This is a genomic window from Shewanella benthica KT99 (genome assembly GCF_000172075.1).
Lineage (GTDB): Bacteria > Pseudomonadota > Gammaproteobacteria > Enterobacterales > Shewanellaceae > Shewanella > Shewanella benthica_A.
Genome location: NZ_ABIC01000009.1, coordinates 57,672 through 115,342, shown reverse-complemented (window position 1 = coordinate 115,342; position 57,671 = coordinate 57,672). Strand labels below are relative to the sequence as shown.

The following is a 57,671-nucleotide window of genomic DNA, read 5'->3' as shown; positions in this document are numbered from 1 at the left end:
CCGTATTCCAACAGGTGAAATATTTTCGTAATAAGGATGCAGCCAAATCGATATTAGGCGAGCATACCCAAGCGATTGTCGTGAGTGACCAATGTCCCAGCTACAACTGGATTGAGCCCGAACGGCATCAATTTTGCCTTGCCCATGTGCAGCGTAATTTACAACAAATGGCCGATTATTCAGGTAAGGGGCTTACCGCGAGTATCGGCAATCGACTGGTATTGCTATTCAAGTCCGTATTTCGCACTCAACATAGATATGAAGCCGGTGACGTTGACGAAATAATGTGGCGTCGGCGAATGCAACGACTAAGGCGCAATATTAAGCGCTGGCTTGAGTGCGGGGAAAATGTGCCCGCTTCACGCTACTCAGGCCGATGCCGGCATATTCTCAAATATGAGCAAGGTTTATGGGTTTTTCTCAATCACCCAGGGACACCTTTGACCAATAACGAAGCCGAGCGTTGTTTGCGTGGCAGCGTGATCATGCGCAAGATCTGCTATGGCACCAGTTCAGATAGGGGTGAGAAGTTTCGATCTCGGATCCTCTCAGTCGTTGAAACGTGCAAGAAGCGCAAGTTATCCCCGATAACAGTGATCAGCACTATCATTGCGGGCGTGGTGGGTAAATGCGACTACCCAGACGTATTTGGACTAACCTCAGCTTAGTCAATCCCCCTCTGGTGAATGCTTACACCGGCTTCATATCTATGTTGAGTGCGAAATACGGACTTGAATAGCAATACCAGTCGATTGCCGATACTCGCGGTAAGCCCCTTACCTGAATAATCGGCCATTTGTTGTAAATTACGCTGCACATGGGCAAGGCAAAATTGATGCCGTTCGGGCTCAATCCAGTTGTAGCTGGGACATTGGTCACTCACGACAATCGCTTGGGTATGCTCGCCTAATATCGATTTGGCTGCATCCTTATTACGAAAATATTTCACCTGTTGGAATACGGCATCCTCACTCGATAACAACCAGACCCAGCGGGTATGCTCTTCACCATTACGATTGTGCGTCGTCTCGTCAACATGCACTAATGACGCTTTTTTTATGTGTTGATGCAGAGCTTGGTGTGTCGGCGTCAGCATACTACTGACTCGCCCTTGCGCTTCAGAAATCAGACCGGTAGAGAAATGAGTCCCGTATTGGTCTTGCAGTAAACGTTGAATTTTACGTACGCTCAGGTGATACAAGCCACTGAGCACAGCCACGTAACTGAGCAATCGTGGCCCCATCTGACCATCGGGAGCCTCTTCAGGCAAGGCTCCTTTACTCACTGTGTTGCACTGCTGACAACGCCCGTGAAATAACTGGTATTCGGTGATATCAAGTGTAGGTTTAGGTAATTCAAACACCTGATGGCGATAACTTGGCGACGAGTTAGCCACAACTTTACCGCCACAATCAGCGCAGCAACTATCTGGCAAACAAGCAATTCTCTCGTCAGTCTCTGTAAGCTTTGCTAATGGTCTTTTATGCCCCGTATGTCCAGGTTGAGCGCCAACCTTATTTCCACTACGAGGCGTTTGAGCTTTTTTCGCTCGGCCTTATCCGCAGGGGAGTCAGAGGATGGTGATTTGGATGAGTTTCTAGAGCTCAATGCTAGGCGGTCTTCATATTCACGTAACTTTTCCCACAGTTCTTGAATGAGTAAGTTTGCTTTTTTTTCACCGAGTTCAGCAACCGTAGGCGGCTCTGTTGCGAATTGTTTTTTCTTTTTCATGAAGCTATTTTGACACGGCAAAGAGATCGTTCAATAGCGATATGACCAAACCTTATTGATCATCAATTGATCGTGTCAATAAGGGGCTGGTGAACGGTTACGTCTCGTCAACATGCACTAATGACGCTTTTTTTATGTGTTGATGCAGAGCTTGGTGTGTCGGCGTCAGCATACTACTGACTCGCCCTTGCGCTTCAGAAATCAGACCGATAGAGAAATGAGTCCCGTATTGGTCTTGCAGTAAACGTTGAATTTTACGTACGCTCAGGTGATACAAGCCACTGAGCACAGCCACGTAACTGAGCAATCGTGGCCCCATCTGACCATCGGGAGCCTCTTCAGGCAAGGCTCCTTTACTCACCGTGTTGCATTGCTTGCAACGCCCATGAAATAGCTGATATTCAGTGATATCAAGCTTAGGCTCAGGCAGCTCAAACACCTGATGACGATAACTGGGAGACTTATTGGCAGTCACTTCGCCACCACAATCAGAACAACATGAATCGGGTAAGCAAGCGACTTGCTCATCGGTTGCGCTGAGTTCCGCTAATGGTCTTTTATGCCCCGTATGTCCAGGTTGAGCGCCAACCTTATTTCCACTACGAGGCGTTTGAGCTTTTTTCGCTCGGCCTTATCCGCAGGGGAATCAGAGGAGGGTGATTTGGATGAGTGACGAGAACTGAGCATCAACCTGTCTTCATACTCTCGTAGCTTTTGCCAAAGCTCACGGATAAACAGGTTGGCTTCGCTGATATTATCAATCGAAGGCGGCTCTTGCTCGAATTGTTTTTTCTTTTTCATGAAGCCATTTTCACATGGAAAAGAGATCGTTCAATAGCTATATGACCAAACCTTATCGATCATCAATTGATCGTGTCAATAAGGGGCTGGTGAACGGTTACATCAGAACAACATGAATCTGGTAAGCAAGCGATTTGCTCATCGGTTGCGCCGAGTTCCGCTAGTGGTCTTTTGTGCCCCGTATGTCCAGGTTGAGCGCCAACCTTATTTCCACTACGAGGCGTTTGAGCTTTTTTCGCTCGGCCTTATCCGCAGGGGAATCAGAGGAGGGTGATTTGGATGAGTGACGAGAACTGAGCATCAACCTGTCTTCATACTCTCGTAGCTTTTGCCAAAGCTCACGGATAAACAGGTTGGCTTCGCTGATATTATCAATCGAAGGCGGCTCTTGCTCGAATTGTTTTTTCTTTTTCATGACGCCATTTTCACATGGAAAAGAGATCGTTCAATAGCTATATGACCAAACCTTATCGATCATCAATTGATCGTGTCAATAAGGGGCTGGTGAACGGTTACCATGAAATAGCTGATATTCAGTGATATCAAGCTTAGGCTCAGGCAGCTCAAACACCTGATGACGATAACTGGGAGACTTATTGGCAGTCACTTCACCACCACAATCGGAGCAACAGGCATCTGGCAAACAAGCGATTTGCTCATCGTTTTCGCCGAGTTCCGCTAGTGGTCTTTTGTGCCCCGTATGTCCAGGTTGAGCGCCAACCTTATTTCCACTACGAGGCGTTTGAGCTTTTTTCGCTCGGCCTTATCCGCAGGGGAATCAGAGGAGGGTGATTTGGATGAGTTACGAGAACTGAGCATCAACCTGTCTTCATACTCTCGTAGCTTTTGCCAAAGCTCACGGATAAACAGGTTGGCTTCGCTGATATTATCAATCGAAGGCGGCTCTTGCTCTATTTTTTATAAATAGTGACGGAAGATTTAAACTATATGATATTGATTCTCACTTCTAAGCATTTAAAAAATTAGTGTTATTCTACTTAATCATAATTTGTTTATTATTCAAAATAAATAAAAATATAATGGAAGTTTAATGAAAATAGCTATAGCAGGAACAGGCTACGTTGGCCTATCAAACGCAGTATTACTAGCACAGCACAATGAAGTGATTGCAGTAGATATCAATGAAGATCGTGTTAATTTAATTAACAATAAGCAGTCGACGGTAGCTGATAGTGAGATAGAAGACTTTTTAGCTAACAAGCCGCTTAATCTCAAAGCGACACTTGATAAAAAATTAGCATATTCAGATGCTCAATATGTCGTTATTGCGACACCCACCGATTACGATCCAATTAATAACTACTTCGACACATCATCTGTTGAAGCTGTCATTAAGGATGTTATCGAGATTAATCCTGCTGCGGTAATGATAATTAAATCAACTGTACCTGTTGGTTTTACTGAGCGTATTAAGAGAGAATTAAACTGTGACAATATAATATTTTCACCGGAATTTTTACGTGAGGGTAAAGCGCTTTATGATAATTTGCATCCATCAAGAATAATTGTTGGTGAACAGTCTGAGCGCGCCAAAGTATTTGCCAATTTGTTAGCGCAAGGTGCCATTAAGAAAAATATTGATATCTTGTTTACTGACTCCACTGAAGCTGAAGCTGTTAAATTGTTCTCTAATACCTATTTGGCTATGCGAGTCGCTTATTTTAATGAATTAGATACTTACGCTGAAACTCACGATTTAGACACTAAACACATCATTGAAGGTGTCGGATTAGATCCTCGTATTGGCAATCATTACAATAACCCATCATTTGGTTATGGGGGCTATTGCTTACCTAAAGACACCAAGCAGCTGCGAGCGAACTATAAAGATGTTCCTAACTCGTTAATTAGCGCTATTGTTGATGCTAATACAACTCGTAAAGATTTTATTGCTGATTCAATTTTAAATAGAAATCCTAAAGTCGTTGGTATATATCGATTAATTATGAAGACAGGTTCCGATAATTTTCGGGCGTCTGCGATTCAAGGTATTATGAAACGGATCAAAGCCAAGGGTATTGAGGTTGTTGTGTATGAGCCAGTTTTGGATGAAGCTGAATTTTTCCATTCACGGGTGATCACTGACTTGGCAGAGTTTAAAGCAATGTCAGATGTGATTGTTTCAAATCGTATGGATACTGTACTGGCTGATGTTGTAGACAAAGTTTATACCAGAGATTTATTTGGTTCAGATTAGTTTTACACTTAAAGAAGCTTTGCTATAATCGCGCCGCATTACGGAAGATTTTGAGCGTGCGTTTTTTCATTCTGTAATTTTGAACGTACAGATCTAGTTTTAAGGACTTAAAATGAGTAGCATCTATCCCGTTGTCATTACGTTTATAATGACTTGTCTAGCAATAAAGCTCCTTAAACCATTAGCTACGCAATATGGGTTGGTCGATTCACCAAATGAAAGAAAACATCACACAGGTGAGATCCCACTTATCGGCGGGTTAGCCATCTACTTAAGTATTTTGCTCGCTACGATGGTTTTTATTCCTCAAAGTCAAGAACTCAACTTATATTTAATATCATCAGCGTTAATTCTGTTCTTAGGTGTGTTGGATGATAAGTATGATTTGTCAGTAAAGCTTCGTATCGTAGCACAAGTTATTATCGCTTCTATGATGATATTCGGAGCTGGGCTCTACTTGACTAGTTTAGGGGAGATTTTTTACTTTTTTGATTTACAGCTTGGTCTTGTTGGTGTTTTCGTTACTGTGATTGCAGTCATCGGCTCTATCAATGCCTTCAATATGGTTGATGGGATTGATGGTCTTGCCGGTACATTAAGCGTGGTTACTTTTTCTTCGTTAGGATATTTGCTTTATCAAGCTGATAGCGAATGGTATATGTTGTCTGTCCTATACGTGTCTGCCTTACTTGCTTATCTCATGTTTAATCTGCGTTGGCCATCAGAAAAACTTCAAAAAATATTTATGGGCGATGCTGGCAGTATGCTAATAGGGCTAACGGTCGTATGGTTGTTAGTGGTAGGAACGAATGTTGATACGCAAGCATTTTCTCCGGTTATCGCCTTGTATCTTATTGCTATACCATTAATGGATATGGCTGCAATCATGTACAGACGTGTAAAAAAAGGGACTTCTCCTTTTAAGCCCGATCGTGACCATCTACACCATATTTTTGAACGTGCAGGCTATAGCAGAAAGCAAACTTTAGTACGTATATCAATCCTAGCCACTTTAATTGCTCTCTTAGGGGTTATGGGGGAGTATTATAATGTGCCTGAATGGATTATGTTTACCGGATTTTTGATGTTATTCAGCGCTTATAATTGGGCACTGAGCAACGTATGGAAAATTTTGACTTGGATCAGGCAAGCGTCTTAATTAATAGACTCATCTGATTCAGCAAAGTATTTATTTTTGCCCTGCATTGCGGGGCTTTTTGTTTTAAGGATAGAAATGAAAGTTGTTATTCCTGTCGCTGGGCTTGGTACGCGTATGCTTCCTGCTACCAAAGCCATTCCTAAAGAGATGCTGCCCCTAGTCGATAAGCCTCTAATTCAATATATCGTCGATGAATGCGTAAAAGCTGGAGTTAAAGAGATTGTACTGGTCACTCATGCCAGTAAAAATGCCATCGAGAACCATTTTGATACTTCTTATGAGCTGGAGTCGACATTAGAGAAGCGGGTGAAGCGACAGTTACTGGAAGAAGTACAGGCTATTTGCCCTAAAGGTGTAACCATAATGCATGTGCGTCAAGGTGAGGCTAAAGGACTGGGGCATGCTGTCTTGTGTGCTAAGCCTTGTATCGGTAATCATCCTTTTGCTGTGGTTTTACCCGATGTGATTTTAGATGAATATACCGCCAATCAAACCAGTGAAAATTTAGCGGCCATGATTGCTCGTTACAAAGCGACTTCGGTCAGTCAGATCATGGTTGCACCAGTACCCGATGAAGACGTCAGTAAGTATGGTATCGCCGATTGTGATGGTGTGGGTCTGTGCGCCGGTGAATCAACGGCTATCTCTAAGATGGTTGAGAAACCCGCTCTCGATGAGGCACCTTCAAACCTCGCCGTTGTGGGCCGTTATGTGTTATCTGAAAAAATCTGGGATCTGCTGGCAAGAACACCGGCAGGTGCCGGGGGTGAGATCCAACTGACGGATGCCATCGATATGTTGATTGAATCCGATAGCGTAGAAGCATTTCACATGACAGGTAAGTCCCATGATTGTGGTGATAAGCTTGGCTACATGACTGCATTTGTAGAGTATGGCCTGAGACATGAAAAACTTGGGGCTGAGTTTCGCAAAAATGTGCAGCAGTTGATTAAGAGCTAAGAAGGTCGGGCTTCGCCCTGCTAGGGCGTGACTTCGTCACTGCTAGAGCGTCACTACGCGACTTCTAGAATCTATACAATCAAGAGATAGGGGTATCGTTCTGGATTTTGATTTTATAGCAGGCCGGAGGCCGCCCTAGCAGTGAGCCTGCGAGCGTTCTAGAAAGGAGCTTGCGACTGCTCTCGAAGCTGACGCAGTCGGCGACCTGGTCTTTAGGCCCGAGGCTTTGGTTGTTGTGTTCTTTCGCGGCTAAAGCGGCTCCTACAAGGTATCACGAACGTCGCAAGCGACTACAGAACGCTACGCTTACACAATGGCCTTCGGCCACATGAACACTGATGCCCGCCTCTATTTATTTAGGGCGGGCTTTTTGTTTATTCTTTGACTGTCAGCGTAGCGTTCCGTGAACCCAGTGTTCGGTTATCTGTCGCCGCTTATGATGTGTTCTTTCCTGTAGGAGGGTCTTTAGGCCCGAATCTTTGCTTGTTTCAATCAATCGCGGCTAAAGCACGCTCCTACAATGTGTTCTCTCGCGGCTAAAGCCGCTCCTACAAGTCATTAGTCTATCTGCTGTTGTAACTGTTCAAAAAGCTCATTAAAAGCGAAAAGGTATGATTCAACTTTTCCTAGTAACTCTTGGGTTTGACTCAGATCATATACATGGCTGGTGATATTTCTCATCTCAATCATATCTAGCCAGATCGCCTCATCTCGTAGCCAACCTTGTTGGAAGGCTTCTTTAAAGCTGGTTCTCGGCGAGGTTGTCATGATACCGGTATAACTTAGTGTGTGTTTAATCGCCTTCCATGACATTTCATAGGTAAACTCAAATCTTTTAACCATGACATCCAGTAGTATTGATTCAAAATTGCTGTCGAGAATATCTTGTTTATATTCATTAACTTCATTGAATTTTCTGAGGGCCCTGGCGAAGTTAAAGATGGCGTCTTCGGCTCTGAGTTGTTTTGAAGCACTAAAGATCACTTTACCTGTCGCTTTTACACGCTGGATGAAACGATCCTCTTTTCTATGAATGTTGGCAACATCTACTTTTATAAGGGTGTTTAGCTGCTCAATCTCATCCTTGATAATTTCGATTTTGTCATAATCAATCGGAGCATAGAAGGCGATGTCGATATCACTTGTTGTTTCCGCTGTCCCCATAGCTTGTGAACCATAAACCCAAATTCTCTCAGGTTGGACATGTTTGAGAATAATGGCTTTTACTTGGTTGACAACTTGCTGACGGTTCATGATTTAGTTCCAAAATGATTATCTATCAATTTTATTTGAAAAGCTTTTGGAAAGCAAAGACTGTGGCGGTTATCTTGGGTGCTTTAGATGTAGGAGGGTCTTTAGATGTAAGAGGGTCTTTAGGCCCGAGGCTTTTGCTTGTTTAATCAATCGCGGCTAAAGCACGCTCCTACACCCATTCCTCAAAAATCGTTTCTGCACTTCATATTTCATTTTGATATAGATAAACGCTGTTTATAACTTCTAATCATTTCCTGTGCTGCTATTATCTTCTTAAGTTAAAAGTTTTTGGTTATCTACACTAAATTGATAGTGGTTGTTAATTAACTTTGATTAGGGATTACGCGGAAGTCGATATGTCTACACATCTAACTCATCTTAAACAGCTTGAAGCTGAATCGATTCAAATCATGCGTGAAGTGGCCGCAGAATTTGATAACCCTGTGATGCTTTACTCTGTCGGTAAGGACTCCTCGGTCTTACTGCATCTGGCGCGCAAGGCATTTTACCCCGGCAAGATCCCATTTCCTTTGATGCATGTCGATACCAACTGGAAGTTCAAGGAGATGATCGAGTTTAGGGACAAGATGGCTAAGAAGCATGGCTTCGAGCTGATAGTCCATAAAAACCCTCGTGGTATCGAGATGGGAGTAGGTCCGTTCACCCATGGCAGTGCTAAGCATACTGACATCATGAAAACCGAAGGCCTCAAGCAGGCACTGGACATGCATGGATTCGATGCCGCGTTCGGTGGTGCTCGCCGCGATGAGGAAAAGTCTCGTGCTAAAGAGCGTATCTATTCTTTCCGTGATAGTAAGCACAGATGGGATCCTAAGAATCAGCGTCCTGAGCTGTGGAATATTTATAACGGTAAAGTCGATAAGGGCGAGAGCATTCGTGTTTTTCCGCTATCTAACTGGACCGAGCTCGATATCTGGCAGTACATCTATCTAGAAGGTATCGAAATCCCCTCGCTGTACCTGGCGAAAACTCGCCCCGTCGTCGAACGTGATGGCACGCTAATCATGGTCGATGATGAACGTATGCCGATTGAAGAAGGGGAAGTGGTGCAACAGAAGATGGTTCGATTCAGGACCCTAGGCTGCTACCCGCTTACCGGAGCGGTGGAGTCACAAGCCACAACCTTGCCTGAGATTATTCAAGAGATGCTGCTGTGTACTACCTCAGAGCGTCAGGGCCGAGTGATAGATAATGACTCTTCGGGGTCTATGGAAAAGAAGAAGATGGAAGGATATTTCTAAATCGCTGCGCGATTTAGAAATAGTTGTAAGTTTTAAGTTTTAAGTAAAGCGAAGAGAGCAAGGCTAGAAAGAAGTTGTAAGGCGTAAGCTTTAAGTAAGAGCGAGGAGGTTAAGGCTTGAACAAGTCTTAAGTCAAATACAAGGAATGTATGATGAATTTTGAAAATTTAGACGTATGGAAACGCTCTGCGAGACTTTCTGCTGAGATTTACAAAGCAACAGCATCGTTAAAAGATTTTGGTTTTAGAGACCAATTGACTAGGTCAGGCCTTTCGGTGCCAAGTAATATTGCCGAAGGTATGAGCAGAGATAGCATTAAAGAGCAAAAACGTTTCTTAGATATAGCTATATCTTCACTGTCTGAAGCTAGGACACAAATTTACATTGGCATCGATATTGGTTATCTCCCTAAGCAACAAGGCCATGAGTGGCTTGTTGAGACTAGAGAGTTATCGGCGATGATTAATAGTTTGAAAAACAAAATTACATAAGGCAGAGCAATTTATAAGCAGAGTCAGTTTTAGTCAGCCTCTTTACTTATGGCTTAAAACTTACCACTTATAACTTAATCAGATTAACTTTGTCTTTGCTATGGAGTATGTATGACCACAAGTTCGAATTTGATTGCGGCTGACATTGAAGAGTATCTTCAAGTCCACGAAAACAAAGATATGTTGCGAGTGCTAACTTGTGGCAGTGTCGATGATGGTAAGTCTACTTTAATCGGGCGCTTGTTGTTCGATAGCAAGATGATCTTCGAAGATCAGCTGGCGGCGATTGTTAAAGACTCGAAACGCTTCAATACCACCGACGAGCCATTCGACTTAGCGCTGCTTGTCGATGGATTGCAGTCCGAGCGAGAGCAGGGTATCACCATAGATGTGGCTTATCGTTACTTCACTACCGAGCAACGCAAGTTTATCATTGCCGATACGCCGGGCCATGAGCAGTATACGCGTAATATGGCCACAGGTGCCTCAAACTGTGATTTAGCGATTATCTTGATCGATGCCCGTCACGGCGTGCAAGTTCAGACCAAACGTCACAGCTTTATCTGTTCTCTGTTAGGCATCAAGCACGTGATCATCGCCATCAATAAGATGGATGCGGTGGATTATGATCAGGCCATTTATCAGAATATTAAGCAAGAATATCGTGAGTTTTCCACTCAATTAGGCTTCACTGATGTCCGCTTCGTGCCTATCTCGGCCTTGAAGGGCGATAACGTGGTAAATGAGAGTAGCAAGATGATCTGGTATCCAGGCTCGACACTACTCAAGTTACTTAATACCGTGTCGGTTGCACAAGATAAAAGTGAGTCATTCCGCTTTCAGGTGCAATACGTTAACCGACCTAATTTAGATTTTCGTGGATTCTGTGGAACCCTAGCTTCGGGTGAGATCCGCGTTGGCGATACTGTTGTGGTTTTGCCGTCGAATAAAGAGACGCGTATCAAGTCAATCGTCACATTCGATGGTGATCTTGACCAGGCCTCAGCGGGGCAGGCGATAACCTTGACCCTCGAAGATGAGATTGATGTCGGCCGTGGTGACATGTTAGTGCGCCCCCATGATAAGCCACATTCACTCAGCAACTTCGAAGCTGACGTGGTTTGGATGACGGATGAGCCTCTGTGTGTCGATCGTGAATATGCCATTAAAGTGGGTAGCAAGTCTGTCTATGGTTATGTCGATGCCATCAATCACAAGATAGATGTTAATACGCTCGAGAAGCAAGAGGCACAGCAACTTGAACTCAATGAGATAGGTAACTGTAATTTTGCCGTCACTGAGCCGGTGCAATTTGATGCCTATGATGTTAACCGTGCGACGGGGGCATTTATTATTATCGATCGCCTGACTAATGTGACCGTTGGCGCCGGGATGATCCGTAATCCCATTTCTTCCAACAGCGCTGCCAACCAGTCGTCTAAGCATAGCTATTCAGAGTTTGAATTAGAGATGAATGCTTTGGTTCGTAAGCATTTCCCACATTGGGGCAGCAAGGATATCTCTTTGTAGGAGGGTCTTCAGATGTAGGAGGGTCTTTAGGCCCGAGGTTTTGTGTGTTGCAATCAATCGCGGCTAAAGCACGCTCCTACAGTGAATCTTTGCTCCTACAATAGATAAAAATCATAGGAACCTATGTCTCTAGATGCATATTTAACCATAGGCATATTTGTCGCGACAATCGCGGGACTTATTCATTTTCAGAGCCGTCCAGCCGTGGTGTTCGGTGTGGCTCTGTTAGCCTTGGTCGGACTTAATTTGGTCTCGAAAGAGCAGCTGCTGTCGAGCATGTCCAACCCTGGTTTGGTGACTCTGGTGCTGTTGATCTTATGCTCCTTCGCCTTAGAGAAGACTCGCTTGCTTAGAGTGATTGCCTCCAAGGTGATTGTGAGCAGTTACAATTCTACCTGGATGCGACTCTTCGGCATTACTGCGTTAAGCTCGGCCATGCTCAATAACACAGCCGTGGTCGCGACCTTGCTATCGCCCATTCGTAACAATCCGCATCACTTCGCCAGCAAGTTGTTACTGCCTCTCTCCTACGCCGCTATCTTAGGGGGAACGCTCACCTTAATTGGCACATCCACCAACTTGATCGTTAACAGCCTCTATATCGATGCCACGGGTAAGTCACTCAGTTTCTTTTCGTTTACTGCGGTAGGTATCCTGCTGGTATTAGGCTGTGGCCTGGTATTAAGACTGGCCTCTCGCTGGTTGCCTGACATAGAACATAAAGAGACCTGCTCCAAGGGCTATTTTATTGATGCTAAAGTTGTCTTGGGCTCCGAGCTAATTGGCCGTTCGGTCGAAGATAATGGCCTTAGGCATCTTGAATCGCTATTTTTGGTCGAAGTCGTGCGGGATGGACGTTTGATAAGCCCGGTAACACCGACAGAAGTCTTGCTGCTAAATGACCGGCTTATCTTCAGTGGTGATATCACTAAGATGATGCAGTTGAGTCAATTCTCCGGCCTAGAGATGTTTGCCGAGAAAAATGGCTTACTGGACTCAAACTTAACCGAAGTGGTGCTGAAGCAAGAAAGTGTACTCATAGGTAAGACACTGAAAGGCTCTGGCTTTAGGGCCTTGTTCGATGCCGCAGTGGTGGCGATTCGCCGTGACGGGGAGGAGATCTCGGGTAAGCTGGGCGAGGTCGTCATCAAGGCGGGAGACTTTTTGATCTTAGCCGTAGGTGAAGATTTTAAGACTCGCAGAAATATCAGTAAAAATTTCATCGTTATCAGTGGTGTTGAGCCTGAAATTCGCATCAATGGTGCCAAGGCGTGGCTCTCGATCGGTGGGTTTGTGTTGACCATCGCACTTGCTGCCACGGGTGTCATAGAGATGCTGCAAGGGATGCTGCTGCTGCTTGGCGTGCTTATTTTTAGTAAGTGCCTCAACGTAAACGAAGTTGTGAGGCGTTTCCCCGTCGATATCTGGTTAATTGTGTCGACGGCTATCTTACTTTCACATGCATTGGTTAATAATGGCGTCGCCGATTTAGTGGCCCAGTGGGTCAATAGCGTCACGGATAAAGACCACCTCTATCTGGCGCTGGTATTGGTGTATGTCGCAACTTGGCTGATGACTGAGCTGATTACCAATAACGCCGCCGCGGCATTAATGTTTCCTATCGCTTACAGTATCGCCTTAGGCTTTGGTGTGGACATATTACCTTTCGTTATGACCGTGGCTTTTGCGGCGAGTGGCAGTTTCATCAGCCCCTATGGTTATCAGACGAACTTGATGGTGTATAACGCCGGACATTATCGAATAATCGATTTTGTCAGAGTCGGACTGCCTGTGAGCCTGACTTATGGCGTCATAGTACTCGTGGCCGTACCTGTGTTTTTCCCGTTTAGGTGATGCTGGCGAATTGTGTGATGGTGTCGGAGGGTCTTTAGATGTAGGAGGGTCTTTAGGCCCGAGGCTTTGGTTGTTTAAATCAATCGCGGTTTATTCCTTCGCGGCTAAAGCGCGCTCCTACAAGGTAAGACGAACGTCGCAAGCGACTACAGAACGCTGCGCTTACGGAATGGCCTTCGGCCACATGGACGTTACGCTCTGTTCATTCTGGTGGTGTCGGTTGTATCTTTTGTGTAGGAGGGGCTTTAGCCCCGAGAAGAATGATCAAGATAATCAAAATTGGATATATGATGACAGTAAAGATAGATAAAATAGCAGATGTGTCTCCCTATAAGAATGTTGAGACGTTAGGCGAGTCATCCTCCGACGTCGTTTGGCATCAGGCGAGTGTGTCTCATGCAGAGCGAGTCGCGAGTAATGGCCATCGCCCAGCCGTGCTTTGGTTTACCGGCCTAAGTGGCTCGGGAAAATCTACGCTGGCTAATGCGGTAGACAAGATGCTGCATGACATAGGCTGTAAAACCTACCTGTTAGATGGCGATAACGTTCGTCATGGCTTGAATGGTGACTTGGGTTTCTCGGATGAAGACAGAGTCGAGAACATTCGCCGTATAGGTGAAGTGTCCAAGTTGTTTGTCGATGCCGGTCAACTGGTTTTAACCGCATTTATCTCACCATTCCTGGCTGATAGAGAGCAGGTTCGAAGTCAGTTAAAGGCAGGGGAGTTTGTCGAGGTATTTATCGACACGCCGATTGAGATCTGTGAGCTAAGAGATCCAAAAGGTTTATACCAGAAAGCCCGTGCAGGCGAGATTAAGAACTTCACCGGCATAGATTCAGCCTATGAGCTGCCGGTGAACCCAGAGGTACACGTCAAGACTGAGAAGCAGTCGGTAGAAGCCTGTGCCAAGCAGGTGATAGATCACCTTAAAAGTCATGGTTATTTAAAATCTGTCTCGTTGTAGGAGGGTCTTTAGGCCCGAATCTTTGCTTAAATCGAAAGGGTGTAAATGAATTACGATATTTTTAACGGTGATGCCGATGGCATCATCGCCTTGTTGCAGCTTAGATTGGCGAACCCTGTCGAGAGTGAGTTGGTGACAGGCGTTAAACGTGACATCCAGTTGCTGGAGAAAGTGACCGTGAGGTCTGGAGATAGCCTGACGGTACTCGATATCTCGATGGAGAAGAATCGACACGCTCTGCAAGCTGCTCTCGAAGTCGGTGCGACTGTGTATTACGCCGATCATCACAGATATGGTGTTATTCCTCAGCATCAAAATTTGCAGGCCCACATAGATTTAGATGCCAATACCTGTACTGCGCTGATTATCGATCAGCTTTTAGAGGGGCAATTCCATCTTTGGGCGATCACGGCAGCTTTCGGTGATAACCTTATCGCTAAGGCCGATAAATTAGCCGAACAAGCGGGTCTATCTAAAGACCAAGCTGAGCAGCTCAATGAGCTTGGTACCCTGATTAATTACAATGGTTACGGCAGTAAAACTCAAGACCTTCATTTTCATCCCGCAGATCTATATCTAGCCTTGCTTAAGTATGCTAATCCTTTCGATGTGATAGCCGATGTCGATTCGCCTTTCTACCCGCTTAAAAGCGCGTATAGACAAGACATGGATAAGGCATTGGCCGTAGAGTCTTGCCATCGTAGTGCCAATTTATCTGTGTTTGAATTACCCGATAGTGCCTGGGCGAGACGCATTAGCGGTGTATACGGCAACGACTTGGCTAATCAAGATCCCGATTCTGCCCATGGGGTGTTAACCGATAATAATGATGGCAGTTATACCGTGTCTTTACGGGCACCATTAAACAATAAGCAGGGAGCGGGCGATATCTGTAGCCAATTTGATACCGGCGGCGGTCGGGCCGCAGCCGCAGGGATCAATGCATTAGCTAAAGCTGACCTGAATAGATTGATTAAAACAGTAGAAGAGTTTTATACATAAACCGTCATCTTTTGTAGGAGGGTCTTTTTTGTAGGAGGGGCTTCAGCCCCGATGCTTTGATGTCGTGTTCTTTCGCGGCTAAAGCCGCTCCTACGGTGAATCTTTTGTTTGCATCAATCAATCTCAGCTAAATATATGCAATCCCAATGTGAATAATTGCCAATATTGTCTACTAAACGTGCTCTCAATGGGTTAGCAACTATGTACCTCATCACTTCCTTTATTTCTTCATCTTGCCTCAAGCAATGATCGTAAAATCCTGGTTGCCACACGTTAATATTCTGTTGCAGATGAGTATTTATCTGCTTGGCACTCCTGCCTTTCATGTAACCTATAGCACGACTTAAATCAGTGACATCATTGAGTATGAACAGCCAATGCAGGTGATCTGGCATTAGGCAATAGCCTATTGTCGACGTTATTTTTTTGTCATCAGACAATTTCAAATTATTAATGACTATTCGAGCACTGCCAAAATCATTAAACAAGGGTTCTCTTTCATGGGTATTGGTCGTCACGAAGTAGATGTTATTTTCGTTACTGTATCTTCCAAGCCGCAAGTGACTTCCATGTTCCATCATTAGCCTTGTTTTGATTGCAATCAATTTATTAATTTTAGAAGAACATCGCGGCTAAAGCACGCTTCTACAATGAATGCTGGTGAATTGTTTGCTTGTGTAAGAGGGTCTTCAGGCTCGAGGCTGTGCTGGTTGCAATCAATCGCGGCTAAGCCGCTCCTACAGTGTGATAAGATATCACCTGTTTTTAGCTAATTTTTGAGATGTAACTCCAATATGAGAAAAGGCATTGTTTTAGCTGGTGGTACCGGGTCCAGGTTGTTTCCTATGACTCAGGTTGTGAGTAAACAGTTACTGCCAGTTTATGATAAGCCTATGATCTACTACCCTATTTCGACTCTTATGCAGGCCGGGATAACAGAGATGCTACTTATCTGTAGGCCCGATGACTTGCCTCTGTTTCGCGCCCTGTTGCAGGACGGTACTCAATGGGGCATATCGCTGCAATACGCCGAGCAAGCTCAGCCCAATGGGCTTGCTGAGGCCCTTATCATAGCGGAAGAGTTTCTCGATGGAGGACCTAGCGCCTTAATCTTAGGCGATAACCTCTTTTATGGTGACTCGTTAACTTGGTTATTAACTCAGACCTGTGCTACTGAAACCGGTGCTAGCGTGTTTGCTTATCATGTGTCTAACCCACAAGATTATGGCGTGATTAACTTCGATGATTGTGGGCGTGCACTCTCGATTGAGGAGAAACCCGTTAAGCCACAATCTAACTATGCCATGCCTGGATTGTATTTTTTTGACAAGCTAGCCTCTGATTTTGCTAAACAAATTTCTCCTTCTGAGCGAGGTGAGCTCGAGATTGTCGATCTGGTTAATAGGTATTTAAGTTGCGGCGATTTACATGTGAAGATACTGGGCAGAGGCACTGCCTGGCTCGATACTGGTACCCCAGATGCTTTTGCCGAAGCGACGCAATTTATTTCTGCCATCGAAAAGCGACAAGGCCTCAAGATTAACTGTCCTGAAGAGGTCGCTTACCGTCTAGGTTTGATTGATGATGCACAGTTGCGAGAACTGGCTAAGCCCTTGCTCAATAGTGGTTATGGTGAGTACCTCTTAGGTTTGCTTTCTCGCGGCTGAAGCCGCTCCTACAAAAGATGTGACGCTGTGATTGTCTGTGGCTGTGATCGTAATGCGCGCCAAAGTAGATGCAAGTATTTACTGGCTCTGTTATCTGCATCGAACTCAAGTTCTAGCAGTTGACGTTCCTCTTTAGGAGCCGATTTGTCCAGCAGTAACTGAACCGGGCCCAGTACGCCTAAGCGACGATCATCTTTTCCTGTGGCATATCTCGCTTCTGGAGTGTCGCCAAATAGATCAAGCCTTCCGGTGAGTACATGATATATCTGCGGCAATCTGGCCGAGATCGGGCCTGGTATGTTCCATCGCCAAGCTTTAAAGGTTTGTCCTAAATTGTCGATACAGGTATCTGAAATAGTCGAGTGTTCAGACTGCTTGTTAAAAGTGTTTCTTAATGAGGAGTAAACCGATAACAGGGGCCATAGGGGTAAGCTTAGTATAAAAATAATCAATAAAAATAGTCGGGTAAGTGTGCTCGTTTTATTTCCCTCGGGCTTGGCATTGATCTCATTTGCGCCGATCAAGGCTTGATCTTTAATTTGAATGACACCTAAGTGCTGCAGGTTTATAAGCAGATCTTGGCAGAGAATGCTATTTTTAACTTCTAACCTTTCTCCTACATAGGTGTTTGGCAGGATCAAGCTGTTCTCAATGCTAGATTCTTTGTCGATTAAACAATTATTGCCGATCACCACTGACTCTTTTAACTGTACCTTCTCCTCTATTCGGCAGTTGTTACCTATGATCCCCCAACCATTTTGGCTGGTTAAATCACCAGTATGGGTCTTAGTACCAACATAAAAGTCTTGTTGTGCATTAGCAGACAGGTAACTACGTTCGCTAGGCGTTAATGTAGGCAGTTCATTCTTGGCTAAACACAAATTTGCATCCATATACGAGTGAAAGCTATCAAGCATGAAGCTGCGTCCGTGTAAGACGAGTGTCACCACGCTGGTGCTGTCGAAATGTGGCAAAAAAGGCCAGTCGATATCGGCAAGATAGGGGAGAGCTGCGGGCAGTAACATCATGCCTGCATTTTGGCTCTCCATCTTGGCTTGTACAAAGTCACGAGGAAACGCTTTAGAAAAGTCGATGAATTGAGAAATAGAGGGAGAGCGAAAAATATCTCCTCTTACGAGCAATAGACTTTCATCGGGGTCGAGCGCAAGACGCTTTAATACTGAGCGGGTTTCTTCTTGGGGTTTACTTAAAAAGTATTCTATTTCTAGTCCCCACTTTTCACCATTGCAAAGGAGCTTTTCAATCTCTCTGGCTTGAGAAGAAATAATTAACTTTATCTGCGTGATCCCGGATTTGGCTATGTCCTCTAAGGTATATTCAATCACGGCTTTATTACCAACAGGAAGTCGTGCCGGACAGTAATGGTCATTGAGTGGTGCTAATTCATCACCGGTTCTGTTTGCAAAAATGATGGCTTGCATGCGCAGTTCTCCATAGTTAGCCCTGATTTGTTACAGACTGTCTCGCCCTTGTCTGTTGATGACTTATTGCGTTAATTTTGGTTATCAATAGGCGCCTCGGGCAAATATCACTGCCGGTATGGTTTTAATCAGTAAGCTAACATCGGTAAAGAATGATTGCTGGTAGATATAGTCAACATCCAATTCAACCTGTCGATCGAAAGGGATATCAGAGCGGCCGCTGACTTGCCATATACAAGTGATGCCAGGCTTAACAGCAAGCCGCCTTCTGTCATGCAGGCTATATTGCTCCACCTCAGCCAATAGTGCGGGCCTTGGCCCAACCAAGGACATATCACCGCATATCACGTTGCATAATTGCGGCAGCTCGTCGATTGATAGTTTTCTGATCACTTTGCCGATGCGGGTGATTCTTGGATCTTGTTTCATTTTAAACAGGATGCCGCCTTGCATCTCATTAGCCGATTGCAGTGCTCTCCGGCGCAGTTCTGCATCTGGGTACATAGAGCGAAATTTCCACATTGTAAAAGGGATATTATGTTTCCCAGCCCTTTGTTGGCTGAACAGCACAGGCCCCTTAGACTCCAGGCGTATTAGCAATGACACACATAGCAGCAACGGCAATAAAAGTACCAGTAGTAAAGCAGCACAGAAGAGATCGAGTCCGCGCTTTAAGTGGATATTAAATCTCGCTAGCGCTCTATTTCGTTTGCAGCGTTGTTTAGCCTGAGCATTTAATGAGTGCTGGTTGGTTAAATTGGGATGCTGGATATGTTTGTTAGTGCCTGAATCTTCCAACTTGTTGGCATATATTGAGTCTGTTAATAATGGATCTTTTGTTGTCTGTGCAGCCGATATTATCGGATGGCGGTGTTGCTTTTGTTGCCGTATTTCTTGCAACACACGATATAAGAACAGTGGATTGCCTAAGATATATCGCTGCCACATTCTCTTTGGCTCTTCAGCGAGGCGACAAACCCATTCCATGCCTATTTGTCTTACCCATAATGGGGCGCGGATGATTTTCTCTGAGTAAAAATCAAATAATCCGCCTACGCCAATGCCCACAGCGACATCCAGATGAGCTTGGTGTTTTTCTAGCCAAACTTCTTGTCTTGGTGCACCCATTGCGACCAGTAAAACACTCGCACCTGAGGCATTAATCTGCTCAATCACAGATTGTTCATTGGTTAATGAATCTAAATAGCCATGGTGAGTTCCTGCGATAGCTAAGTTGGGGTATTGACGGCTCATATTTTCAGCGGTTTTGGCGGCAATGCCTGGGGCTCCACCGAGAAGAAAGACAGATAAATTGTTTTTTGATAGTTGCTCGCACAGCCTAGGAAACATGTCAGTGCCATTGAGATTATCTTTAGGGGAATAGCCTTTCCAAAGGCAGGCTATGCGTATGCCCGAACCATCGGCGAATATCTTGTGACAGCTCGATTGTAAACAGCGACGATAGAGTGGGTCTTTGACACTGAGATTCAAGCAAGCTGCATTGACGAAGGCATATTGAAGCATACCGAGTGAATGTCCTGTGCCTGAGTGAGTAGTGTCAGGATGTCGCGTCAGCTTTAACGCTTGGTAGTGTTGGCATTGAATGATTATTTCTGCCAACATCTCTTTCATGGTGAGATTACAGAGTTGTAAATTGAATAAGGGAATGGATTGCGCCGAGCTATTAGCCTTATGGGCTGAGAATATCGATGTCAGTACGATTCTCGATGCTGCCATAAGATAAGATAATAGATTGCTTTGTGCGTCATGCAGGTGTGCTGCCTTGTCCTCGAAATTAATGCCTAACCTGTGATGCATCTGCTCAAAAGAGAGTAGACCTGGCTTGCTAATTCGTTGATTATTAAGATGATGATAAGATGGTTGACCGGCTCCTTGCTCAGGTTCAAGGTAATATCTTTTGTCGCTACCCAGCAGGGAAAGGTCACCCTTGAGTAAGTTGATTAAATAGGGCCATTGGCAACATCTTCCTTCACCGGTGAATTGATATAGACCTATTTTTCCGTCTTTTGCATCGTGAATATAAACACGTTCTATGGCCGAGCCATGGTGATATTTGCGATAGAGAGACTTAAATACTAATACCGGCGCTGCACTTATGATGAGTAGCAGGGCAAGGATAATGTCGACGGTTCTGAGCATATGATCTCTGATATTAGCCGTTTCTACTTGAGTGTTTGTTATCATTTTTCCAGCCTTAAGCGAGATTGCTATTCGATGCTAGAGTTCAATTCATATTTTAGGATGAAGCATAATCTAGGCCATCTTTATAAATTGTTATTTAACAAGTAGTTGGTTTGTTTCTCGTGCCGTTTTTACTGAGTCTAATGGTGATTTTTCGCAGTTTGCATTTTGACTGAGTTGCTTTTTGAAGAAGATGTCGTTGATTGTTTGAAATACGGTTAATGCTGTCATATGTGCTTGGTTTGAGGATATAAGAGAGATTATTGATAATAAACGTGCTCGGCAGGAGGACTCTGGGAGTCTGAACCATAAACTAAGGGGGTATAATACCTGTGGATCCCGACCCATATAAGGATCCCTAATACCTTAGGAATAATAATGGCCCAGACTCCCAAACCGAGCAAAGCTAAACAGGCTGTGAGTACACCGTCGGCTATGGTCTGCCATAGAATGGCTTGGCAGACGACAGGTATCTTGTTTTCCTTTAGATTAGATGTCGCATTAAGCATGCCGAAGGTAAATAATAAATAGCTTGTTGCCATGAGTATCATAGGCGGGATCAAGGTTGGATCCTAATGGAAATATGTTAGATGCAAATCTAATGATCCGCCCCAGCACTTGTGCCGAACTCAGAGAGAACAGGCTGACAATCAGAGAGTACATATATGTTCGATTGCCGCATCTCTATCTTCGAAAATAGTGAACACATGATGTAGCCGTGTGAGTTCAATCAGGGCGCGTACGCCAGCCGAAGGTGAGAGCAATATCACTTCTCCAGAATGTTTCTGGGTGAGTTTATGTGCCGAGATCAGAATAGACAGGCCACTGGAGTCGATATATTCCACCTGATGTAGATCCATCACCAGCTTGGTACTGCCGGTTTCTATTTGACGAGAAATAGCGGCTCTTATTGTTGGCGTCTGAGCCATGATCATCTCTTTAGGTAAGGTGACTAAGCATGCATTTTCGAGGGCCAAGGGAGAGAACTTCATAACTAGCTCCTTAAAAGAATCGTCTTGTTTATCATAGATACATAATAATTTATAAGCACAAGTCGGGCCAATTATTAACTAGTTGATTTAATTGTTTAAAATCTTTACTTGGGTATCTATACGAAAGGCAATCACCTCGTTCCTATTTGATTTGCCTTGCAATTTGCAAAGCTGGAAACCCTTGTTTGTTGTAGGAGCGGCTTTAGCCGCGAGAGAACACATTGTAGGAGCGTGCTTTAGCCGCGATTGATTGAAACAAGCAAAGATTCGGGCCTGAAGACCCTCCTACATCTAAAGACCCTCCTACAGGGAGATTAGCGCAACAGGCTCAACCTGAGGTGAGTGCCTGCGACTGAGCTCTGGAACCTCATCTGATCCATCCAGTTCTGTATGATCCATAAGCCTCTCCCCGAGAGTGAGAAAGGGGAGGGACAATCTACCTGATTGTCTATGGGGGTGTAAGGGGAGTTATCGAGCAGATCTATGATGATGAGCTCTTGATCGCAATGCAGAATGACGACTATCTGTTCCAGACGGCTGTCGGTATGCTCTAAGACGTTGGATAATGCCTCAAGAATGCAGGTTATGACTTTAAATCTCTGTTGGGTCGGCACATTATTTTGTTGCAGAAACTGTTCGAACTCGGCACATAAGAGCTTACTGCTCCAGATTTTTTGCGATAGATTTAATTGTATGCTGTTCATATTGCCTCCAACTGGTCTGGGCTAACGTGTTTATATCGACATATTCGAAGTGGAAATTATCATCATCGAGATATCATCCTGGGGGGAGTTTTGTTGCCAGAGGTCGATGACGTGACTGAGGTGATGCAACAGAGCTTCCGGTGATAGTTGGTGTGCATCTGAGCAGGCCTTGACTAGCCTCTGTTGGCCAAATTCGCCATAGGTGGGGTGTTGGCACTCATATAAACCGTCTGAGTAGAGCATCAGGTGCTGTTCATCGCCTAAGAAGAATGAGTTGTACTGGTATTGAAATTGATTATCGATCCCCAGGGGCAGGCCTGAATCCAGGCTCATTATGGTGGCGCTATCATTAGCGAGCAAGATTGGCTGTGGGTGGCCTGCCATCGTTATTCTCACTTGGCCACTGTCAGTATTGGCTATTCCCAGAATCAAGGTAGCGAATCGCCCGGCATTTTCAGGGTCTTCAAAATCTGCATTAAGCTCAGTCACAATTAACGCAGGATCTAAGCTGTCCCAGTGACAACTCTTACAGCTGAGTCTCTGGGCCAGTGTAAAACTTTGCATCGAGGCTGCGATGCCGTGACCGGTGACATCCAGCAGATAGAAACCCAGATGAGAATCGTCGATGTTAAAGCATTGGAATATGTCGCCAGCCAGATCCTGGGCGGGTTGAAATCGGGTCGCCAGGCGCCATTGATTGGTCAACTTGCTCGAGGTTGGCAGTAACGAACTCTGTAGTCTGGCGGCGCTATCGAGATCTGCTTGAACTTGTGCTAAGTAGGCTTGCTCCTTAGACAGGGCATCGTTGAGAGCCAGATTCTGATCCGTCAGGTGCTGTTGCATCTTGACGATGCGCGCCGCAGCTAACAGCCTCACTTTCAATATGCTAGGTATAAAAGGTTTGCTGAGAAAATCATCGGCACCCGATTCAATGCCTTCTACCATGTGTTTTGCCTGATTGTTGGCGGTTAGCAAGATGATGTAAGGTGGAGATGGGGCCTGCTTGAGTCGTTGGCATAACTGGGGGCCGGTTAAACCTGGCATTCGCCAGTCACTGATCACAATATCGGGCATCTGACTTTGATATAACTCGATTGCTTCCTCAGCGCTAGCGCAGCTCGAGACGTTCATTCCCATGCTCTGCAGTAGATTGACTATAAAGTTGCGCTCGCTCTGAGTATCTTCAACCAGTAGCACTGAAAGTGTGTCTAAGCGAAACTTGACAGCAGCTGTGGACATTCTAAGTGTTGCATTTGAAGTCATAAGCAGGCTCATTACCTTATAGATGTTATCAAAATAAAGGCAATCTTTGTGCCATAGCCTAAGCTTATGACCCTATCTTGTTGTTAGTCTTTATAAAGCATGGTGACTTGTGATTAAGCCTGCTGAGATTTGGCATAGGCTTTGCTCCAGTATCTAGGGTCGTCACTGGTAAGGATACGCATAATGAAAATATCACCATGGTTCAACACGCATCAGCTCTTCTCTATTGCCTTGTTTTTTGGTGGTGTTTTTGCGACGCAAGCATCTGATACAAAACACACAGTTAACCAACCTTCGATTCTCACCTTTGGCGTGGTGCCACAACAAGCCGCTAGCACGCTGGCAAGAAAATGGTCTCCCTTACTGGCAGCCTTGTCGCAAAATGCAAATTTTCAATTGCATTTTGCGACGGCTCCCGACATTCCCACGTTTGAGAAGCGTTTGGCTAAGGGGGTGTATGATATTGCCTATATGAACCCCTATCACTTTACCGTGTTTAATGAATCTCCCGGTTATCAGGCGCTGGTAAAAGAACAAGGTAAAAAAATAACAGGGATTATTGTGGTGCAGAAGCGTGCTAAAGCTCAGTCCCTGTCAGATCTCGATGGCCAGTTATTGGCTTTCCCAGCTCCCGCCGCCTTCGCAGCGAGTGTGCTGCCCAGAGCCAACTTGAAGATAAAGGGCATTAACAATCTGGATCTCATGACTCCGTTTATCTCGCCGTAGCTCAAGGGTTAGTGGCTGGTGGCGGAGGGGTGAAGAGAACCTTTAAAACCATGGATAAAGAGGTGACCAAGCAGCTGCGAGTGCTGTGGGAAACGCCTGGATACACTCCCCATGCCGTGGCGATTCATCCAAGAGTGCCCGTCGGTGTCAGAGAAGAATTAATGATAAAGTTCATTCAATTCTCTGCGATTCAAGCAGGAAGCATGCTACTGCAAGGACTAGGGTTTAACCCTTTCGAAGCCGCTAAGAGCAGTGATTGGAATGATGTGAGAGCGTTAGGAGTAGGGGGGTTTCTCTCAGCCCTTAGAGACCAATGATAAATAATGATGAACCGCTTATTGCTATAGCCTATAGCTTATAGCTTAGAGATAGAGATAAGAGGGAGGTTACTCATGACGTTTAGACTCAAAACGGTATTAGGCATCGCGCTAATTGAGGGCGTACTTTTGATGCTGCTGGTTTATACCAGTGTCGATTATCTCAAGAGTTCCAATCAGGCTGAGATTGAAAAACGTGCGCGTTCAGTGGTGACGTTATTTGCAGCGGCGGCTAAAGATGCGGTTATTAGCACTGATATCTCCACTTTACAGGAGTTGTCCAGCGAGCTACTCGACAGTACTCAGGTCTTATATGTGGCCATTTATGATCGGAATAACTTGCTTGTCAGCGCGGGAGAACCAAGCCTAATTTCGGCTAGCGATCGATCATTCTCCAATGACGAGACGTTAGCTAAAGTGGCTGGTGGCTTTGTCAATATCGAGGATGGTGTGCTCGATGTGAAGGCCGATATTATTGAGTCAGGATTTGTGTTCGGCCGTGTTGAACTGGGGATCAGTATCCATGAGTTCGATCAGTTTTTAGCCAGGGCCACGACGCGTTTTAGTTCTATTGCCGGGTTAGAAATGTTGTTAGTTGCGCTTTTTTCTTGGTTATTGGGCAGTTATTTGACCAAGAACTTGAGTGAGTTGAAACGGGCATCGAAGAGAATACTCCAGGGGGAAACCGGGGTTCAAATTCCGGTGAATAGTCATGATGAGATAGGTCAAACTACTCAGGCATTCAATCGTATGATTGAAAAAATTGAGAAAAATGCTCAGGATCTTGAGAGTGCCAATATTCGCCTCAGTACGATTTTAGAAGCCGCCGTGGATGGCTTTATCATCATAGATACCCAAGGGATCATCGTTCAGGTTAACCCGGCCGTCGGTCACCTTTTTGGTTATGATAACAATGACTTGATTGGCCACAACGTATCCATATTCATGCCGAGTCACGAACGACACATGCAAAATGATTTCCTGATGCGTTTTATTAACTCTAAAAGAGGGGGGTTACAAGGCAAGGGAAGGGAGCTGGTGGCGCAACATAAGAGTGGTAAGCTTTTCCCCATCGACCTGTCCGTCTCTAAGATGTTGATCGATGGCGACGTCATGTTATTGGGTTTAGTGAAAGACTTAAGTGATATAAAACGCAAAGAGGCGGAGGCTAAACGAACCGAGTCGATTCTACTGGCGACACTCGAGGCGAGCCAAGATGCACTCATTACCATAGACATCACCGGGCGTATTCAAGAGTTTAATGAAGCGGCCAGCCAGCTGTTTGGCCATAGTCGTGAACAGGCTCTGGGGGAGATTTTCGAGGAGCTGATTTTTGTCGATATCGAGAGAAAGGCGTTCAAGGAAGAGTTGGAAGTTTTCAGGAAAACCGGTTGTGGTCCAGCCATAAAGAAGAGCGTAGAACTCATGTCCATTCGGGCCGATGGCACTCACTTTCCAGTCGAGATGAAGATGATCCCGGTGCAGCTGGGTGATGAGATCTTACTCACAGCCTTTTTACACGATGTTTCAGAGCGTATGCAGTATGAGACTGAGTTAAAACAGGCTAAGGAGCAGGCTGAATTAGGCAGTAAGGCTAAATCCAGATTCCTTGCCACCATGAGTCATGAAATTCGCTCCCCATTGAATGCCGTGTTAGGTGGCGTCGAGCTAATGCTGGACTCTAAGCTGAATAAAGATCAACGTATCTATGCGCATACGGCTAAAGAGGCCGGTACCGCCCTACTGAGTACCATCAACGATATTTTAGATTTTTCCAAGATTGAAGCGGGACAGATGGTGTTGAAAAATATGAGCTTCTCGCCGGCTAAGATGGTGGCTCAGGTGATGCAGATTTTAGCGCCTAAAGCCAATGAGAAAGGCGTCAACTTAGCGACATTTATTAATCGGAATGTCCCTGCTCTCGTCAAGGGAGATGCACAACGATTGCGTCAGGTACTGCATAACCTCGTCGATAATGCGATTAAATTCTCCAGTGGTGGCTGCATTTCGGTAGAGATGTGGATCCCGGATGGTCATCACCAGGAGGTGCAACTTCATTGTGCCGTCACCGATGAAGGCATAGGCATTAGTCTGTCGGCGCAGAAGAAACTGTTTCAAGAGTTTAGTCAGGTTCATGATCAACATAATACCAATTACACTGGCACCGGATTAGGCTTAGCCATTTGTTCCGAGTTAATCACCATGATGGGGGGGGAGATCGAGCTGAGTAGTCGTCTTGGACATGGCAGTTGTTTCAGATTCAACGTACGCTTACAGCTAGAGGAACAAAGAGGCAGTTTTACCCACATTCCTGCACATGCGAGAGTCTTGCTGGTTCACCCCGATAAGACCTTTTCTCATCTGGTCAGAAAACAGTACAGCCAGTATGGGGTGCAGACCGTCAATGTGAGTCAACTCACGGACATTTTCAAAATAGAAGCGGTGAAAGGTAGGTTTAATCTTATATTGATCGATGATACTAGTTTATCTCAGCTGAGCTTAAATTTATCGAATCAATTTAAGCGAGATTTTCTGTCCGAAGATGGCTTAATTGCCGCCTTGATGTCGGGATTAAGTCCTGAGATGCCTGTGGTTATGGCCGATATCGGCTTAGAGCAAGTGATCAATAAACCCTTGAGTCGAGAGATGTTGCTTGGTTTACTCAGTGGCGAGAGTCTGGATGAATCAGACACCAGAGAGGTCGAGACCTTATTACCTGAGTTAACATTGAGGAATAAACGTCTATTGCTAGCAGAAGACAGCCCGTCAAATCGAGTCATAGCCGGGGCCATGTTAGCGAAATCGGGTTTCGAAGTTGAATTCGCCCATAACGGCAAAGAGGCGGTTAAGATGTCAGCCGAACATGATTACGGCTTGATATTGATGGATATGCGCATGCCTGAGATGGACGGTGTCGAAGCGACGCGAGAGATTTTGCTCGCTCAGCCCGATACCGTGATATTGGCCATGACGGCCAATGTGTCGAAAGAGGATGTAGAGTCTTGCCTCGATGCCGGCATGAAAGACTTTGTCGCGAAACCGGTAAATCAGCTTGAACTAGTGAAGGCGATCAACAAATGGCTTCCCTACTCAGATGTCGTTGAGCTGCAAAGCAAACATACTCTGGCTAAAGAGGAAAATTTTGACAAACCTTGTGAAGCCAGTGTTGAGGAATTAAGCTTGATTAAAGAATCCACCATAGACGATATCATGAATGTGAAAACGGATGGCCCACATGTGACAAATAATGAAACGCTCCTGTTGGACAGATTATTCGACGAGCTAGTGCTGTCTGAGCTGGTCGATGCCCTGGGAGCAGAGTCCATGGAAGGCATGTTCAATGTCTACCTTGAAGAAACCCATGAGCGTTTAGAGAAGTTAGCATCGTTGAAACTGTCGATGAATTTTAACGAGATAGATGATCAGGCTCATACCTTGAAAAGTAGCTCAGGCAGTTTTGGCGCTCATGCCCTTTATGAAGTGGCTAAATGTCTGGAACAAAGTGCCCGAGATAAAGATAAAAATGAGGTCGAGTCTTATATGTTAGAAGTACAAGAGATTGGAGAGCGGACCATAAAAGCCTTCAGGGAGCGCTTTGCCGCTTAGGCTTGGCTCACTAGACTCATCGATAGGAATATGGACAACACCATAAGTCAATAAATTGGTATAGGGAATAGGTAAAGAAAATATGGAAATTAAGCACTCATTTACCGTTTTACTTGTTGAAGACAGCATGTCGTTGGGGGCATTGTATACCGAGTATCTCCGCGGCGAAGGCGCGAAAGTGACCCATGTTAATCATGGGGAAGATGCGTTAACTGAACTGACGATTTGGCAGCCAGATCTGCTGGTGCTGGATATCAAGTTACCCGACATGTCAGGCATGGATATACTGCAGAAAGTTCAATCTCAGTATCCCAATATTACCGTGATTATGATCACCGCCCATGGCAGCATAGATCTCGCCGTCGAATCGATGAAATCTGGTGCTTTCGATTTTATCATTAAGCCATTCGATGCTAAGCGTCTCTCCATCACTGTCCGCAACGCGCTGAAACAGAGGCTGCTGGTTAATCTCGTTGCCAATTATGAGAAAAGCTTACCTAAGGCTAACTACATGGGGTTTATCGGTGAATCTCTCGCGATGCAAACCGTATATAAAACCATAGATTGCGTTGCCAATAGTAAGGCTTCGGTTTTTATCATAGGAGAAAGTGGCACAGGCAAAGAGGTCTGTGCTCAGGCCATCCATCATGCTGGCAAGCGCCGTGATAAACCTTTTATCGCACTTAACTGTGCCTCAATTCCTAAAGATTTGATAGAAAGTGAGATCTTTGGCCATACTAAAGGTGCTTTTACCGGAGCCATTGCTAACCGGGATGGCGCAGCGACTCGTGCACATGGGGGGACGCTGTTTTTAGATGAAGTCTGCGAGATGGAACTTGAGCTGCAAAGCAAGTTTTTACGCTTTATTCAAACGGGGATCTTTCAAAGAGTCGGTGGCACCAAGGAGGAGAAAGTCGATGTGCGTTTTGTCAGTGCGACGAACCGCATCCCTTGGGATGAAGTGAAAGCCGGAAGATTTAGAGAAGATCTATTCTATCGATTGCACGTGATACCTATTGAGTTACCCGCGTTAAGAGTGCGCGGAAAAGATATATTATTACTCGCGCAAAAATTCTTAAAAGAATATAACGCCGAGGAAGGTAAGCCGTTTAAAAGTTTCAGTGGTGGTGTGAAGAAAATACTACAGACTTATCATTGGCCGGGAAATGTCCGCCAACTGCAAAATATAATCAGACAGATGGTGGTGCTTAATTCCGCCGATATTATTGATGAGTCTATGCTACCTTCGTTATTTAAATCAAACTCGGGCAACAGTCTGGCGCAAATTAAGCCCGTTATTTCCATTACCAGGGCTAATCAGGCTTCTTCAATCAATAACCGCGAGTCACTCGCCATGGATGAGCAGGCCAGCAGCAAAAACCTGCCAGCAGCAGACAGAGGAATCGATAACGTTGAGACAATCATACCACTCTGGTTATCAGAGAAACAGACGATTGAGGCGGCCATTGAGCAGTGTGGCGGGAATGTACCTAAAGCCGCAGCCCTGTTAGACATCAGTGCTTCGACGATTTACCGAAAGCGTCAGGGATGGGATGAATTACAAGGGGCGGTTTCTGAAAATTAGGCTAAGTGATTATATCAGCGTAGAATCTTGGGCACTGATATTTTCAATGAAACTGGTATAAGAAGAACCATTATGAAGTACCTTGTTGACACTCACGCCCACACCATCGCTTCTACTCATGCTTATAGTACGATTCATGATTACATTGCTGTGGCGAAAGAGAAAGGTTTGCGGTTATTTGCCATAACCGATCATGGTCCGGATATGGCCGATGCCCCTCATTTCTGGCATTTTGTCAATTTGAGAGTATTGCCCAGAATTCTAGATGGCGTTGGTATTTTAAGAGGCATAGAGGCGAATATTAAAAATGATGCGGGAGATATTGATTACTTTGGAGATTACCTGCAAGAGTTAGATATAGTGCTGGCCGGCTTTCACGAACCCGTTTTTCCCCCTGCAGATAAACAGGCCCACACTCGGGCAATGATCAATGCCATCGAAAGTGGCAATGTGGATATTATTACTCATCCGGGAAACCCGGCTTACCCTATCGATATCACGGCTGTGGCCGCCGCAGCGGCCAGATCTCATGTGGCACTCGAAATCAATAACTCTTCGTTTAAGATGTCCCGCAAAGGCAGTGAGGCTAACTGCGTCGCAATAGCAAAAGCCGTTCGAGATGCCGGTGGCTTGTTAGTGATGGGCTCAGATTCTCATGTCGCTTTTAGTTTAGGCGAGTTCTCACAAGCGCTGGCAATCATAGAGGAAGCGGAATATCCCCAAGAGCGATTATTGAATCGAAGTCCAGAGGCCTTGCTTTCATTTCTCGCTAAGAGAGGGCATAAGACTGTGGATGATTTTGCTGAGCTTTATCAAGAAAAGTCCTAGATTAATTAAGAGCCTAGGAACTAGGTCCTAGGCTCTTCTACAAATTAAAAACTTCTTTCCCAGGCTGCGTAAATCGTGGTATCCCAATCATCACCACCGCTAGTCATATATTCACTATAACCTAAGGTGCCACCGACTTTTAGCGTACCTTCATAGAAGGGTCTGTGATAGCTGGTATCGAACTGAACCATACGTTCATACTCACCAGGTGATACAGAGTTGCCTCCTTCAGGGTTAGATGTATCTGTGCCATCGAAATTGAGTTTTAGCAATCTCAGTTTGTTGGTGATGCTCTGACCGCCACCCAACTGGGTGATGCCACCTATGACCAATGTTCTTGAGTCATTGTCATAGGTGCTACCTAAAGTCTTGCCATAATAACGATAGCCATCTTGGTAGAAACCATGCTCATACATGCAGTTGTAAACCTTGTCATCAAGGCCACAAGAGGCTGCAGTATCTGCATATTCGATGAAGACTCGGGTATTGATATTGGCCAACACCAAGTCAATTCCGCCCATGTTAGACGCGTTGATCAGCTTGTTCTTTTCGTTATGATAATCTTCATGGGTACGCTCATAGTAGATACCGTAGGGGATACCGAAGGCGGTATCTGACCAGCGAAAATCATAGCCGGCGAGCATGTTTTCCTGGCCATTTTCAAGTTCGGCTTCTGTGCCACCCCCATTAGCTAACCCATCCCACCAGTCACTTAAGTTATTGCCATAGCCTTCACCGCCCCATTGCATGGTCCAGGAGAAGCCAACCTCTAATTTTGAGATGGGCCTGAGTGTGCCGCGAGCGCCCCAATGCCTGGCTTCTGGCACGTAACGGTCGCTCTCCATCTGACTGAAGCTGGTGGTGAAGGTCCAGGGGCCAATCCAGTTTAGCCAAGGTGTTTCGAAGGCCTGGCTGTTATTGCGGCTAAAGGTGATGCCTGGCATAGGTCTGGCGTTAGTCGTCTGAATGAGACCCGTATCCCAACCCGGTCCCCAGTACTTTTGCTGGGCACCGACGCTGACAATCCAGTTACCTAACATGACGGCGGCGAAACTCTTGTCTAAACGGGCACTGTTACCATCGATAGGATCGTAATGATAGCTGGCAGAAACTCGGCCACTGAACCAGTCTTTGGTGATTTCGGCATTCACTGTGGTTTCCGCTTTATCTCGGTAGTCATGACCAAAACCTAGAAAGCGGGCATTATCCGTTGCCGCGGCGAGTTTAACTTCGGCATTGAAGCTGTGATGATCTTTTTTATAGGCGGCCATGACACGGTCATAGGCACTGGCCTGCATAGATGATAATTTTTTAACTGCCTTATCCATATCTTGCTTTAGCCCTGCCCACATCAAGGGGTATGTCGTCACTGGCTGCAAAATAATGCCGCTATCGGCGAGCAATTGAATGTCGGCTCTTAGGGCAAGGTCGTCAGGTTCGACCCACCAGGCGGCTTGTGCTGATGCACATGTAAGAAGTAGCAGTGTAGATAATATGTTGAGTTTCATGGTGATCCTTTATGTCATTGACGGGGATTCTAAGTGATTTCAGTACTTCATGACAATATTGAGTAGAATATTAGGGGGGAATTAATTTTTGTATCGCCATGTTTTACATCTGTTTGCTCGGTGTAATGTGTGATTGCAGCTTGTTTTACTCTTGTTAGCAAGATCTTGATAATCAAAGTACGCCGTCCAATGTAGGCATACTTTGATGTGGATTTTATAAACCATAGGCAATGCTATTCGTTTTCTCGCTTTATCAAGTCATTGATGCAGATTTGCAGTATTGCCCGACAAGCGCTGCGAGAGTCGCTGGTGATGCTTAAAAATTAAAGCAATATTTTGCTCCTGTCACCCAAGTTACGTGTTTTAATTGCCGGCGATGGTGCGGATAACATAGGTAAACAGTCCGGTGGCTGGAGCATTACCTGGCAGGGAACCAACAACAGCAACCCTGGAGGCACCTCCATCTATCGCGGTATTGCCGTGGTCTCGGTGTTTTTAACGGGTAGGCCCCTCTGGGTTAATGCTGAGCTCAATGCATCCGATGCGTTTGTGGAGGCTTGGTTGCCGGGCAGCGAAGGTGGTGCACAGGTCCTGTTTTCCAAACTAGATGGAAGCGTGAATTATGCCATGACGGGCAAGTTGTCATATTCATGGCCTGCCACTGCACAGCAGACTAAGGTCAATCGTTTTGATCGTGACTACACTCCCTTGTTTCCCTACGGTTATGGGCTCTGTTAAGGCGCCTTGGCAGTTAATGATTGGTAGCGAGGGAGTAAGGCAGCCCGTTTTGAGCAGCCTGCAGATCAGTGGCAAGAGTTTACTGTCGATCTTGCTTGTTTCACTCAGGCTGGTGTGAATCTTGAGCCGGTGAGGACTGCGTTTTCCTTGTCCAGTGCCGGGAAATTAAGTTTGGTATTTTCAAATATTAGTATTGAGCCTTTAACCGGTGAACACGCGGATGTATCGTGTCATTAAACTGAGGTGACTATCTTTCACTTGTGGGTTAACTTAATCTGCTGAGTATAGATGAGGTCAACTAGTACTTTTCCGATGTACTTTGATGAAAATGTTATTAAATATCTTAGAGGTTTACAGGCAGAGTTATCATGCTTGCAATAAAAGCCGAGCGTGCCGGTCAGGCTAAAATAGTGATAATTAATCAGAGTCGATAGTGGAGTAAGACAGATGTTGCGAATGGGCGTTGATCTTGGTGGAACTAAAATAGAGCTGCTAGCCTTGAATGCTGAGGGGAAAGAGCTGTTTAGGAAACGTTTGCCTACACCTAGGGAATATGAGGCGACACTCGATACCATAGTGAGTCTAGTGGAGGAAGCCGAGACGACATTGGCTATGACGGGAAGTGTCGGTGTTGGCATCCCAGGGGTTATCTCGCCCTTTTCAGGCCTAGTCAAGAATGCCAACTCGACCTGGATTAATGGCAAACCTCTGGATATCGATTTAGGTCATCGTTTGAGTCGTGAAGTCAGGGTTGCTAATGATGCTAACTGTTTCGCTGTCTCTGAAGCCACCGATGGGGCGGGCGCAGGCAAAGGTGTGGTGTTTGGCGTCATCATAGGCACAGGCTGTGGCGGAGGCATCGCCATCAATGGCCGGGTACACAGTGGCGGCAATGGCATAGGTGGTGAGTGGGGCCATAATCCGCTGCCATGGATGTCGAAACAGGAGTTTAACTCCACCTCGTGTTTCTGTGGTAATCATGACTGCATCGAGACCTTTATTTCCGGCACTGGCTTTGTGCGCGATTATAACCAGGCCGGAGGCAATGTGAGCAAAGGCGCTGAGATCATGGCGTTGGTCGATGCCAGTGACGCACTGGCCGTGGCGGCGTTTGAGCGCTACTTAGACAGGTTGGCCAGATCTTTGGCCCATGTGATCAATACCCTAGACCCTGATGTGATCGTGTTGGGGGGTGGCATGTCCAATATCGATGCCATCTATTCTAAATTACCCGAAATATTGGTAAAATATGTGCTTGGCGGCGAGTGTCGCACCCCTGTGGTGCAGAACCTTTATGGTTGCTCATCTGGAGTGCGGGGTGCCGCCTGGCTGTGGGAATAAAGTACCTAAAGCTAAAGAGATAACAACTTATGTTAAACTAGCCTGAAATTAGGTTCACCGGGCTAGCAACATGATGTTTTGGCTTAAAAAAGCAATCTCGCAACTCTTTATGCCAATTCCTTTGGTTGTTCTCTTATTGCTATTTTGCATCCTGATGCTGAGAAACCGTAAACGGGTTCGTTTTGTATTGGCTGTCGCCGTGGTCATTCTGGTCTTTTTGACTAGCTCGGTGGGGAGTAATTTATTGACGGCTTCTCTTGAAAACCAATATAGAGTCAATAACCAAGCCATCGATGCCGGCTGTTTAGTCATGGTGCTCGGCAGTGGCCACGACGATGAGATCCCCGGGGGGGCCGTGCATCAGTTATCGGCCACGGCTTTGGTTAGATTAACCGAAGGGGTGCGCCAGTATCAATTGGGCAAAGATTGTATTCTGATTGTGAGCGGCTGGGGAGGCAGTGCCTCTAAGACCCCTCATGCTAAAATCATGGCTGAAGCTGCCATGCAGCTTGGGATCCCTAAAGATCGAATTATTACTTTCCCATTAGCAAAAGACACCATAGAAGAAGCTCAATATCTTAAATGGGATGTGGGTAGCTATCCATTTAGGCTCGTCACCTCAGCGACTCATATGCCAAGATCTATGGCCATTTTTCAAGGCCAAGGTTTAAGCCCCGAAGCCGCTCCCACAGACTTTATCACCAGACAAGGCTATTGGTGGCAGCTGGATGCCAATAATTTACTCTCTTCTCAGCGCGCCATTCATGAATATGTCGGCAGGCTCTGGCTTACGCTTAAATATGAAAGTGACTAGGGCTGATGTAAAAATTGAAACCCAATAGCAGTAATAGATCTTTTAGGATAACTCTTGGATATTGAATTAGTACAGATAAACACTAAATTTAAACGCAACAGCAGAACCTTGACCTTAGTCGGCGTGATAGCACTGACAATAGGCATAGGCTTGCTTTTGTCCTCTACAGCCATGTTTGCCCCAGGTATGCTTTGCTTCTCATTAGGGGTGATCTCTTTAGTACTTGGGGTGTCCAAAATTCTCGAGCCTGAAATCAGCCTGGAGCTTAACCAAGAAGGGCTTAAGTATCACCACAGACGCGGCAGTATTTTCATCGAGTGGGATAATGTACAGAGGATAGACATTCCCCGCGGACTGAATGGTTTCGACTCGATCCCATTGCCATACATAGGCCTCAAGCTCAAACGCATCAACCCAGTGCTGGATATCATACCCGGTCGACTGGCCATAGGCCTGTTAACCGAGCAGCGACCACTCTTGATGTCTGCGGTCACCCTAGATGAAGACTTAATCGAGTTGGAAGCCTATATGAACTCAGAGTTTACCCCATTAGTGGTTAATGATGAGCGCTACAGAGGTGTGTTGGCTATGTTCGGTCACAGATGTGAAATGTTAAGTAAAAACATGGGGTTTCATATTTATATCCCCGTAGATTGTCTGGACAGACCCGCAGATGAGTTTGTTAAACTGCTCAGAGAATACCGGTTAAAGGTAAGACAGAGCCAAGAATAAACTTGTAGGCAGATACTTGGGACAGCCTCTGCGACAGATACAAAAGTGTACAGATGTAACTCGTACCCTATACGAATTACATCTGGAACGCTCAATTTGCTTGCAGCTCACCGCGAATATCAGCCTCTGGCCCAGTGTGACCGTCTTCGTTTTGTGGGACTGTGTTCAATAAGGCGATATCTTCTCTTACCCGCATACCGATAAACTGGCCGCCCGCAAATATCTCCATAGACTCACAGGCTATCTCACCTTCAACGGTACCTGTGCTGGTGATATTGAGCTTTTTACACTTGAGCTTGCCCTTGAAATTACCCGAGACTTTCAACTCTTCGCAGTTCAGTTCTCCTTCAATATAACCATCAACTTCTATGGTTATTTTTCCCGTTGAACTCAGCTTGCCGTACACTTCACCACCTATGAGTGCCTCTCCGGCAAAGTGACTCTCGCCCGAGAGTTTTGTGCCCTGAGCCACGAAGGTGAGTCCTGTGCTGTTTTTTTTATTTCCGAACATAATGCTCTACAAATAGATCATGATTAAGCTAATAATAACCTTAAACTAACTGTAAACAAACCACTAAATTTTGACACATTCAAATCATTTTTTTGGCTGTGGCTTGTTTGAATCGGCAATAGCAATCGCTCTGTTTATTGGTCAAGGGAAAGAAAATTGATGGCATCGGTGGGGCAGGGGGCAGCGCAGGCGCCGCAGCCGGTGCATAGGTCTGTGTCTATCACAGGTTTAGGTGCCTGGCCTATGGCGGATTTAAAGCCGATGGCGCGCTCATCGCAGGCATCTTTACAGCTTTGGCACCACACCCCTTTATACGCCAGACAGGTCTCCTGTACCACAGCCTTTAATTCCCAGGGGGGGTGTTCGGTATCGAGAAACAAGGGCTCAGGGCAAACTTCGGCACACTTATTACAGAAGGTACACTCGTCATCGGCAAAGTTAATCTCAGGAAAACCACCATCACCCCGGAAAATAATCTGTGTCTCGCAGGCCTGGATGCACTTATCACAGCGGGTGCAGATATCGGTAAACTCGATATCTGTTTTACTCCATGGCGGTCGTATGGCGTTGGACTTTTTTCGACTAAAAAGGCGTCGACGACTCGGATTAATATGATTCATTTGCTACTGCTTTATTAAGTGAAAACTAAGGTCCTAGAACCATCTTATATTCAAGCCTAGAACCTAGGAGCTTAACTTATAGTCTATTGCCCATAGCCATTAGGATTACTCGACTGCCAGTGCCAGCTGCTACTGGCCATATCATCCAGGCTATGAGTCGCTTTCCAGTTAAGTTCGCTCTGGGCTTTATCCGGGTTTGCATAACAAGCGGCAATATCTCCTGAGCGGCGTGGGACAACTTGATACTTGATGGGCTTTCCGCAGGCCTTCTCAAAGGCTTTCACCATGTCGATGACGCTGTAGCCTTGGCCTGTGCCTAAGTTATAGGTTACCAAGCCAGACTGAGTGTTGAGTTTATCTAACGCCCTTAGATGACCGACAGCCAGGTCGACCACATGAATATAGTCGCGAACTCCGGTGCCATCATGGGTGTCATAATCATCACCGAATACGCTGAGTTTATCACGTTTCCCCACGGCTACCTGAGCGATAAACGGCATCAGGTTATTGGGTATATCATTAGGGTCTTCACCTATACGGCCACTCGAGTGGGCGCCTACGGGATTGAAGTAGCGCAGTATGGCGATGTTCCAGCTTGGATCTGAATGATGCAGATCTTGTAATATATGCTCGACCATGAGCTTAGACTGACCGTAGGGGTTAGTTGCACCTGTGGGAAAGTCTTCGGTGATAGGTAGGCTGGCAGGATCGCCGTAAACGGTGGCCGACGAGCTAAAGACGAGATTTTTAACATGGTTAGCCATCATGACTTCGCATAGGACTAAGGTGCCGGTGACATTGTTCTCATAATAGCGTAATGGCTGGGCCACAGACTCACCAACGGCTTTGAGCCCGGCGAAATGGATCACAGAGTGGATTTGATGGTCACTGAACACCTTCTGCAGGAAGGCTTTATTGAGCACGTCACCTTGATAAAATGTGACTGATTTTCCAGTGATCTCTTCTACTCTATGTAAGGCTTCGATACTTGAGTTAACTAAGTTGTCGACGATAACCACGTCTTGTCCCGCATTTAACAGTTCTACCACTGTATGGCTACCGATGTAACCCGCGCCACCTGTGACTAATATGCTCATGACTGCTTTTCCTCGTTTAACTCTGAAACTAGATTGATTAGGTATTGTTTGAAATCTTGGCCTATCTCTTTATGGCGCAGGGCATGTTCTATGTTGGCCTGCATATATCCCAGCTTGTTGCCGCAATCGTGGCTCTTTCCCTTCATGTAATAGGCATTGACCGTCTGCTTTTTCATCATCATGGCGATGGCATCGGTGAGCTGAATCTCATCTCCCGCCCCTGCTGGAGTCTTAGCCAGTAATGGCCAAATATCTGCGGGGAGGATATAACGCCCGACGACAGCGAGATTTGATGGAGCCTCATCTATGCTGGGTTTCTCTACCAGCTGAGCTAAAGGCGCCGAATCACCAGGTGTTAACTGATGGCCATTGACGTCGGCGATACCATATTGATTGACTCGCTCTAAGGGCACGCCTTCAACCATGATCTGGCCGATATTGGTTGAATTAAATAACCGCACCATTTCAGCCAAGTTATCTTGGCTGAGGTCGCAGCTGGCTTCATCGACGATAACATCGGGCAGTAGTACGGCAAAGGGCTCATCTCCTATCACAGGCTTAGCGCACAAAATAGCATGGCCTAACCCTTTCGCCTGGGCTTGCCTGACACTGATCACAGTTACACCGGTTGGACAGATGGACTGCACTTCGGTTAATAGTTGACGTTTTACTCGTCTTTCTAGCTGGGCCTCGAGTTCGAAACTGGTATCGAAATGGTTTTCAATCGGATTCTTACTGGCATGGGTAACCAGGACGATTTCATTGATACCTGCGGCGATGGCTTCATTGACAACATATTGAATTAGCGGCTTATCGACGACGGGCAGCATCTCTTTTGGAATGGCCTTAGTCGCTGGAAGCATCCTTGTTCCTAGTCCCGCAACCGGGATCACAGCTTTACGTATTTGCGCTTGTTTCATTTTTATCCTTTGCTTCGTTGTCTCGGTTGCAAAACCAGCTTAACGTGCTGAGTTTAGTCGCTTATCACTATACCATTCCATATAAGTATCTGGTTAGTTCAGAGACTCTCAGTTTTTTCAATTCAAGGCGCATTGATGACGAAATGGTTATTCCCTTTTAAGTCAATGCAACACAGAAGTGGAAACGCTGAGAGCCTCACGCAGTGCGGCTGATGTTTAAAGAAAAGGGCAAAGCCCTTTATGCTACGTTGAATGTTCTCGATATAGAATAACTATTAGCTTCAAACATTCGCCTTGCCTACAGTGCTTTGAACTCCCGCTGAATGAGTAGATACTTACTCGGAATGGTAATTAGTCAGTGATAATTACAGCCTCATTGCTCTATTTTAATAAACTGACAAGGAAAAGCCATATTATTATCCTACTTAGGAGTAAAAGTGCATTTCTATAATACCCTGTAAAGTTAAAGGTACAGGTTAATACCATTAGTTCTAGTAGGTTATGATACCCATCACTTAGGATGTAACAAAAAGATTACAAAATTGGTGTGGATTTAGGCAAACAATAAACTGTGAGGGAGTTAACAAAAAAGCTCGATTGATCGAGTATGAATAAGGGAACCATAATGAGTAATATAAAAAGACATGAGTAAAAATACACAGTATGTGGCTCGATTACCTGATGCAGATGGCCACATAGATTACCCTCAAGCAGAACATGATATCTGGCAAGCCTTGTATTCGAGACAGCTGGGGAATTTATCTGCATACGCCTGTAACGAGTATCAACAAGGTCTGATCGATCTGTGCTTATCGGACAGTAATATTCCACAGCTTAAGGATATCGATAAGGTGTTGTTGGATTTGACGGGCTGGAAAACCGCCGCAGTGCCCGCATTGATCTCTTTCGAGCGCTTCTTTGAGCTACTGGCTAATCGGGAGTTTCCTGTTGCCACTTTTATCCGCAGTAAAGATGAATTTGATTATTTAAGAGAACCTGATATTTTCCATGAGATTTTTGGTCATTGTCCTCTGCTAACTAACGAGTCGTTCGCCAAGTTTTCACATGCCTATGGCAACTTGGGTCTGTCGGCCAGCAAGGAGGACAGGGTATTACTGGCTCGTTTGTACTGGTTTACCGTCGAGTTCGGCCTGATCCGCAATCGAGAGAATGCCTTGTCAATCTATGGCGGTGGTATATTGAGTTCACCGGGGGAAACCTTATATGCGATGGGGGGGGAGCCACAGATTAAACCTTTTAACCTCGTCGATGTGTTAAGAACACCTTATCGTATCGATATCATGCAGCCTGTCTATTACGCCATAGAGGGCTTATCGTTTCTCGATGAAATCGTTGCGATGGATATCATGGGAGCCGTAGCAGAAGCTAAACAGCTAGGCATGTTTGCCCCCCTGTATCAGCCGAAATCTAAAGCCAGCTAAGTAATACCAGTTCCATTTCTAAGTGTCACCTTTGTCACTTAGTTTAAGATCATTAAATAAGAAGGAAGAATAATGTCCAAGTTATCGGAAATGAAATGTGAAGCGTGTCAGGCCGACGCACCTAAAGTCTCTGACGGTGAACTCGCGGATCTGATAAGAATGATCCCCGATTGGGGAGTCGAAGTGCGTGATGGCGTGATGCAGTTAGAGCGCGTCTACAAGTTCAAAAACTTTAAACTTGCCATGGTATTCACCAATGCGCTGGCAGAACTGGCCGAGGCTGAATTTCATCATCCGGGGATCTTAACCGAGTGGGGCAAGGTCACTGTGACCTGGTGGTCTCATTCCATTAAGGGGCTGCATAAGAACGATTTCATCATGGCGGCCAAGACCGACCAGTTATTAACTTAATGTTTATTCATGTAAAACCAGCAGGTTAGACTATATAGCTTGCTCGTTTTTTTCAAAGCGGTTCCTCGTGCTGTAAACAAGACTTGCCACATTTATTATAACCTTCTAACGTATAAGCATTTGATGAATTGCTGAAAGTCGAGTTTCATATTTGAAATAGACGGCTTTTTATTTGTGAGTTATCCCAATAACAATATTATTAATAAAGGGAAATTTGACAGTATGCGCCTTGAAGTATGTTGTTTGGACCGGGTCGGTCTGGCCAAAGATATTTTGATGATTTTAGAAGGTTATGGCATCAATCTTATCGCGATAGATGCCAGTAACCAAGGTTTCCTCTATCTGCAGTTCGCCGAAGTCAATTTCGATGTGCTCAGTGAATTATTGCCGCTGATCAGGAAAGTGGCAGGGGTGCATGATGTCCGCACCGTGTCCTTTATGCCATCGGAGCAGGAACATTACGCCTTAAAAACTTTGCTCAAAACTCTACCCGATTCTGTGTTTTCACTGGATGTGAAAGGCCGGGTGCGGATCGTGAATGAATCTGCACTCATGACGGTGGGTATGGCAGAACATGAAATAATAGATGAACCGCTCAATCACTGGGTTCAGGGGTTTAACTTTAGTCGTTGGCTCAGTGAGGGCTTAGTGCTGGCGCAGGCGACTCGAGTCAGCATAGGACAAAATGAATATCTAGCCGAGATGCTACCCATCTATCTGCCCGATGAGAATGAGAAAAGCATACTCGCAGGCGCCGTAGTCTCGTTGAAATCGCCGGCGCGAGTGGGTAAGCAGTTCAATGCTCTCCAGAGTCAAACTGTGGGTTTCGAAAACGTGCTTGTGACCAGTGACAAGATGAAAGAGGTGCTGGTTCAAGCACGTCGTATAGCGCAACTCGATGCCCCCTTGTTGATCACCGGCGAGACTGGGACGGGTAAGGAGCTGATGGCCAGAGCATGTCACGATGCCAGTATGAGTAGAGAGCATCCTTTTATTGCCATCAACTGCGCGGCCCTGCCGGACAGTGCCGCCGAAGAGGAGTTGTTTGGCTTCGTCAGTAACGGCACTGTGGTGAAGAGAGGTTTCTTCGAGGAGGGCAAGGGCGGTACTGTTTTTCTCGATGAGATTGCCGAGATGTCTAAATCGGCACAGGTTAAACTGCTACGCTTACTTCAGGACGGAACCTTCAGACGGTTAGGCGGAGACAATGAGGTGAGGGCCGATGTCAGGATCATCTGTTCGACTCAGAAGAATCTGGCTGAGTTATGTCAGACCGGCGAGTTCAGAGAAGATCTGTTTTATCGAATCCATGTATTGAGTTTTCACATGCCTTCACTGCGTGAGCGCAAGGTCGATGTGATCCCGCTGACGGAGATGTTTCTCGAGCATTATAGCCAACAACTGTCTATTCCAATCAGGCGTATTTCGGCTCAATGCCGGGAGCTCTTACTCAACTATGCCTGGCCGGGGAATGTGCGTCAGCTTAAGAATGCCATCTTCAGGGCAGTGTCTATGTGGGATGGATCTGCCGAGTTATCGGTGGAGCACCTGAAATTGCCTTCCTATGCGGAAGGGTTTGGTTATTTTGACCATGAATTTGAGGGCAGCTTAGATCAGGCGATGAAACAATTTGAATCCAGCCTGCTAAGACGACTCTACCCAGCATACCCAAGCACGCGTCAGCTGGCTAAGAAGTTGGGGGTTTCACACACGGCTATCGCCAATAAACTCAGAGAGTATAAGATCAGCAAGCAAAAATAGATGTAACAGATTATTGCCACTCAGTGACGGTTTTTTCAGCATGTTTTCGGTGAAAAGCCCCTATTTTAGCTGAGAAGAGCGAGTGTAATTATATCTTTACGGAATAGGGGCTTATTGGGGCTCATGTGATTTAGGTCACGCTATTCCTATCTGGCTATGCTTAGGGTACTTATACCATTCCGAGTAAGTATCTACTCATTCAGCGGGAGTTCAAAGCACTGTAGGCAAGGCGAATGTTTGAAGCTAATAGTTATTCTCGGCAACAAGCTCCTGCGTTGCTCTCGATAATTGCTCCGGCATTATTCTACCTTCACCCGTCCATGGGCTCGTACCTCCTGCATCTGACCTCCATGGAAGGAGGAAATGTCTTATTTTGTATGGAACAAAATAGACCATGCAGTCGTATATCGAGAACATTCAACGTAAGCATAAAGGGCTTTGCCCTTTGCTTTAAACATCAGCCGCACTGCGTGAGGCTCTCAGTGTTTCCACTTCGGTGTTGCATTGACTTAAAAGGGAATAACCATTCCCTCATCAATGCGCCTTGAATTGAAAAAGCTGAGAGTCTCTGAACTGACCAGATACTTATATGGAATGGTATATACAGTCATTATTGTAATAGACATGATACTCGACTGAGATCAGAACTCAGTCGGGTGCAGATTTAGGATAGGAGCGGGTATGAAGTTAGCCAGTTATAACAATGGTCGTCGTGATGGCCAGTTGATGTTAGTGAGTAAAGATCTTTCTAAAACTGTGGCTGTGCCTGCAATTGCTCATACGATGCAGCAGCTAATCGATACCTGGGAGCTACTGCAGCCACAACTGCAAGAGCTGTATGAAGCGTTAAACGATGGCCTGATCGATAATGCCGTCGATTTCGATGAAGCCAAATGTTTATCCCCTCTACCCCGTGCTTTTCAATGGGCCGATGGCAGTGCCTATGTTAATCACGTCGAGCTGGTACGTAAGGCTCGTGGCGCCGAGATGCCAGAGACATTCTGGACCAATCCTTTGGTCTATCAAGGCGGCTCAGATTGCTTTATCGCGCCTAAAGCCGATATTCCATTGGCGAGTGAAGAGTGGGGCATAGATTTCGAGTCCGAAATTGCCGTTATTACCGATGATGTACCTATGGGGGTATCTGCAGATTCTGCCCAGAAGCATATCAAGTTGCTGATGTTAGTGAATGATGTGTCTCTGCGTAACTTGATCCCGGGTGAATTGGCTAAGGGCTTCGGCTTCTTCCAGGCCAAGCCATCGAGCAGCTTCTCTCCTGTGGCGGTGACGCCTGATGAGCTGGGTGCTCGCTGGGAAGACTCGAAAGTGCATCTGCCACTTATCACATATTTCAACAATGAGCTGTTCGGTCGCCCTAATGCCGGCGTCGACATGACATTCAACTTTAGTCAGTTGGTGTCACATGTTGCCATGACCAGACCCTTAGGCGCTGGTGCCATCATAGGTTCGGGTACCATCTCAAACTATGATCGTTCGGCGGGTTCCAGCTGTTTGGCCGAGACGCGCATGCTAGAAACGATTGCCGATGGTAAACCATCGACCCCATTTATGAAGTTTGGCGATCGGGTGCGTATCGAGATGCTCGATGATAATGAGCAGACTATTTTTGGTTCAATCGATCAGCAAGTCGTCGAGTATAAAGGTTAACTTTTACAATATGTGATAGAGCGGGGCTAATTCAATTGGATTAGCCCCGTTTTTGTAAGCCCAGACTTTTAAGCCCAGATTTTTAAGGAAGTATGATGTTGAAACTATACGGATACTGGCGTTCGAGCGCCGCATATAGAGTCCGAATTGCCTTGAACCTTAAAGGACTCGATGCCGACTTGTTATCAGTGCACTTGGTGAAAGATGGCGGTGAGCAGCATAAGGCCGACTATGCCAAGCTAAACCCTCAGGAGTTAGTGCCGACCTTAGTCGATATCGATGACAGTGGTAATGAGTTGGTGTTGTCGCAATCTATGGCTATTCTCGAGTATCTGGAAGACAGCTATCCACAGAGTGCTTTGCTTCCTACTGACGCAAAATCTAAGGCACTAGTGCGCGCGCTCGCATTGTCTATCGCCTGTGAAATTCATCCGCTCAACAATCTTAAGGTGCTACAGTACTTGACTGGCGAGATTGGCATAGCCGATGAGGCTAAATCTGCCTGGTATCATCACTGGATCCATGAGGGATTCGGTGCATTGGAACAACAACTCGAGCAGCATGCCGGACGTTTCTGCTTCGGTGACAGCGTCACCTTAGTGGATCTCTGCTTAATTCCACAGGTATACAACGCTCATCGCTTCAAGGTGGATTTGACCCGCTATGCCAATATTTTGCGAGTCAGCGAAAATTGTAATCAACTGGATGCATTTATCCAAGCCATGCCAGAAAATCAGTTTGATGCCGTCTAGCTATTAATAAGAGTTAGTCATCTGTTTTTCATCAAGAAATCGACGAAGGCCTTGTCTGCCTGACTGATGGGGCGTTGTTTCTTCCAGGCGATATGCAGATCGAGAAACACTTGCGGCCGAAAAGGTTTAGCCAAAATATCGTCCTTATCGCCGATCACCATCTCCAGCACGCTGGTGATGGCAAAACCTTGTGATACGAGTTGTTTAATGAGGTTGATAAGGTTGGTTTCGAAGGCAATATTGGCGCTGAGCCCCAAGGATTTTGCTTGGGTTAACATCCATTCCCGATGAAAGTAGCCAGGTTTGAACATCACCAGCTCATGTTCGAAGAAGGCTTCTAAGCTGATGCTTTGCTGTTCTGCCAGTGGGTGGTCGGTTCCCATGGCGACTACCAACTGCTCCCTTAGCAACAGGTGACTGTCAAATTCAGGACTAAGATCTTGGGCGGTGATGATGGCGATATCCACCTCTTCACGGGCAAGCATCTTGAGCGAGTCCCGGGTTCCGCCTTCGAACAGGCACAGTTTAAGATCCGGGTATTGATGGCGAAATGCCATCAGGCGTGAGGGGAGGTAGAAGGAGCCAAGCATACCCGGCACGCCAATTCTTACCTCTCCCTTGGTCAAGTTTGCCATTGACTTGATATGGGCCTCGGCCTGCTTCAGTTGCTTGATGATTAACAGGGCATGCTGATGCAGCACCTTACCTTCTGCGGTGAGGCTAAGCTGTTTGTTGCCTGAGGTTGCCCTGTTGACCAGAGTGACGCCTAAGGAGCTCTCAAGGCGTTTGATACTTTGGCTTAAGGCTGGCTGGGCCATATTCAGGCTCTGGGCCGCCTTAGTGAAGCTGGCTGTTTTAACCAGGGCATCGAGATGCTTAAGTTGTCGTATATCCATAACAAAAATCAATACATTTTATCGTTTTAATCTATTATTGTTATGTTAACGTCGGTGCTAACCTATGTCTATGGAGTTCGATCATCGACTTGTATGGGCTTATGTCTTTAACTGATAATATAAATAATAAAAACAAAGAGGTAAGACTGATCTGGGGCTTGTCAATTGCCTCGGTGGTCATCTATATCAACCTCTATTTAGTGCAAGGCATCTTGCCTTTGATTGCCGAGACCTTCGATGTTGATATCAGTCACTCGACCTTATTGCTCTCGGTCACCAGCTTTGCCATGGCGTTTTCACTGCTATTTTATGCCTTGCTATCCGACAGGGTCGGACGTAAAGCGCCCTTGATGATCAGCTTATACCTGTTGCTGTTGACCGATGTGCTGATGATTTTTGTGACAGATTTTTTATCTCTGGTACTCTTACGCCTGTTACAGGGAGTCTTGCTCGCGGCCGTTCCTGCCATTGCCATGGCCTATTTTAAGGACGAACTGAGCCAAGCATCCATGTTGAAGGCGGGGGGAATCTATATTGCTGCGAACAGTATCGGCGGGATCTCCGGGCGTTTGCTTGGCGGCGCCCTGTCATTGCACTTGCATTGGCAGCAAGTGATCCTGGTTATTTTAGCTATCTCGATAGCGGGTGTGCTCTTGGTACATTATTTACTGCCCAATACCACTAAGTTAAACAGCCAAGAGGAGCCCAAAGCGAGGGGCAGCATGTTCAGTGCTGAAGATCTTAATGGCTTTGTGGTGCATCTGCGTGATGCCAAGCTCAGACAAATTTATCTGGTTGGCGGCTTGGCCTTTCTGGTGATGGTGAATCAATTCAGTTTCATTCAACTCCACCTGATGTCGGCACCGTTTAGCTGGGGCCGCTTCGAAGTGACCCTTATTTTCCTCTGTTATCTGAGTGGTACCTGGGCGTCTTATCATTCCGGCCGTTGGATTAAGCGTTTCGGGCGTCGGACTCTGTTTCGATTATCTCTGTTGCTGATGTTTTTAGGCTCCTTGATGACTCTAGTCGATACTGGCGTGTTTATCTGTTTGGGCTTCCTGATGACAGCATTCGGTTTTTTCTTTATCCACAGTGGTTGTAATGCCTGGGTGACCCACAGGGCAAAGCGTCACAGAGCCAAGGCAACGTCTCTTTATCTGTGTAGTTATTATCTGGGAGCCGCCTTGGGTGGACCCTTGTTGATGCCATTTTGGCATCATTGGGGCTGGGAAGGCGTGGTGCTTGGCTCCAGTTTGGTTATGGTGCTCTTGAGCCTGGTTTTACTGAGATTGACTAAGGATGAGCCGATGATATTGTCAGCCCATGCTAGCAATGGCTAACTATGCTTGTTCGTTATTGATTATTTTTCTGGATTAATACGTTTTGAGATAGTGTCGCTCGGGAGTAATTCTAAATGGCCCTGTTCATCGAAATACCAGCCAGTTATAAATCCTTTCTGTCTCATACTGACAAGATTGTGTATGACTTCTTTCGCTTCAACAAGTGCTGTGGTTTCATCACAATCTTGAGTGAGCTTAAGGTAAGCCGTTATACTGCTCAGGGAGGCGGATTGACTGACATCTGCCATAGGATAGATCTCAATTTATGTTATATCTGAAGAATAGTTGAACTTAGGTAGAATGGGGCTGTAATAGCTTTTATATCGGGAAATATTATAGCGACTAGCTGTGTTATTCGATAAGTAAAGGTTATCGAAATTAGCGGTAGAAATTCGATGCTATATTAATTTTTTAACGGAATTAATGTTGAGGGATTTACTGTTTGGAAAGGCTGAAAATGGTGGTCGATACTGGGCTCGAACCAGTGACCCCCTCCTTGTAAGGGAGGTGCTCTCCCAGCTGAGCTAATCGACCTGGGACTTTCATTTGTACTGAGTATTTTCTTCATCACTTATTCTCATAAGCAATAAGAAAATGGTGGTCGATACTGGGCTCGAACCAGTGACCCCCTCCTTGTAAGGGAGGTGCTCTCCCAGCTGAGCTAATCGACCTGGGACTTTCATTTGTACTGAGTATTTTCTTCATCACTTATTCTCATAAGCAGTAAGAAAATGGTGGTCGATACTGGGCTCGAACCAGTGACCCCCTCCTTGTAAGGGAGGTGCTCTCCCAGCTGAGCTAATCGACCTGGGACTCTCTATTACACACAGTTTATTTCATATTAAACAGAACATGGTGGTCGATACTGGGCTCGAACCAGTGACCCCCTCCTTGTAAGGGAGGTGCTCTCCCAGCTGAGCTAATCGACCTCGCTGTGTGGAGCCGTATTATAGGGGGGAACGATTTAGTGTCAACGGTTTTTTAGATAAAAACGCGTGTCCGGTGTTATTTTACCCTGACTGGTGCATTGTTGCCCAAAGCGAGCTTGTTATGGGGATGAGTTGAATTTTTATTGAATCGAATGCTCTCACCTTCAATATGTAGGGTGAATATCGACTCCAATTTCTTAAGTTTGCATTTATCCTACGTATATAAAGCATTAAGTCTAAATTAAAGCACAAAGCGAGATAAAGACGACATAATCAAGCTGCGGAATAAGCTTCTTAGCACTTGGTAATGTCCCTGAGGCTGTTTGGCTGTTAGAATATGCGCCACATTCATTGGTACAGTCTAGAATTTAGGCTTTTCTATATAGGTTAGTGTCCATTATGACAACTAAGACGCGTTTCGCTCCAAGTCCTACCGGTTTTTTACATGTCGGTGGTGCTCGTACTGCTCTTTATTCATGGCTTTATGCTCGTGCCAACGGTGGTGAGTTCGTTCTTCGCATCGAAGATACCGACATTGAACGTTCGACACCGGAAGCATGCCAGGCAATTCTCGATGGAATGGAGTGGTTAGGGCTTAATTGGGACCATGGACCTTATTACCAGACGAAACGCTTCGATCGTTACAATGAGATCATTGCTCAGATGTTAGAGAAGGGCAGTGCTTATAAGTGTTACTGTTCACGTGAGCGCATCGAGAAGATGCGTGAAGAGCAGGCCGAGAAAGGCGAGAGTCAAAAATATGATGGCCGCTGTCGCGATCTGGCTCCCCGAAACACGGATGAGCCTTTTGTTATCCGATTTAAAAACCCGAAAGAGGGCAGTGTAGTATTTGACGATCATGTTCGTGGTCGAATTGAAATTGCCAACGCTGAGCTCGACGATCTCATCATCGCGCGTACAGAAGGAACGCCTACCTATAACTTCTGTGTTGTAGTTGATGATTGGGATATGGGGATCACTTGTGTTGTTCGAGGTGAAGACCATATCAATAACACTCCTCGTCAAATCAACATTCTTAAAGCATTAGGTGCCCCAATTCCAGAATATGCACATGTTGCTATGATTTTAGGTGATGATGGTACCAAGCTTTCTAAGCGTCATGGTGCAGTTGGTGTCATGCAATATCGTGATGATGGCTTCTTGCCGGAAGCACTGCTTAACTATCTAGTACGTTTAGGTTGGTCACATGGCGATCAAGAGATATTCTCTATCGATGAGATGAAGCAACTCTTTAAGCTAGAAGATATCAATAAGGCCCCTTCGGCATTTAATACCGATAAGTTGATTTGGTTGAATCAACACTACATAAAAGCACTCGATCCCGTTTATGTTGCCAAGCAACTAGAGTGGCACATGACAGATCAAAGTATCGATATCAGTAATGGTCCAGTATATCAGATGTGGTCACTGCTTTGGCAGAACGTGCAAAAACATTGAAGGAGATGGCGGCATCGAGTCGTTACTTCTTTGAAGATTTTGCCGAGTTTGATGCGACTGCGGCTAAAAAGCACCTTAGAGGGGTTGCTATGGAGCCGCTGCAACTCGTTCAGAAGAAATTGGCTGAGCTAAACGAGTGGACCTTAGCAGGAATCCATCAAGCAATTGAAGATACAGCTACTGAATTAGACATAGGAATGGGCAAAGTTGGTATGCCTTTACGTGTCGCGGTTACGGGAGCTGGCATGTCTCCTGCTGTTGATTTGACCTTATTCTTGGTTGGAAAGGCTCGTTGCGAGCAAAGAATCTCCAAAGCGATTGAATTTGTAGCAAATAGAATAAATTCTTAAAAAACGAGTTGACACTTTTGGGTGTGCTGCATAGAATGCGCCACGCACTTGAGACACAACGAAGCAAAAGCTTAGTAGCGTATTCAGAAGTGTAGTTATATTGTTAGTGAGGGGCCTTAGCTCAGCTGGGAGAGCGCAACACTGGCAGTGTTGAGGTCAGCGGTTCGATCCCGCTAGGCTCCACCATCTAACGTCACTCTTCTTAATAGAGTCTAAACAATAAGAAACTACCCTAGCGTCTAGTGGGAGTGAGTAGGTCAAGTTTGAATCCTTAGCCTTTGGATTCAACTAATAGGCAACTCTTTATTTGTAGAGTTTAAAGAATGAATGTCCGGGTCCCCTTCGTCTAGAGGCCTAGGACACCGCCCTTTCACGGCGGTAACAGGGGTTCGAATCCCCTAGGGGATACCAATATTCTTATTTAACTGATAATTACTTCGGTTGAATGTGAAAGACTCATCGACTGTAAAAAGATGAGTCGACATGTACCGCTCTTACTCACGCCTTTGAGTATTAGCCTATAAGCTCTTTTTTACTAGAGTCTAAATAAGTAAGTCCGGGTCCCCTTCGTCTAGAGGCCTAGGACACCGCCCTTTCACGGCGGTAACAGGGGTTCGAATCCCCTAGGGGATACCAATATTCTTATTTAACTGATAATTACTTCGGTTGAATGTGAAAGACTCATCGACTGTAAAAAGATGAGTCGACATGTACCGCTCTTACTCACGCCTTTGAGTATTAGTCTATAAGCTCTTTTTTACTAGAGTCTAAATAAGTAAGTCCGGGTCCCCTTCGTCTAGAGGCCTAGGACACCGCCCTTTCACGGCGGTAACAGGGGTTCGAATCCCCTAGGGGATACCAATTTTTCTTGTTTTTTTGACTTTGTTGTTAGAAATACTTGAAAAGCACCCAGTTTGGGTTAAATGTATCGCTAATACTCACGCCTTTGAGTATTAGCCTATAAGCTCTTTTTTACTCGAGTCTAAACAAGTAAGTCTGGGTCCCCTTCGTCTAGAGGCCTAGGACACCGCCCTTTCACGGCGGTAACAGGGGTTCGAATCCCCTAGGGGATACCAATTTTTCTTGTTTTTTTGACTTTGTTGTTAGAAATACTTGAAAAGCACCCAGTTCGGGTTAAATGTACCGCTAATACTCACGCCTTTGAGTATTAGCCTATAAGCTCTTTTTTACTCGAGTCTAAACAAGTAAGTCTGGGTCCCCTTCGTCTAGAGGCCTAGGACACCGCCCTTTCACGGCGGTAACAGGGGTTCGAATCCCCTAGGGGATACCACTATTTACAGTTTCATGCTTATTCCAGTGCATGAAATGGGGCCTTAGCTCAGCTGGGAGAGCGCAACACTGGCAGTGTTGAGGTCAGCGGTTCGATCCCGCTAGGCTCCACCATATCTAGTTGCTCATATCTGCATAGGATAGAGTAGACATCTAAACCACCGGCAGGTGGTTTTTTTGTATCTTGAATTTACTGAATCCAAAGCATAAAAAAACCATCTGAATGATGGCTTTGATGTTTTTACTATCGACGGGAATTAATCTAGACCTAGGAATCCACCCGTCTGGTGTGCCCATAGTTGAGCATATATACCGCCATCGTTTATCAGTTCCTGATGGGTGCCGTCTTCAACAATATTGCCTTCATCTAAGACTATTAATCTATCCATAGCGGCGATGGTGGAGAGTCTGTGAGCAATAGCTATTACTGTCTTGCCTTTCATTAGCTGGTATAGGCTTTCTTGTATCGCGGCTTCTATTTCCGAGTCCAGTGCCGATGTTGCCTCATCCAGTAGCAAGATAGGTGCATTCTTGAGGAGTACTCGTGCAATGGCGATACGTTGTCTCTGACCGCCTGAGAGTTTGACACCTCGTTCACCCACTTGAGCATCTAGGCCTAGATTCCCTTCTGCGTCCGTCAAGGTTTGGATGAAGTCATAGGCTTGTGCACTCTTAATTGCACTCATTAGCTCTTCTTCGCTGGCTTCGGGCTTTCCATAGAGAATATTTTCGCGAATCGATCTGTGTAGCAACGACGTATCTTGCGTGACCATGCCTATGTTGGCACGTAGAGAGTCTTGTTGAACATGTTTGATGTTCTGCTGGTCGATTTCGATAGTGCCTTTTTCTACATCGTAGAAGCGCATCAGCAGGTTGACTAATGTCGATTTTCCAGCGCCAGAGCGACCCACTAGCCCAACTTTCTCACCCGCTTTTATATTGAGGTTCAGTTTTTCGATCACACCGCTATTCTTACCATAATGAAAGCTGACTTCGGTGAAGTCGATGGCGCCTTTTTCAACAGTGATCTTGGGTGCATCTTTTAGATCTTGAATCTCGGTCGGCTGAGACAAGGTGTTCATACCGTCGGCAACAGTGCCTATATTCTCGAACAAGGAACTTATTTCCCACATGATCCACTGGGACATGCCATTCAATCTTAAGGCCAGACTAATGGCTATGGCAATAGCGCCTACTGTGATAGCACTCGTCGTCCATAACCAGATTGACACGGCTGCGATGGCAAATGCGAGCAGGTAGTTGATGATCTGCACACTGACATTGATACCGGTAACGAGACGCATCTGTCTATACACGGTATCCAGAAACGTCTGCATGCTGCCTTTGGCGTATTCGGCTTCTTTCTGGGTGTGGGAAAACAGTTTCACTGTGGTGATATTGGTATAGCTGTCGACGAGGCGGCCAGTCATATTTGAACGCGCATCGGCCTGTTCGGTGGATACTTGCTTCAATCGAGGTAAAAATAGGAACTGCAGGCCGATATACAAGCCTAACCAGATAAACATAGGTAGCATTAAGCGTAGATCTGCATTGGCGATCATAACCAGCATAGAGGTGAAATAAACTAAGATGTACACAAGTACATCTAAAAGTTTAGTCACGGTTTCTCTGACGGCTAACGAAGTTTGCATCACCTTAGTGGCGATACGACCCGCAAAATCATTTTGATAGAAAGAAACACTCTGTTTCAGTAAATATCTATGGGCTAACCATCTGATGGACATGGGGTAGTTCCCCAGGAGTCCTTGATAGACAATGAGTGCATGTAACAGGATTAACGAGGGGATCACCACCAAGACTAACACCGTCATCCCGATCAGCTTGAGGCCTTCATTCTCAAACAAGGTATCAGGGTCATTGGCTATCAATAAGTCGACCAGCTGGCCCATGAAGCCGAATAATGAGACTTCTAATACGGCTAGAATGGCGGTAATAATGGACATTAATATCAGCGGGCGTTCGAATCCTTTGGTGTAATGACGGCAAAATGCATATATTCCTTTGGGAGGCTGTTCGGGCTCCGCTGCTGGGAGGGGGTCTACCCATGACTCGAATCGTTTAAACATCTGTTACTCAACCATAATGAATTATCTCTGCCGCTAGCATATCGTAAATCGATCACTTTGACTTAATTTTGCCTTTTTTGTATTCGGTTCCGTTTTCCGCTAGTTCACGCCCCAAATATTCAGTAAAGTGCCTTTTAAGGGTTACTTAACGTTTCAATTATGGAATTTAGCATGAAGCAATTAACGGAGGTGCCAGTATTTATCCATTTCGATAAAAATTCGCCAATTACCTCAGATAGCATCATGGCTAAAACCATGACAACTCAGGTGGGCGAGATCTATATTAAGGCCAATCAATATGGTTTATCACATCTGAGCTTAGTCGAAGCTAAACTGCAGATGAGTGAGCGGACAGAGCTAAATCATCAAGCTTGTAGCTATTTAATTCAGGCTGAAAAGGAGTTAGAAGCATACTTCTCAGGCAAGCGACAACACTTTTCAGTTCCTTTAGCGCCAAAGGGAACCGAGTTTCAAAAAACCGTGTGGCAAGCCTTGTTAGCGCTAGATTACGGCACAACCTGTTGTTATGCCGATATTGCCAACAAGATAAACAGGCCTAAGGCCGTGAGAGCTGTCGGGGCGGCGAACGGGGCTAACGCCATTGCCATCATCATCCCATGCCATAGAGTGATAGGGAAAAATGGCAGTTTAACCGGTTACGCTTATGGTCTCGAGATGAAAAAGTCTCTGCTCAAATTGGAAAAATCAAAATAAAAGCTTTCCCTGCTGATCTAGCGTAGAATATGGGCCATATTTAATATTGCCCTCTTTTTACGGATCTTTCCAACTTTATGACCCAAGTAGACTCCTCACAAGCAACATCTGATACGACATTCGAACAACTTGGGTTAATCCCGGAACTGCTAAAACGTTTAACCTTACTCGAGTATCTCAATCCCACTTTAGTCCAAGGGAAAACGATCCCGGCGGTTCTATCGGGTAGAGATCTACTGGCAGGAGCGATTACAGGCTCAGGTAAAACAGCAGCTTTTGCTTTACCTATGCTGCAGAAACTCGCGAAGAGTAGCGCTAAGGTTTCTAAAGGAAATCAAGTCAGCGGACTTGTTTTAGTCCCGACCCGAGAACTTGCTCAACAGGTTGCTGAGAGCTTTAAGAGCTACGGACAATTGATTAAGCCTAGATTGAAAATAGAGGCTGTATTTGGTGGCGTGTCGGCTAATACCCAAATGTTAGCCATGAGAGGGGGGGCGGATGTTCTCGTTGCCACTCCTGGTCGATTACTCGATCTCATTTCGAGTAACGCTATTAAGCTTGATGATGTGAAAACATTAGTGCTTGATGAAGCGGATCGCATGTTGAGTCTCGGATTCACCGAAGAGTTAAATCAAGTTCTGGCCTTGTTGCCTAAACACAAACAGACCTTGCTTTTTTCAGCCACATTCCCAGAAGAGGTCAAAACCCTTACCGATAATTTATTATCGACTCCAGTCGAAATTCAAATTCAGAGCGAAGAGCAAACTACACTTAAACAACAGGTGTATACGGTTAACCGTAATCGTAAGACAGCCCTGCTCGCACACCTGATTAAAGAGAATGATTGGCGTCAGGTGTTAGTGTTTGCCAGTGCGAAAAATACCTGTAATCGACTCGAGCAAAAGTTGGCCAAGGCGGGTATTGCGGCGCAAATATTTCACAGTGATAAATCACAAGGTGCGAGAACTAAGGTACTTGAGGCGTTTAAGAATGGTGAGACCCATGTGTTAATCGCTACCGATATCGCTGCTCGTGGTATAGATATCGACAAGCTACCTGTGGTGATTAACTATGAGCTGCCGAGAAGCCCAGTTGACTATATGCACCGTATTGGCCGAAGTGGTCGTGCAGGTGAAGCTGGACTGGCGCTATCACTCATCTCACACGATGAATATCAGCATTTTAAGCTCATCGAGAAGAAAAATAAAATCAAGTTAGACCGTGAGCAAGTCGAAGGTTTCGAAGCCGATGATGAGGCGCCTTTAGATTGTCCCTCGAGAGAGATTAAATCTATGGCAGCCCCAGAGGGAATGGGTAAGAAAAAACGTAAGAAATCACCTAAAGTGAATACTGAATTCTGGACGAAAAAGTAGCTGTGTTGATGGCTAGCTAATTAATTTTATGTTTGACGGTGCTGGTTACTGTGATGATTTTTCAGTATGAGTACCCTTATATTCCAATGTAAACAAGAGTGGTAAAAGGTTATGCAGCATCTATTTTGGTTAGTTGAAGACAAAATTGCTGGACGCAGTGGACCTAACAAGGAAGCGTGGGATTTAAAGGAAATAAAGCGCTCGGGGATCGGTGCCGTGCTGTCGGTTAATGGTGGTGAAGACTGCGACCCCCAAGCATTTATAGATGCAGACTTATCTTATGCCTGTATTCCATTTTCAAGCAACATTCCTCCAAAGGAAGAAGATTTGGCTCTGTGTGTGGAGCAGTTACCCAAGGCATTAGCGTTTATTCGTGAATGTGAAGCAAACAATCTGCCGGTATTGATCCATTGTCGTTCTGGAAAAGACAGAACGGCGTTAATCATGGCTTATTACTTGATGGAAAATGGTGCCGCGCCGTTACATGCCGTCAGTCAAGTTCGTGCCGTCAGGGATATCGCTTTCAGCGCAGAAGGGTGGGATCAATTTGCATTTGATGTGCTCTATGCATTACAAGATTAAAGCATAAATAAAAAAAGTTTATGGCAGATCTGATTGCCTTATTTCCTTTTGAGTCCCAACTAGAGAATTTATAACGGTGATTTTGATTAGCGTCATCCTTTTTACACTGTGATAGATTAGAATCAATCCATTATTTAATTCTTAATTCGGTACACTAATGAAGAGTAAGGCCCGTCAATCACAAGGCTTATTGCTTTTTCGCCTGTCACAGACACAACTTTTTGCGCTGGGTACACTTAAAATCCTTGAACTTGTTCCCTACACGCCTCTCAGTGCTATTCCAAAGTCTCATCCAACCATCATGGGCGCCGCCACCATAAGAGGGAAAACCATACCCATTATCGATATGGCATCCGCTGTTGGCTATCCCCCTATAGCTCAAGAGGAGTTATCGAAAAGCTATATTATTATCACCGACTGTCAACGTATGGTCATAGGTTTCCTTGTTCGCGCCATCGATAAGATCATTGAATGTAATTGGCGAGATATCGAGTCTCCTCCAAATAATTTAGGTGAAAATGCGTATTTAACCGGGGTAACTAAGTTCGATGATCAGCTGGTTCAGCTGCTTGATGTCGAGCTACTGCTTTCCAAGGTTTTTCCACTAAGCCCGGAAAGCACTCGAGCCAGTTTGACCGACGTCCAACGTGAGAAGCTTAGGCCTCTCAAAATATTGTTAGTTGATGATTCTAAAGTTGCGCGTAAACAGTTATCCGATGCACTCGACAGTATCAATATCCCCTATCAAGTCACACCAGATGGGCGAGATGCATTAGCTATCATGGAGCAGGCGGCGAATGATGGTATGCCAATTCAGCTGCTGGTGAGTGATATTGAAATGCCGGGTTTAGATGGCTATGAGCTGGCGTTTGAAGTCAAGAATACGCCGGCTTTAGCTCAGGCTTACATCATCTTGCACACCTCTTTGTCCAGTGAAATGAGTGTGAGCCAAGCTCATCAGGTCGGTGCAAATGAAGCCTTAACCAAATTTGATGCCAATGAGTTAATTAGCGCCATGCTCAGAGGGGCAGAACAACACAATGCTAATGTTTAGTGTTCTGTTACCATTATGCTGCCATAGGGTAATATAGTCAGCGTTTTATATTGTATTACTAGACATTAGCAGGCCATTTAGATACAACTCCCAGTGAAGGAAGAATATTCAGGTGAGGTTAAGGTTTGTCAAAACCTAGGCTCCCTGATAAAAATAAAACATAATAATGATAGGTCTATCAATGAAAGAAAATCGTTCTCTGTTAGCAAAAATTGTTAACGGCAGTCTAGTTCTGCAAATTTTATTTGGCATCATCGCCGGTATTTTAGTGGCGACATTCTCAGAAAGTGCTGCTCAGAGTGTTGCCTTTTTAGGTGGTCTCTTCGTCGGAGCACTGAAAGCCATCGCTCCTATTTTAGTCTTTATTTTAGTAGCCGCCTCTATTGCCAACCAGAAGAAAAATACTAAAACGAATATGAAGCCCATTGTGGTCTTATATCTCGTTGGCACTTTCGCTGCTGCTCTTACGGCAGTATTGATGAGTTTCGCATTCCCAACGACGCTAGTATTGGTGGCAGGAGCTGCAGGTGCTACCCCACCAGAAGGGATCGGTGAGGTTATTCACACTCTGTTGTTTAAAGTGATAGATAATCCCGTCAATGCCTTGATGACAGGGAACTATATAGGCATCTTGGCTTGGGGTGTCGGTTTGGGCTTAGCCCTGCATCACGCCAGTGATTCGACTAAGCAAGTGTTTGCCGATGTAAGTCATGGTATCTCTGAG

Annotated in this window: 44 protein-coding genes, 11 tRNA genes and 8 pseudogenes (2 of these 63 cut by a window edge); 39 read left to right on the top strand and 24 right to left on the bottom strand. The window is 45.5% G+C overall.

Going from position 1 to position 57,671, the window contains the following annotated elements; genetic code table 11:
• Positions 1-668 (top strand): IS66-like element ISSbe3 family transposase gene (locus tag KT99_RS06280; RefSeq protein WP_086017578.1) (it extends 768 nt beyond the left edge of the window). Within the gene, positions 1-668 belong to an annotated coding region that runs on past the window's edge; the region does not span the whole gene.
• Positions 669-694: 26 nt separating this feature from the next.
• Here the strand turns inward: KT99_RS06280 and tnpC are convergent.
• The 4 pseudogenes from tnpC to KT99_RS21565 form a co-directional block, all read right to left on the bottom strand.
• Positions 695-1,731, bottom strand: a pseudogene (tnpC, locus tag KT99_RS20555) (IS66 family transposase); the annotation flags it as partial.
• A 100-nt stretch (positions 1,732-1,831) separates the two neighbouring features.
• A pseudogene (locus KT99_RS20550) lies at positions 1,832-2,532 on the bottom strand (DUF6444 domain-containing protein); the annotation flags it as partial.
• Between the two features lie 101 nt (positions 2,533-2,633).
• Positions 2,634-2,947, bottom strand: a pseudogene (locus KT99_RS06255) (DUF6444 domain-containing protein); the annotation flags it as partial.
• A 96-nt stretch (positions 2,948-3,043) separates the two neighbouring features.
• Positions 3,044-3,447 (bottom strand): annotated as a pseudogene (locus KT99_RS21565) (DUF6444 domain-containing protein); the annotation flags it as partial.
• A 136-nt stretch (positions 3,448-3,583) separates the two neighbouring features.
• On the opposite strand from KT99_RS21565, the gene KT99_RS06250 reads away from it, so the two are divergent.
• The 3 genes from KT99_RS06250 (at position 3,584) to galU (KT99_RS06240) (ending at position 6,869) form a co-directional block, all read left to right on the top strand.
• Complete coding sequence (locus KT99_RS06250; protein WP_005498107.1) at positions 3,584-4,750, top strand: nucleotide sugar dehydrogenase; 1,167 nt, start codon at positions 3,584-3,586, stop codon at positions 4,748-4,750.
• 112 nt (positions 4,751-4,862) lie between these two features.
• Positions 4,863-5,909, top strand: a complete 1,047-nt coding sequence (gene wecA, locus KT99_RS06245; RefSeq protein ID WP_005498105.1) for a UDP-N-acetylglucosamine--undecaprenyl-phosphate N-acetylglucosaminephosphotransferase — start codon at positions 4,863-4,865, stop codon at positions 5,907-5,909.
• Positions 5,910-5,984: 75 nt separating this feature from the next.
• Positions 5,985-6,869 (top strand): UTP--glucose-1-phosphate uridylyltransferase GalU, encoded by an 885-nt coding sequence (gene galU / locus KT99_RS06240; RefSeq protein WP_005498103.1) that lies wholly within the window; start codon positions 5,985-5,987, stop codon positions 6,867-6,869.
• A gap of 558 nt (positions 6,870-7,427) precedes the next feature.
• Here galU (KT99_RS06240) and KT99_RS06235 read toward each other — a convergent pair.
• Positions 7,428-8,123 carry an HI0074 family nucleotidyltransferase substrate-binding subunit gene (locus KT99_RS06235; protein ID WP_005498102.1) on the bottom strand — a complete coding sequence of 232 codons (696 nt, stop codon included), beginning with the start codon at positions 8,121-8,123 and terminating at the stop codon, positions 7,428-7,430.
• Between the two features lie 356 nt (positions 8,124-8,479).
• Between KT99_RS06235 and cysD the strand changes: the two genes are divergently transcribed.
• The 6 genes from cysD (at position 8,480) to KT99_RS06205 (ending at position 15,227) form a co-directional block, all read left to right on the top strand.
• Complete coding sequence (gene cysD / locus KT99_RS06230) at positions 8,480-9,385, top strand: sulfate adenylyltransferase subunit CysD (RefSeq protein WP_005498100.1); 906 nt, start codon at positions 8,480-8,482, stop codon at positions 9,383-9,385.
• A gap of 152 nt (positions 9,386-9,537) precedes the next feature.
• Positions 9,538-9,876, top strand: coding sequence for a four helix bundle protein (locus KT99_RS06225; RefSeq protein ID WP_040571660.1), 339 nt, complete (start codon positions 9,538-9,540; stop codon positions 9,874-9,876).
• A gap of 111 nt (positions 9,877-9,987) precedes the next feature.
• Complete coding sequence (cysN, locus tag KT99_RS06220; RefSeq protein WP_005498096.1) at positions 9,988-11,406, top strand: sulfate adenylyltransferase subunit CysN; 1,419 nt, start codon at positions 9,988-9,990, stop codon at positions 11,404-11,406.
• 123 nt (positions 11,407-11,529) lie between these two features.
• On the top strand, positions 11,530-13,260 hold the full coding sequence (locus tag KT99_RS06215; protein ID WP_005498094.1) for an SLC13 family permease: 1,731 nt from the start codon (positions 11,530-11,532) through the stop codon (positions 13,258-13,260).
• 290 nt (positions 13,261-13,550) lie between these two features.
• Positions 13,551-14,225, top strand: coding sequence for an adenylyl-sulfate kinase (gene cysC, locus KT99_RS06210; protein WP_040571671.1), 675 nt, complete (start codon positions 13,551-13,553; stop codon positions 14,223-14,225).
• 45 nt (positions 14,226-14,270) lie between these two features.
• Positions 14,271-15,227, top strand: a complete 957-nt coding sequence (locus KT99_RS06205; RefSeq protein ID WP_005498089.1) for a DHHA1 domain-containing protein — start codon at positions 14,271-14,273, stop codon at positions 15,225-15,227.
• 113 nt (positions 15,228-15,340) lie between these two features.
• Here the strand turns inward: KT99_RS06205 and KT99_RS06200 are convergent, their stop codons facing one another.
• Entirely contained in the window at positions 15,341-15,787 is a 447-nt protein-coding gene (locus KT99_RS06200; protein WP_157752183.1) for an REP-associated tyrosine transposase, read from the bottom strand.
• 234 nt (positions 15,788-16,021) lie between these two features.
• On the opposite strand from KT99_RS06200, the gene rfbA reads away from it, so the two are divergent.
• Positions 16,022-16,894, top strand: coding sequence for a glucose-1-phosphate thymidylyltransferase RfbA (gene rfbA / locus KT99_RS06195; RefSeq protein WP_005498085.1), 873 nt, complete (start codon positions 16,022-16,024; stop codon positions 16,892-16,894).
• 8 nt (positions 16,895-16,902) lie between these two features.
• On the opposite strand, the gene KT99_RS06190 is transcribed toward rfbA, so the two are convergent.
• The 6 genes from KT99_RS06190 to KT99_RS06165 form a co-directional block, all read right to left on the bottom strand.
• The gene (locus KT99_RS06190; RefSeq protein ID WP_005498083.1) at positions 16,903-18,336 is read right to left on the bottom strand and encodes a sugar phosphate nucleotidyltransferase; all 1,434 of its coding nucleotides are present in this window, start codon (positions 18,334-18,336) and stop codon (positions 16,903-16,905) included.
• An 84-nt stretch (positions 18,337-18,420) separates the two neighbouring features.
• On the bottom strand, positions 18,421-20,541 hold the full coding sequence (locus KT99_RS06185) for a WecB/TagA/CpsF family glycosyltransferase (RefSeq protein WP_005498081.1): 2,121 nt from the start codon (positions 20,539-20,541) through the stop codon (positions 18,421-18,423).
• 257 nt (positions 20,542-20,798) lie between these two features.
• Positions 20,799-21,080, bottom strand: a complete 282-nt coding sequence (locus KT99_RS06180; RefSeq protein WP_198401998.1) for a hypothetical protein — start codon at positions 21,078-21,080, stop codon at positions 20,799-20,801.
• 108 nt (positions 21,081-21,188) lie between these two features.
• Positions 21,189-21,530 (bottom strand): STAS domain-containing protein, encoded by a 342-nt coding sequence (locus KT99_RS06175; protein WP_005498078.1) that lies wholly within the window; start codon positions 21,528-21,530, stop codon positions 21,189-21,191.
• Between the two features lie 314 nt (positions 21,531-21,844).
• Complete coding sequence (locus KT99_RS06170) at positions 21,845-22,234, bottom strand: ATP-binding protein (RefSeq protein WP_005498076.1); 390 nt, start codon at positions 22,232-22,234, stop codon at positions 21,845-21,847.
• Positions 22,235-22,264: 30 nt separating this feature from the next.
• Entirely contained in the window at positions 22,265-23,473 is a 1,209-nt protein-coding gene (locus KT99_RS06165; protein ID WP_005498074.1) for a SpoIIE family protein phosphatase, read from the bottom strand.
• A 207-nt stretch (positions 23,474-23,680) separates the two neighbouring features.
• Between KT99_RS06165 and KT99_RS06160 the strand changes: the two are divergent.
• From KT99_RS06160 to KT99_RS06145, 4 genes and pseudogenes are all read left to right on the top strand, one after another.
• Positions 23,681-24,540: pseudogene (locus tag KT99_RS06160) on the top strand (phosphate/phosphite/phosphonate ABC transporter substrate-binding protein).
• A 75-nt stretch (positions 24,541-24,615) separates the two neighbouring features.
• Positions 24,616-28,146: a PAS domain S-box protein gene (locus KT99_RS06155; protein ID WP_005498066.1), complete on the top strand. Its 3,531-nt coding sequence runs from the start codon at positions 24,616-24,618 to the stop codon at positions 28,144-28,146.
• 82 nt (positions 28,147-28,228) lie between these two features.
• Positions 28,229-29,731 carry a sigma-54-dependent transcriptional regulator gene (locus KT99_RS06150; protein ID WP_005498063.1) on the top strand — a complete coding sequence of 501 codons (1,503 nt, stop codon included), beginning with the start codon at positions 28,229-28,231 and terminating at the stop codon, positions 29,729-29,731.
• Between the two features lie 72 nt (positions 29,732-29,803).
• A complete protein-coding gene (locus KT99_RS06145) occupies positions 29,804-30,559 on the top strand; it encodes a phosphatase (RefSeq protein WP_005498061.1) in 756 nt (251 codons plus the stop codon).
• 44 nt (positions 30,560-30,603) lie between these two features.
• Here the strand turns inward: KT99_RS06145 and KT99_RS06140 are convergent, their stop codons facing one another.
• On the bottom strand, positions 30,604-32,067 hold the full coding sequence (locus tag KT99_RS06140) for a capsule assembly Wzi family protein (RefSeq protein WP_005498059.1): 1,464 nt from the start codon (positions 32,065-32,067) through the stop codon (positions 30,604-30,606).
• Positions 32,068-32,346: 279 nt separating this feature from the next.
• Here KT99_RS06140 and KT99_RS23380 point away from each other — a divergent pair.
• From KT99_RS23380 to KT99_RS06120, 5 genes and pseudogenes are all read left to right on the top strand, one after another.
• Positions 32,347-32,799: pseudogene (locus tag KT99_RS23380) on the top strand (glycoside hydrolase family 3 C-terminal domain-containing protein); the annotation flags it as partial.
• A gap of 72 nt (positions 32,800-32,871) precedes the next feature.
• Positions 32,872-33,042, top strand: a pseudogene (locus KT99_RS23375) (putative glycoside hydrolase); the annotation flags it as partial.
• Between the two features lie 210 nt (positions 33,043-33,252).
• Complete coding sequence (mak, locus tag KT99_RS06130) at positions 33,253-34,146, top strand: fructokinase (protein ID WP_040571658.1); 894 nt, start codon at positions 33,253-33,255, stop codon at positions 34,144-34,146.
• A gap of 70 nt (positions 34,147-34,216) precedes the next feature.
• Positions 34,217-34,960, top strand: coding sequence for a YdcF family protein (locus KT99_RS06125; protein ID WP_005498053.1), 744 nt, complete (start codon positions 34,217-34,219; stop codon positions 34,958-34,960).
• 54 nt (positions 34,961-35,014) lie between these two features.
• Positions 35,015-35,692: a DUF2982 domain-containing protein gene (locus KT99_RS06120; protein WP_005498051.1), complete on the top strand. Its 678-nt coding sequence runs from the start codon at positions 35,015-35,017 to the stop codon at positions 35,690-35,692.
• Between the two features lie 91 nt (positions 35,693-35,783).
• On the opposite strand, the gene KT99_RS06115 is transcribed toward KT99_RS06120, so the two are convergent.
• The 4 genes from KT99_RS06115 to galU (KT99_RS06100) all read right to left on the bottom strand — a co-directional run bounded on the left by KT99_RS06115 (position 35,784) and on the right by galU (KT99_RS06100) (position 38,840).
• On the bottom strand, positions 35,784-36,203 hold the full coding sequence (locus KT99_RS06115) for a bactofilin family protein (protein WP_005498049.1): 420 nt from the start codon (positions 36,201-36,203) through the stop codon (positions 35,784-35,786).
• 134 nt (positions 36,204-36,337) lie between these two features.
• Positions 36,338-36,823: a ferredoxin-type protein NapF gene (napF, locus tag KT99_RS06110; protein WP_005498047.1), complete on the bottom strand. Its 486-nt coding sequence runs from the start codon at positions 36,821-36,823 to the stop codon at positions 36,338-36,340.
• An 83-nt stretch (positions 36,824-36,906) separates the two neighbouring features.
• Positions 36,907-37,920, bottom strand: a complete 1,014-nt coding sequence (galE, locus tag KT99_RS06105) for a UDP-glucose 4-epimerase GalE (RefSeq protein WP_005498044.1) — start codon at positions 37,918-37,920, stop codon at positions 36,907-36,909.
• Positions 37,917-38,840 (bottom strand): UTP--glucose-1-phosphate uridylyltransferase GalU, encoded by a 924-nt coding sequence (gene galU, locus KT99_RS06100; RefSeq protein WP_005498043.1) that lies wholly within the window; start codon positions 38,838-38,840, stop codon positions 37,917-37,919. The genes galE and galU (KT99_RS06100) overlap by 4 nt, the downstream gene beginning before the upstream one ends.
• A gap of 644 nt (positions 38,841-39,484) precedes the next feature.
• Between galU (KT99_RS06100) and phhA the strand changes: the two genes are divergently transcribed.
• The 5 genes from phhA to maiA all read left to right on the top strand — a co-directional run bounded on the left by phhA (position 39,485) and on the right by maiA (position 44,874).
• A complete protein-coding gene (phhA, locus tag KT99_RS06095; protein ID WP_005498041.1) occupies positions 39,485-40,282 on the top strand; it encodes a phenylalanine 4-monooxygenase in 798 nt (265 codons plus the stop codon).
• 72 nt (positions 40,283-40,354) lie between these two features.
• Positions 40,355-40,693, top strand: coding sequence for a 4a-hydroxytetrahydrobiopterin dehydratase (locus KT99_RS06090; protein WP_005498039.1), 339 nt, complete (start codon positions 40,355-40,357; stop codon positions 40,691-40,693).
• Positions 40,694-40,915: 222 nt separating this feature from the next.
• Positions 40,916-42,454 carry a transcriptional regulator TyrR gene (gene tyrR / locus KT99_RS06085; RefSeq protein ID WP_005498038.1) on the top strand — a complete coding sequence of 513 codons (1,539 nt, stop codon included), beginning with the start codon at positions 40,916-40,918 and terminating at the stop codon, positions 42,452-42,454.
• A gap of 681 nt (positions 42,455-43,135) precedes the next feature.
• Positions 43,136-44,122 (top strand): fumarylacetoacetate hydrolase family protein, encoded by a 987-nt coding sequence (locus tag KT99_RS06080; RefSeq protein ID WP_005498037.1) that lies wholly within the window; start codon positions 43,136-43,138, stop codon positions 44,120-44,122.
• A gap of 98 nt (positions 44,123-44,220) precedes the next feature.
• Positions 44,221-44,874, top strand: coding sequence for a maleylacetoacetate isomerase (gene maiA / locus KT99_RS06075; protein ID WP_040571668.1), 654 nt, complete (start codon positions 44,221-44,223; stop codon positions 44,872-44,874).
• A 17-nt stretch (positions 44,875-44,891) separates the two neighbouring features.
• Here maiA and KT99_RS06070 read toward each other — a convergent pair whose 3' ends face one another.
• Positions 44,892-45,770 (bottom strand): LysR family transcriptional regulator, encoded by an 879-nt coding sequence (locus tag KT99_RS06070; protein ID WP_005498035.1) that lies wholly within the window; start codon positions 45,768-45,770, stop codon positions 44,892-44,894.
• A gap of 101 nt (positions 45,771-45,871) precedes the next feature.
• Here KT99_RS06070 and KT99_RS06065 point away from each other — a divergent pair, with 101 nt between their 5' ends.
• On the top strand, positions 45,872-47,110 hold the full coding sequence (locus KT99_RS06065) for an MFS transporter (RefSeq protein ID WP_005498034.1): 1,239 nt from the start codon (positions 45,872-45,874) through the stop codon (positions 47,108-47,110).
• 20 nt (positions 47,111-47,130) lie between these two features.
• Here KT99_RS06065 and KT99_RS06060 read toward each other — a convergent pair whose 3' ends face one another.
• From KT99_RS06060 to KT99_RS06040, 5 genes are all read right to left on the bottom strand, one after another.
• Positions 47,131-47,358 (bottom strand): hypothetical protein, encoded by a 228-nt coding sequence (locus KT99_RS06060; RefSeq protein WP_005498032.1) that lies wholly within the window; start codon positions 47,356-47,358, stop codon positions 47,131-47,133.
• A 210-nt stretch (positions 47,359-47,568) separates the two neighbouring features.
• A tRNA-Val gene (locus KT99_RS06055) sits at positions 47,569-47,644 on the bottom strand.
• 61 nt (positions 47,645-47,705) lie between these two features.
• Positions 47,706-47,781, bottom strand: a tRNA-Val gene (locus KT99_RS06050).
• Positions 47,782-47,842: 61 nt separating this feature from the next.
• A tRNA-Val gene (locus KT99_RS06045) sits at positions 47,843-47,918 on the bottom strand.
• A 45-nt stretch (positions 47,919-47,963) separates the two neighbouring features.
• Positions 47,964-48,039: transfer RNA gene (locus tag KT99_RS06040), tRNA-Val, on the bottom strand.
• Between the two features lie 399 nt (positions 48,040-48,438).
• On the opposite strand from KT99_RS06040, the pseudogene gltX reads away from it, so the two are divergent.
• The 8 genes and pseudogenes from gltX (at position 48,439) to KT99_RS06000 (ending at position 51,251) form a co-directional block, all read left to right on the top strand.
• Positions 48,439-49,847: pseudogene (gltX, locus tag KT99_RS06035) on the top strand (glutamate--tRNA ligase).
• A gap of 110 nt (positions 49,848-49,957) precedes the next feature.
• Positions 49,958-50,033: transfer RNA gene (locus tag KT99_RS06030), tRNA-Ala, on the top strand.
• Positions 50,034-50,182: 149 nt separating this feature from the next.
• A tRNA-Glu gene (locus KT99_RS06025) sits at positions 50,183-50,258 on the top strand.
• 149 nt (positions 50,259-50,407) lie between these two features.
• Positions 50,408-50,483, top strand: a tRNA-Glu gene (locus KT99_RS06020).
• A 149-nt stretch (positions 50,484-50,632) separates the two neighbouring features.
• Positions 50,633-50,708 (top strand) — tRNA-Glu (locus KT99_RS06015).
• Positions 50,709-50,847: 139 nt separating this feature from the next.
• A tRNA-Glu gene (locus KT99_RS06010) sits at positions 50,848-50,923 on the top strand.
• Between the two features lie 139 nt (positions 50,924-51,062).
• Positions 51,063-51,138 (top strand) — tRNA-Glu (locus tag KT99_RS06005).
• Positions 51,139-51,175: 37 nt separating this feature from the next.
• Positions 51,176-51,251: transfer RNA gene (locus KT99_RS06000), tRNA-Ala, on the top strand.
• 143 nt (positions 51,252-51,394) lie between these two features.
• Here the strand turns inward: KT99_RS06000 and KT99_RS05995 are convergent.
• Positions 51,395-53,224: an ABC transporter ATP-binding protein gene (locus KT99_RS05995; RefSeq protein WP_005498025.1), complete on the bottom strand. Its 1,830-nt coding sequence runs from the start codon at positions 53,222-53,224 to the stop codon at positions 51,395-51,397.
• A 159-nt stretch (positions 53,225-53,383) separates the two neighbouring features.
• Here KT99_RS05995 and KT99_RS05990 point away from each other — a divergent pair, with 159 nt between their 5' ends.
• The 5 genes from KT99_RS05990 to sstT all read left to right on the top strand — a co-directional run.
• The gene (locus KT99_RS05990) at positions 53,384-53,938 is read left to right on the top strand and encodes a methylated-DNA--[protein]-cysteine S-methyltransferase (protein WP_005498024.1); all 555 of its coding nucleotides are present in this window, start codon (positions 53,384-53,386) and stop codon (positions 53,936-53,938) included.
• Between the two features lie 77 nt (positions 53,939-54,015).
• Positions 54,016-55,311: a DEAD/DEAH box helicase gene (locus KT99_RS05985; protein ID WP_005498023.1), complete on the top strand. Its 1,296-nt coding sequence runs from the start codon at positions 54,016-54,018 to the stop codon at positions 55,309-55,311.
• Positions 55,312-55,422: 111 nt separating this feature from the next.
• Positions 55,423-55,893 carry a dual specificity protein phosphatase family protein gene (locus KT99_RS05980; protein ID WP_005498022.1) on the top strand — a complete coding sequence of 157 codons (471 nt, stop codon included), beginning with the start codon at positions 55,423-55,425 and terminating at the stop codon, positions 55,891-55,893.
• 157 nt (positions 55,894-56,050) lie between these two features.
• Entirely contained in the window at positions 56,051-56,947 is an 897-nt protein-coding gene (locus KT99_RS05975; protein WP_005498021.1) for a chemotaxis protein, read from the top strand.
• Positions 56,948-57,128: 181 nt separating this feature from the next.
• Positions 57,129-57,671, top strand: the start of a protein-coding gene (sstT, locus tag KT99_RS05970) for a serine/threonine transporter SstT (protein WP_005498019.1). 690 nt of this gene lie beyond the right edge of the window; 543 of the gene's 1,233 nt are visible here — the first part of the coding sequence; it begins with the start codon at positions 57,129-57,131; its stop codon lies beyond the right edge, outside the window.

Excerpts from the sequence above, each read along its gene's own strand:
- wecA (WP_005498105.1), top strand. The coding sequence starts at position 4,863 with ATGAGTAGCATCTATCCCGTTGTCATTACGTTTATAATGACTTGTCTA.
- galU (WP_005498043.1), bottom strand. The coding sequence starts at position 38,840 with ATGAAACAAGCGCAAATACGTAAAGCTGTGATCCCGGTTGCGGGACTA.
- KT99_RS06145 (WP_005498061.1), top strand. The coding sequence starts at position 29,804 with ATGAAGTACCTTGTTGACACTCACGCCCACACCATCGCTTCTACTCAT.
- KT99_RS06235 (WP_005498102.1), bottom strand. The coding sequence starts at position 8,123 with ATGAACCGTCAGCAAGTTGTCAACCAAGTAAAAGCCATTATTCTCAAA.
- KT99_RS06080 (WP_005498037.1), top strand. The coding sequence starts at position 43,136 with ATGAAGTTAGCCAGTTATAACAATGGTCGTCGTGATGGCCAGTTGATG.
- KT99_RS06090 (WP_005498039.1), top strand. The coding sequence starts at position 40,355 with ATGTCCAAGTTATCGGAAATGAAATGTGAAGCGTGTCAGGCCGACGCA.
- KT99_RS06215 (WP_005498094.1), top strand. The coding sequence starts at position 11,530 with ATGTCTCTAGATGCATATTTAACCATAGGCATATTTGTCGCGACAATC.
- KT99_RS05975 (WP_005498021.1), top strand. The coding sequence starts at position 56,051 with ATGAAGAGTAAGGCCCGTCAATCACAAGGCTTATTGCTTTTTCGCCTG.
- KT99_RS06175 (WP_005498078.1), bottom strand. The coding sequence starts at position 21,530 with ATGAAGTTCTCTCCCTTGGCCCTCGAAAATGCATGCTTAGTCACCTTA.
- phhA (WP_005498041.1), top strand. The coding sequence starts at position 39,485 with ATGAGTAAAAATACACAGTATGTGGCTCGATTACCTGATGCAGATGGC.
- rfbA (WP_005498085.1), top strand. The coding sequence starts at position 16,022 with ATGAGAAAAGGCATTGTTTTAGCTGGTGGTACCGGGTCCAGGTTGTTT.
- KT99_RS06125 (WP_005498053.1), top strand. The coding sequence starts at position 34,217 with ATGATGTTTTGGCTTAAAAAAGCAATCTCGCAACTCTTTATGCCAATT.
- KT99_RS06155 (WP_005498066.1), top strand. The coding sequence starts at position 24,616 with ATGACGTTTAGACTCAAAACGGTATTAGGCATCGCGCTAATTGAGGGC.
- KT99_RS06165 (WP_005498074.1), bottom strand. The coding sequence starts at position 23,473 with ATGTCCACAGCTGCTGTCAAGTTTCGCTTAGACACACTTTCAGTGCTA.
- KT99_RS06060 (WP_005498032.1), bottom strand. The coding sequence starts at position 47,358 with ATGGCAGATGTCAGTCAATCCGCCTCCCTGAGCAGTATAACGGCTTAC.
- KT99_RS06065 (WP_005498034.1), top strand. The coding sequence starts at position 45,872 with ATGTCTTTAACTGATAATATAAATAATAAAAACAAAGAGGTAAGACTG.
- KT99_RS06140 (WP_005498059.1), bottom strand. The coding sequence starts at position 32,067 with ATGAAACTCAACATATTATCTACACTGCTACTTCTTACATGTGCATCA.
- KT99_RS06225 (WP_040571660.1), top strand. The coding sequence starts at position 9,538 with ATGAATTTTGAAAATTTAGACGTATGGAAACGCTCTGCGAGACTTTCT.
- KT99_RS05985 (WP_005498023.1), top strand. The coding sequence starts at position 54,016 with ATGACCCAAGTAGACTCCTCACAAGCAACATCTGATACGACATTCGAA.
- KT99_RS06070 (WP_005498035.1), bottom strand. The coding sequence starts at position 45,770 with ATGGATATACGACAACTTAAGCATCTCGATGCCCTGGTTAAAACAGCC.
- KT99_RS06250 (WP_005498107.1), top strand. The coding sequence starts at position 3,584 with ATGAAAATAGCTATAGCAGGAACAGGCTACGTTGGCCTATCAAACGCA.
- KT99_RS06185 (WP_005498081.1), bottom strand. The coding sequence starts at position 20,541 with ATGATAACAAACACTCAAGTAGAAACGGCTAATATCAGAGATCATATG.
- napF (WP_005498047.1), bottom strand. The coding sequence starts at position 36,823 with ATGAATCATATTAATCCGAGTCGTCGACGCCTTTTTAGTCGAAAAAAG.
- cysN (WP_005498096.1), top strand. The coding sequence starts at position 9,988 with ATGACCACAAGTTCGAATTTGATTGCGGCTGACATTGAAGAGTATCTT.
- KT99_RS05995 (WP_005498025.1), bottom strand. The coding sequence starts at position 53,224 with ATGTTTAAACGATTCGAGTCATGGGTAGACCCCCTCCCAGCAGCGGAG.
- mak (WP_040571658.1), top strand. The coding sequence starts at position 33,253 with ATGTTGCGAATGGGCGTTGATCTTGGTGGAACTAAAATAGAGCTGCTA.
- cysD (WP_005498100.1), top strand. The coding sequence starts at position 8,480 with ATGTCTACACATCTAACTCATCTTAAACAGCTTGAAGCTGAATCGATT.
- KT99_RS05980 (WP_005498022.1), top strand. The coding sequence starts at position 55,423 with ATGCAGCATCTATTTTGGTTAGTTGAAGACAAAATTGCTGGACGCAGT.
- galE (WP_005498044.1), bottom strand. The coding sequence starts at position 37,920 with ATGAGCATATTAGTCACAGGTGGCGCGGGTTACATCGGTAGCCATACA.
- KT99_RS06150 (WP_005498063.1), top strand. The coding sequence starts at position 28,229 with ATGGAAATTAAGCACTCATTTACCGTTTTACTTGTTGAAGACAGCATG.
- tyrR (WP_005498038.1), top strand. The coding sequence starts at position 40,916 with ATGCGCCTTGAAGTATGTTGTTTGGACCGGGTCGGTCTGGCCAAAGAT.
- KT99_RS06205 (WP_005498089.1), top strand. The coding sequence starts at position 14,271 with ATGAATTACGATATTTTTAACGGTGATGCCGATGGCATCATCGCCTTG.
- KT99_RS06180 (WP_198401998.1), bottom strand. The coding sequence starts at position 21,080 with ATGGCAACAAGCTATTTATTATTTACCTTCGGCATGCTTAATGCGACA.
- KT99_RS06190 (WP_005498083.1), bottom strand. The coding sequence starts at position 18,336 with ATGCAAGCCATCATTTTTGCAAACAGAACCGGTGATGAATTAGCACCA.
- galU (WP_005498103.1), top strand. The coding sequence starts at position 5,985 with ATGAAAGTTGTTATTCCTGTCGCTGGGCTTGGTACGCGTATGCTTCCT.
- cysC (WP_040571671.1), top strand. The coding sequence starts at position 13,551 with ATGACAGTAAAGATAGATAAAATAGCAGATGTGTCTCCCTATAAGAAT.
- KT99_RS05990 (WP_005498024.1), top strand. The coding sequence starts at position 53,384 with ATGGAATTTAGCATGAAGCAATTAACGGAGGTGCCAGTATTTATCCAT.
- KT99_RS06170 (WP_005498076.1), bottom strand. The coding sequence starts at position 22,234 with ATGAACAGCATACAATTAAATCTATCGCAAAAAATCTGGAGCAGTAAG.
- KT99_RS06115 (WP_005498049.1), bottom strand. The coding sequence starts at position 36,203 with ATGTTCGGAAATAAAAAAAACAGCACAGGACTCACCTTCGTGGCTCAG.